Below are 48,856 nucleotides of genomic sequence, written 5' to 3' on the forward strand. Positions count from 1 at the left end.
ACTCTATGGATTTCATTCATATTAGAACCCACTTGTTTTTGTAAAACATCCAACATATTGTTCAACACATTCTTTAATTCTATCAGCTGTGGATTGTGAGGATTCTCTATGATTCTTGCTGTTAAGTCTCCATTTTCTACTGCTTTAGCTGTTTGTGCAGATTGAGCAATGGCTGTTTCATCTTTTTCTAAACCTTTTTGAATGTTTTGAATGTTTTGGTTGATTTCTTTTGCAATCGTTCCAAACTCATCATTGGATTTGATTTGAATCAGATTTGCTGTTTTTGTATCGTGGTTGAGGTAGGAGAAGAAGTGGGTTAAGCCTCGTGTGATTTGTGCTAACGGTTTCAAGAAAATCTTAATGATAAAGAAAAGTATAATAGAGCCGACAAGAATTAAACAAGCATTAATTGCTAAGTTTTTTAAAGCAGTGATATTCGCCGCTGCCGTATAATCTTCATAATTTGCACTTGCAACCATAATCCAACCAAAAGGCATTGTTTGGTAGTGTGCAATTCTCTCTGTGTTTGTGTGATCTACTAGATTAATGATGCCGTGTGGATTTTTCTTAACCGCTTGCGTTATTGCAATTTCTTGTGGCGTTTCTTTTCCGTTGAGGACAAGCTCTGGAATCTCGTGAGATACGGTTTCGCCATTTTGGTCTAGGATATAAATATTTAGACTTGGAAAATCCGGAGTATCAAAGTTTTTGAATCTTTCTTGAAATAAATCCAAAGGAATATCTACCGCAATCACTCCAGCAAATTTTCCATTTCTGTGAAATGGCAATGCAGCGGTAGCTAAATGTCTTCCCGCGAGTTTGCCGCTTTTAGAAAGATAGGCGGGTGTTACAATAAATCCACCTTTTTGTTTGGCTTGGATATACCATAGAGCCTCTCGCATATCTTTGTATGTTGAGGGGATTGGAGTAAGAGTATTACTAAAACTAACGGGCACTTTGTCCTCTAGCCATTCATCAATAAAATCCCCATTATCTTCATATACTACCCAAATATCGGGATATTTTACGGTGTGTTGGACATTGGATAATGCTCTGCGGACGGAGGCGAAATCTTGGCGGTCAATGTTGCTTAGTTGCTCTGCCAAAAATTTCAAATGCTGTTCTGCTTCAATGTTCATAGTAATATTTATTGTTGTATAGGAAGCCTTTAGAATACTTTCCTGCAACAAATGATAAACTTTTGCCGAATCGTCAATCGTATTTCTATAATTCATAATTGCACTAATGCTAATCATGATTACAAATGTTATCACGATTGTTGCTGCAATTTTTGTAACAAGTGATGCTTTCATAAAAATCTCCTTCTTTCTTTTAGGGTTCTAAAAATTATAGAATAATATAAAATTTATTTTTAAAATATTATATATTTTAGTATTTGAATAATTTATTTATCTTAATTAAAGCTTGAAAAAGAAAACCAAATAAAAGAGGTTGCTAAATTTTAATTAGCAACCTTGTTGAAGAAGGGGAGGAATTGATTATGCAAGTTGTGCTTTAAGCATCCAGATTGCTTTTTCTAAACTAGCAATTTTTTCATCTGCTAGAGAAATTGTCCCCTTATCATTTACTTCGTCTGCCAAGTCTGAAAGTGTCTTGAAAGACTTTAAAAAATATTCATAATCGGGCAAAACAGCCTTTACAATAGTCTTAGAATCAAAGCTTGTTTTGGAGTCTTCTTTGATTTTACTAGCCGCTAACATATCTTTTAGCGTTACATAAGGCTTCTCGCCGATTTGTAAAATGCGCTCTGCAACTTCGTCCATTTGCTCTGTTACTTCATCATACATTGCTTCTAATGCACTATGTACAGGGTGGAAATCCATTCCCTTAACATTCCAATGGTAATTATGAAGCTTAATATAAAACACAGCTGAATCTGCTTGAATTTGCTTTAATGCTTGAACAACTTTATTCATTGTTATCTCCTTAAATTTTTGATGATGAATTATACAGATGAAACTCTTAAAGGAAAATAATTATCGTTAAGAAAATTATTTTTCCCTAAACTCCCCTATTTTTCTCTCTTTTATGTCATAATTCCACATCATTTTGATTGAGACATTAAAAAGGAGTTACAACAATGAATCCAAATAGTGCAGTTGAAAGAACAAAAAATCATCTAGCCTATAAACTAGGACAAGAAATGCTAAAAAGCAATAAGAGAGCGGGGGCTTTTATTTAGGCTTTTAAAGATAAAAACAACCCATCAAAAAGAATCTAACTCTTCCCAACAATAGAAATTTCCCAAACTTGAAACCCTAAAAGACTATCCCCAATCCTTAGAGCTTAAAAACTCTTTGAGTTATCGTCTAGGAGAAGAGCTCATCAATGCCTGTAAGTTTTGGTGGTGTGGAGGACTCCTTTATTTTGTTTTAAGGATTCCAAGCATTAGGGCGGAGGTGCGACAACATAAGCAATCCATAAAGCCTGATGTTTTACAAAAATCTTTGCAAGAAGTAAAAAATCAGTGCAATGCGCTTCGCAACACACAGATTCTAATACGGCGCACATTATGCGATTCCAAAGGAGTAGATTTTTTGAATCTGTGTTTGCAAAACGCTTCTGTCCCACATCGGTATTATTTTATCTTTTACAAAATGCCTTATCAAAAATCGCTTTGCAATCATTCGCCCATTTGTATTGATGCGGGGGCGCATAAAGGGGTTGTAACGGATATGATTTTGCAATGTGGCGGGATTTCTTATGCATTTGAGCCTAATTGTTATTTGGCGGAGTTTTTGAGAAACAAATATCAAGGTAATCCCAATGTGATTCTTTATCAAAATGCGGTTTCAGACAGAAATTATACAACGCAGTTTTTGGAATATAGTTTGTTAAGCGATGGCAATAGAATCGTGGGAGGCGATACCTCTAAGAAAGCTTATGGTGTTGAGGTTCTTGACTTAACAGAGGTAATTTTAGAGATTCTAAGTCAATATTCCAAAATTTATTTTCTAAAGCTTGATATAGAGGGGGCAGAATTTGAGATTATAGATAAAATTATAACTCTTGGACTTTGGAAGAAGATTGATTATATCGCTTGTGAGACACACGAGAGATTCTTTGTTGATGGAGAACAGAAAATGCAGAATCTCAAAAGAAAAATAGAGGAAAATCGGATTGAAAATATTTTATTGGATTGGGCGTAAATTGTCCTTGCAAGTGTAGAGCATTTATTGCCCTCATCAAGATTGTGGATTCCTTTGTATCTTTGCAAGAGATGAAAGAGTCTATCATCAAGCATACAGGAATACTTGCCACCTCGTCATCACAAGGAGTGAGAGGAGCAAATGACGAGGCAATCTACAATATCGCGCTTCTTTAAAGCTTTAAAGATTCCATAGCTTGATTTACTTTTCACGAGATTAGGATTGCTTCACTTTGTTCGCAAGGACACAATGTCAAACTTAACACAGAATCCCACAGGCTTATCCGCCCGTTTGGTAGAATGCTCTTTGGGAGACTGCATTTTCATTCCAATCGTTTTTTTCCGGTTTGGTTTCTATGCAAAGTTTTAGGCGAGAGAGAATCTCTTGTGTATTGCCTTGTAGCATTGCCTCTTTAATATCTATTGCATTGTTGTGATAAAGGCAGGGAATCAGTTTGCCCTCACTGCTTAAGCGGATTCTGTTGCAAGTTTTACAGAAATCATCGTTATGCGGCGCAATGACGCCAAAAACATAATCACGATTTAACTCTACACCCAATTTTGATTTAATTTCTTGTTGTGGAATCTTAAAAAGTGTTGCAGGACCTATAATCTCTTTTTCAAAGAGTTGTGTGCGATACTTTGCTTGAATTTCTGTTAAGATTTCAGCAAGTTTTAATCCAGCGATTCCTCCTTTAGCGTGTGAATTTTCCATATATTCAATGAATCGCACCATTATGTCCCGTTTAATACCATATTCCAAGATAGAGAGAATCTCCTCCGCATTAATTCCTTTGAGGGGAACCATATTGAGCTTGATTTTAAGTCCGACTTGGTGCGCCGCTTCAATGCCCTCTAAGATTTTTTCTAATCCGTCCCTTTTGGAAATGCAAACGATTCTGTCTTTTTGCAAGGAATCTAGCGAGATATTAATGCGCTTTAAACCCGCTTCTTTTAGTGGTTTAGCAAGTGGGGCAAGCAAAAAGGCATTTGTGGTGAGTGCAATGTCAATTTGTGGGGCAAGGGCGCAAATTTGTGCAATAAATTCAACAATTTTAGAGCGCAAAAGTGGTTCTCCACCGGTAATTCTTATTTTTTTTACCCCTTCTTGGATTGCAACTTTGATGAAGTTTAACACCGATTCCAAAGGAACATCGTCTCTTTCGTCTCCTAAGTTCATTGGCGTATTTGGCATACAATACGCACAGCGGAAATTGCACCTTTCTGTTACACTAATGCGCATATAATCAATGGTTCTACCAAAACTATCTACTAACACACTTTCTCCTAGAGTTTCAAGTTTAGAATCCTACCAAAACTTCTACGAAAAAAGATATAATTTTGCTAGAACTTTAGCTTGATTTTTTAATTGTTTTGTATTTTAGGAGATGATTTGACAAAATTTTCAATACCTTGTGTGATTTTATGTGGTGGCAGAAGCACAAGAATGGGGCAACTAAAGCAAAATTTAAAAATGGGAAATACATTCCTAGCAAAGCAAGAAACTTTAGCAGATTTTCAAGCTAGACATTTCAGCCAATGGTTTTCTAGTTTGTATTTTTCTGCTAAGTTTGAAATTTTAAACACATTAGGAATCACTACGATTTTGGATTTGCCTGTGGGTGGTGCGGATTTAACAAATGTGCAGGATTGGCAAAATGCTCCCAAACATCAATTTGCACCCATTTTTGGTTTGCAAAGCGTTTTGGAGTTTTTGCAATGCAATGTGTTTGTGGTAAGCATTGATACGCCTTTTTTGGATTGCGATTCTATTGCGTTGCTTTTGCAATCCTTTACAAAGAATCCTAAACCAACTTTTGCTAAAAACACTAAAATACACCCTTTGCTTGGGATTTATACACTAGAATCTTTAGTAAATATTCAAGCCCAAATTGCGCAAGGAGATTACAAGCTTATGCGACTTTTGGGAAAAATTGATGCACAATTTGTGGAAATCAATGAAAGCAAAACACAAAATCTCAATACGCCACAAGAATATCAAGAAGCTTTAATGCAAATGCAATCTAGGGTAAAGGCATAAAATGGCAGACGAAGAAGAAAAAACCGAAGCTCCCTCCGCGCGAAAAATTGAGAAAGCGCGCGAGGAGGGAAATGTCCTAAAAAGCCCCGATGTTAATGCCTTTTTAGGGCTAACAATGGGATTGGTATTAATCTTTTTGTGTTTTAGCTTTTGGGTGCAGGGTGTGAGCAATGTGTTTGAACAAATCTATCAGCAATTCTCCCAAGATTTAACGCGCGAAAACGCAATGTCTATCACAATTTCTTTAGTTTTTCAGATTCTTTATTTACTTGCGCCTATATTTGTTGGACTAATGATTATTGGTGTGGTGGCGAATGTGGCGCAAAGTGGATTTTTACTAACCGCAAAAGCAATTCAGCCCAAATTGCAAAAACTTAATTTTATCAGCGGAATGAAAAATCTTATTTCACTTAAAAAACTTTTGGACGGATTTTTGATTACTTTTAAGGTAATGACCGCTTTTGTTATTGCATTTTTTGTTTTTATTGGCTTTATGCACGAGCTTACAACCGTTGCCTTGTTTCCCATTGGCGACCAAATGCTATGGTTTCGCGACAAGGCAATCATTCTAATTGGAATCTTGTTGGCGTTTTTTATGGTAATGGCAAGCGTGGATTATCTCATCAAGCGGTATCAATATTTTAAATCTTTGCGTATGAGCAAGCAAGAAGTGAAAGATGAGTTTAAGAATATGGAAGGAGACCAGCAGGTTAAAGGAAAGATTCGTTCTCTTATGTTTCAAGCAGCGCGTAAGCGAATGATGCAGAATCTCCCTAGTGCCGATGTTGTAGTAACAAACCCTACGCATTATGCGGTTGCTCTGCGCTATGATAGCAAAAAAGACCGCGCTCCACGCGTCTTGGCTAAAGGTGCGGATTTTTTAGCTCAACGCATTAAAGAAGTTGCAAAAGAATATGAGATTCCAATTATAGAAAATCCTCCTTTGGCTCGTGCTTTATATAAAGATGTAGATTTGGATATGGAGATTCCAGAGACATTATATCAAGCAATGGTAGAAGTGCTAATCAAAGTCCAAAAAATCAACGATGAGCGTAGGAAAAAGTAAGCAAATGCAAAGGTTTCTTTATGTTGGATTATGGATTGCCACGAAAATTTTTCAAATTTTCTCGCAATGACAGAAATAAACCATTGCGTCATTGCGAGGAATGAATAAAGTGAGAGACGAAGCAATCTATAATGTTGCATACTTAATAGTCTTTACAATGGAATCGCAAAATACAAAAATTACAAGCGAGATTCTATCCTCACGGAATCTGCATTTATGATTATATTTTGCGAAAGCTCAAAGCCTCTAGCAAATGCTCTTTTTGAATTTTTGTGGAAGATTCCAAATCCGCAATCGTGCGTGCCACACGCAAAATTTTATCGTATCCGCGCTTGGAGATTCCAAATTTCTCACAAGCAATTTCTAAAGTCTCTTTTGTGGTAGAATCTAATACGCAAAGCCTTTCTAATTCCACACCTTGTAAGCGAGAATTGAAGCAAGTTTGTCCGCGCTGTTTTTGGAATACAAAGGCTTTTAAGACTAAATTTTGCAAAGCCTTAGAATCTATGCGGTGAGTGCTTTGTTTGCCTTCTTGCATTTGCACAAACAAATCTAGTCTATCCCAAAATGGCTCGGAAATTTTGGATTTATAGGCATTAATTTCTTTTTGGTTGCAGCGACACTCTTTACTAAGGCTCAAAAGATTACCACAAGGGCAAGGATTCATCGCACCGATGAACATAAAATCCGTAGGACAAGTGATTTTTGCTTGTAGGCGTGAAATGGTGAAATAGTGATTCTGCAATGGCTCACGCAGGGATTCTAAAACACTTTTAGGAAAGTGCGGTAACTCGTCTAAAAAGAGGACGCCAAGATGCGCCATACCAATTTCACCCGATTTGATATTTTGCCCCACAGCACTTCCTAAGATAGCCGCTTTTGTTGCGCTATTATGTGGATTGCGAAAGGGTCTATGCGGAGAAATTTCAAGCGTGTTGGCAGCCATTTGCAAGATTTCATAGAGCGTTAGAGGTGGCAAAATATAAGGAATCCTTGTAGCAATCATACTTTTACCGCTCCCCGCACTGCCCTCAAGCAAGAGATTATGGAATCCACAAGTTGCGATGAGTGCAGCGCGTTTGGCGCGTTCTTGTCCGATAATATCACAAAAATCAAGTGGAAATTCTTGCGTGTAATAATACTTCTCTCCCGCAATTTCTTGACACAAAAAGGGCAAGTCGCAAGGGTGCGATTCCAAAGGTGGTAATTTTTGTAAAATCTCAATAGCCTCTTGGAGGCAATCCACATAATAGGCTTTGAGATTGGGAAGTTTAGAATAAAATCCTTGCGCAACTTTGGGAAGCAAAAAGAGGGAATCGGATTGTTTGCTTAGCAGAGAAAAAAGCAGTGGATAGATAGAGGAGCTATCCTTAATGCGCCCATCTAGTCCAAGTTCTCCAAAGGCAAAGATTTTTGGGGGTTTGGAATCTGTATTTTGCCGTGTAATCTCACTAAGGTTGCAAGTGCCATTGAGCGCAATCAGCAGGGCAATAGGCAAATCATAAAAACTTCCCTGCTTGGGAATGTCCGATGGGGAAAGATTGACATTGATTTTAAGCGGAGGAAATTTGAAATTGTTTGCAAGTAAAGAGGATTGCACACGCTGTTTGGATTCCTGAATCGCATTGCCCGCAAGTCCTGTAATGCTAAAAGAGGGCAGGGCGCGTGTAAAACTTACTTCCACTTCTACAATTTTTGCTTCAAGCCCTACCTGTGCCGCGCAATAGAGCAGGTTTAATCCCATATTTTTCCTTGTTTTAGGTTTCAGTGTATCGGAAGTTTGTAAGAATTGCAAACAAAAGAAGTAGATTTTGCAAAATTATTGTTTGATTGAATCAAATAGTAACATAGTTGTTATGGAATCTAGCTTTTTAGTTGTCGTGATTGTATTGTAAGATTTTCTTTTTGCGGGATTGCGGATTGGATTCTACAAATGAAATCTTGCAAAGACACCACCGCGTCATTGCGAAGCGTTAGACGAAGCGCACAATCCGCAAGTTCTGCCCACACCTGCAAATCCATAATCAAGCATAAAGTAAATATAGCAATGGAATCTTTAAGGAAGTGCATTATTATAGATTGCCACAGCCTCTTACGAGGCTTCGCAATGACAGAAAAGCAAGACGCAAGAGAGAATCTTAAGCTTTGATTCCTTGCAGAATCTCACTTAAAACATCAATGGCTTGACTTTTCTCCGCTTCAAAGAGATATTGAGGCTTTGAACTCCAATGCCCAAATTCATCTAAATATCCACCCACATTTTGGTAGTTTTCTAATGCACTGATTGAGTTTTCTACAATTTTTTCCATTGTTTTTGGATTCGTTTCTCCAAGCCATTGCCTTAGAATCTCAAAGCTTTTATCAGGCGTTCCATAAATCCTTGCTGATTCCATTGCAGCTGCTTGTCCTATACCGACAAGAGCCATAAAAGAAGATTTAGTATTTGTAACATCCCAATTTAAATTCAAAAAATCGTGCAATTGTTGCGGGGATTCCTCTTGTATCTCTTGATTTTTATCTATGCTATTTGCATTTGTTTGTAAGGATAAAAGCATATCAAATGAAGTTGTATTCTCTTGCTGTTTCTGCGTTGTTTGGTAGAGAAGAGAAGTTTCTCGCATAGTGGGATTTGTGCCAATTTGCATAGGAATCCTTACTTAATATAAATGCTTGTGCTCATTGTGGGACCAACATTAATAGAACGCGCTGTGTAAGTAAATGTGCCATTGGTATTGCTAGGCTTGGAAATATCCCATTGCTCATACCAACCAAACACCACATTATCACTTCCAGCAGCACCTTGACAATCTATCATTGTCGCTTGATTTCCTGCGAAAGTTGCGCTATCTGTGTTCCTGCCTCCATAGCCTCTAACACCCGTTATAACATAAAAAGTGCTTCCCCCGTGATTCAAGTTTGTGCTTGTTTGACCCTCATTGATGTATTCACACCCTCCAGCATCAGAGGAACATACTTGTAGAATATACACAGCACTTACAGGTGGGGCTACTGCCTTTGTGGCTTCATTGTTTTTATTTTCCTCATATGCCTTTTTCATTCTCTCTAAAGATTTATCAAATTCCCCATTGCGAATTTTTTCCTTTAATGGAGAATCTACCTCGCCATTGTGCGCAACTTTCTCTTTGCCCTTTGTGGTATTATAGTTGCTCTCTGCACCCAATGCGATTCCACAACCTAAAACACTTGCCAACGCAAGACTTAAAAATTTTCTTGTCATTTTGACTTCTTAAAATAAGAGTTGTAGAATCTTAAGCAAAAATTGTTCCGATACCAAAGATTTCTGTATGCAAAATAATAGATTATTGTAATTTAATGAGGCTTTGCAAGGGCGAAGCAATAGACGCATTGGTTTTCGTCCTTGCGGGGTTTGTTTGTTTGTGTGGGGCGTGGATTAGATTTTAAAAGGGTTTTCAACCACTCTTTTTCTATCCACAATATAAGGAATTAACGCCATTTGTCTTGCGCGTTTGATTGCGACTTCTACGCGCTCTTGCCATTTTTTAGAGTTGCCTGTTAAGCGACGAGGCATAATTTTGTAACGTTCAGAAAGTGAATGCTTAAGCATTTCTACATCTTTGTAGTCAATAAAATCAATTTTTGCCTCTGTGTATCTGCAATATCGTTTGGAGTATCTTTTTTTCTCTGCCATCATTTATCCTTTAAAATGGTATTTCTTCATCGTTAATATCAATTACAGGGATTTCGGGCTCTTTAGATCTTTGAGGTTTTGAGGTATTTTGTTGGGTATTTTGCGCTTCATAGTTGTTGTAGCCACCATTACCGCCTTGTATGTTTTCACCATAATTATCATTTGGATAGCTATTGCCTCCATAACCTCCGCTATTCCCGTAGTTCCCACCTTCGCTTCTTGAACCTAGCATTTGCATATTTTCAGCAGTAATGCTATGTTTGCTACGTTTTTGTCCGGTATTGTCTGTCCAACTTTCCAATACCAACCGCCCCTCAATTAGCACAGATGAGCCTTTTTTGAGGTATTGGTTTGCCACTTCAGCAGTTCGCCCAAAAAGATTCACATCAATATAGCAAACTTCATCGCCTTGCGAACCATCTTGTCTCTTGAATCGGCGATTGACTGCAAGTCCGAGTTTGGCTAACGCAGAACCACTAGGCAAATAACGCAGTTCTACATCTCGTGTTAAATTCCCTACTAAAATGACTTTGTTAAACATTGAATATCCTTGAAGCCCTTATTCTTGAGGAGCTTTTTCTTCTGCTTCTTTTAGGGGTGCAGATTTTTTATTATTGATTGCTCTATCTACCAAAACTTCCCAAGCTTTTTGCTCTTTTTTGCTGTCGTATTTGATAACAATAAAGCGTAAAATATCCTCATTGATACGATAGAGACGCTCTAATTCCAAAACGAGCTTTGGTTCTGCTTTAAAATAAATTACAAAGTAGTAGCCACGTTTATTCTTTTTAATCTCATAGGCAAGATTACGCATACCCATATCCAAAGTTGCGCTAATTTCGCCATTATTGTTAATAATAGCTGTTTTGTAAAAATCAATCTTTTGAGTGATTTCTTCTTGTGTTAAAGTGGGTTTAACCACAAACATAGTCTCATAAAAACGCATAAAATCTCCTTATGGATTTGCCCTTTTGTGATTCAAAAGAGCAAGGAATGAAATTTATTTATTTTTACAAAATGTAAAAGGGTTAATTCTATTTTAAAATTGCTTGAATTTTCATTAAAGCACTCAAAAATCCATTATTTTTGTTCGCGCCCTTTAAAGAATCCTCTCTCCAAGCATTGAGAATATAGAAAATGGATTCGTATTGCGATTCTCTAAGCAGAATCGCAAATCTCTTTTTTTGCTCTAGCAATGCGGGAGGTAATTTGTAGCCTAAAACTTCCTGCGATGAAGCCTCACCATAAATTCTGATATGGCTTGAGAATAAAAAAAGCACAAAAAAGTATTTTTGAATCTCATTAATAAGTGGCACTTCTTCAAAGCCTTGCTCTAAAAAATGTGATAATTTGTCAAAAAAAGGTTTTTTAAGCAAGAGAGATTCCAAGATTTCTTCTAGCTTCACACTGCCTAGAGAGAATCCTAAACCCTCTATGATTTCTGCATTGATTTCTTGGTCAAAAATTGCATATTTTCTTAGTTCTGCTATGCTCAATCCTAAATCAAAGTTTTGAATTTCAAGGATTTTGCGTAAATTAAAATCTGAAATTTGAATCTTAAATTCTTGCGCATATTCTTTTAGAATCATCATTGCTTCATTCAAGTTTGGAATAAAGAATCGCGCTTCAAAAATGCCGAATTTAGAAAGGCTTGGAGAGAAGCTAGAAGTCATTGCGCGTGCGTCAGCCATATACTCACTTGCGCTTTTATTTTCTGCTTGATAAAACTCTAAAATGCAATAGCCTGAACCATTTTTTGTTAAAGTCTGAATCAAAGAATCTAGCTGTTTTTTGGGAATTTTTTTGTCGATTTTAATCCAAACAAGTGCTTCATCTCCAAAGAGTGAGCCTTGAGAAAAGCAACTAAGCGCACTTTGAAAATCAAACTCATTAAAATAAAAGCTGTTTTTTTCGCAACCTTTTTCAAGAATATTTCGCGCAATTTTTTCACCATAATAGCCAATCAAAAATGGTTCTTCTCCATAAAGTAGAATCGCACGAATCTCTGTTTTATTGGTAAGTTTAGTGTCTAATTCCCTTTTATACATTATTTGCCTTTGCGTTTATGGCGAGGGAGGGGTTTTGGATTAACATAAGAACTCCTTTTCTTGCGCTGGATATTTTTTCTGATACTTTGTGCGTTTTCCTTAATTCTTTGCTTGGTTTGTTTATCCTTTTGACACTTTTTTGCAAAAAGATATTTTGAAATTTGTTTAGTTTCTTTCCCAAAACTTTCATTGTAGCACTCTACGATTCTACCATAAATTTTTGCCGTTGCAATCTGCACATCTATAATTTGAACACGCACTTTTTGATACTTTACCCCATTGCCTTTGAGGCTAATAACACGCGCTCCTTGCAAAGGAGTTGCTGTAAGAGAAATGAGCTCGGGTTTAGTATCGTTTAAAATAATGCCTTCAAATGTTTGTCCAATTTTGCGGCTTAAAAATCGTGCAAATTTACGATCTTTGAAATCTATTTCTGCTTTTGCAACTTCGCGCTCTTTTTGGCTTAAACTTTCACAAAGTAAAGGCAGGGATTCCTTAATGGTATAATCCTCGCAAAGCTTGATTTTTGCCTTTAGGATTCTATGCAAAAGCAAATCGCTATAACGGCGAATCGGGGAAGTAAAATGGCTGTAAGCTTCAAATCCTAGCCCAAAATGTCCGATATTATGACTTGCATAAAATGCTTGTGGCATTGATTTGATAATGAGTTTATCCACTTCATTTTCCATATTAGCAAGTTTTGCGGCTTTTTGCACATTTAAAATGGCTTGATGAAAATCTTTTGGATTTGTCGGAATTGCTTTTTCCCAAATGCCAAGCAATTTAAGTTCTGCAAATAATTCTTGGATTCCATCAGGTTTGGGTTTGGAATGGACGCGATAAATGCCTAGTTTCAGGTTGTCATCGTTTGCAGTTGTTTTTTGGGTTTGCAGTTTTGCGCTCTGCATATTTGCTAGGAGCATACATTCTTCTACAAGTTGATGACTAAATGTTTGGGATTCTATTTTTATGTTTTTTAATTCTAAATTTTTGTCTAGCTCCATTGATTTTTCATCGCCTAAAAAATCAAATCCAAATTTTAGCCTTTTAGCTCGGAGCTTCTGGGCTAGGGTGTGGAGATGCAGAATCGGCGTTCTAAGTGAGGGCAAAACTTGTTTGTTTGTGCCGTTTTTTATCAGTGCATCTACTTCCTCATAGGTGAGTTTTTGTCGCACTTTAATGACCGCTTCAAACAATTCACTATTTAACACGGCTTTGGTGCGTTTGTGCAAACGAATCTTCCAAACCATTGCAAGACGCAATTTACCCTCATTTAAAGAGCAAAGATTCTCACTTAAAGCGCGGGGTAACATAGGGATAGATTTATGTGGAAAATAAATGCTAAAACCGCGATTCTTTGCCTCTAAATCTAGCGGAGATTCCTCTTTTACATAATAACTAACATCAGCAATCGCGACATAAAGTATAGAGGATTCCGCGTCAAAATAAATCGCATCATCGTGGTCTTTTGCGCCAAGTGGGTCAATCGCGCAAAAAGGCAAATGTGTGCAATCCATTCGCTCTTTAAAGTCTTTTAGCCGCACTTCTGGGAAACTTTCTGCTTGTAATTGGGCGTTGAGGTTAAAAGATTCTTGTCTATTGTAGAGGCAAAGCGTTAGAATTTCATCAATTTTAGGGTCTTCTAATGTGCCTAAAATCTCCAAAATTTCTCCATTTTGGGGATTGAGTTTTAAAATTGTATTAGAGGGTAAAGTTTTGAGTGATTTTTGACTTGCTTTGATTTTATAGGGAATCTCATTGGGAATAGAGATGGCAATACAATCTAGTTTATACTTTTCAAGATAGCAAAGCACAAATCTGTCTTTGGATTCTAAAATTTTCATCACTTTTGCGCGGGGACGATTGGCGTTTTTCAAGTGCCTAGTAAGCAGTTTAGCTAACACAATATCGCCCTTTTGCGCACCTTTTAATAAGTTTTTTTCTACGAGCCAATCTTGTCTGTTGGATTTTGGCAAAGGCGTGATAAACCCATAGCCTTCACGCGTTAATTCTACTTTGCCAATGCAAAATTGTTTTTTTAAGAAGTAACGATTTTTGTGCAAAGTCAGCACATCAAAGCGATAGAGTGATTCTAAGAGTTGTGAAAAAGAATCTGCAAGCTTGAAATCAAGCGGAATTCCAATGCGTAAAAGATTTAAAAACTCATTCATCAATCAGCGGATAGTCCTCATTGGGTGAATCCATTTCCTTATCCAAACGCATATCCCTTAAGGTTGCATCAAAGCTCTCCAAATCTAGGCAATATTCCTCTACCAAACCCCTTGCTTCTTGGATTTGTTCTTTACTTGCAATTTCATAGGGGTTAATGAGCGCATTAAGCACCCTTAAAGGATAGATATAAATTTTCAAATCCTCTCTTGGAGCAGGATTCTTTAAATCTTGCATTACCTGCACAATTGTCTCTTCAAATCCCCAATGTTCAAAGAGAGATTCTAGCACTTCAAATTGGTTGCAACCAAGCATATCTTGCTCCACCTCTAAGAAATTCTTAGGATTCACCTTTGACATAAAATCCTCGTGGATTTTTGCCTGTTTTAAACAATTTGAAATGATTGCCATACCAATGTGCATTGTTAGGGCGCAAGGGGTTAGAATCTCAAGTAAATGGACGGCTTTTTGCTGCCATCTATACAAAAAAGCATTTTTAATATTAGAGACTTCAACAAAAGATTGAACTTCTAGTTGATAAGGTGTTAAATCTATCGTAAATTTTGCTCTAATAGCAGCGGCGATTGCTAATCCTTTGGAAGTAGAGATTCCAAACATTGAGACAGCTTGCAAAACAGAATTTACTTGACGATGATACCCATAGAGTGGAGAGTTTGCATTTTTGATTAAGTCCATTGTCAAAAAAGGATCTTGCTCAATGACATTTGCAACTTGCTTAATGCTTGAGTTTTCGTATGCACAGATTCTTTGTAGCTCAAGAATCGTTTGAGGTAGCGGTGGCAGAGCATCAATTTCATTTATAATAAAATCTTTTATTGTTTGCGTATTTTCTGACATAATAAGATAATTCCAAATTTATGAGAATCAAAGAATCAAAATAAAATCATAGCATAAACTCTCTAAAATTCAGAGAATTTTGCTACAATAAAGCCAAATCTTTAAAGGGAGAAAATATGCAATACATTGACGATTCTTTGAAGGGCAAACGGATTTTAATTACAGGTGGCGCAGGATTTATTGGTTCAAATCTTGCACTCTATTTTCAAAAATACCATAAAGATGCGGAAGTAGTAGTGTTGGATAGCTTTAGAAATGAGACAAAGTTTAGCAATGGAAACTTGAAGTCTCTAGGACATTTTAAGAATCTTCTTGATTTTAAGGGCGAGGTGATTGTAGGAGATATTACCGATAAAGAGGATTTGGCAAGATTAGAGAAGCGCAAATTTGATTATATCTTTCATCAAGCAGCGATTTCGGATACCACCGTGATGAATCAAGAGGCGATTTTACGCGCAAATGTGAATGCGTTTAAGGATTTGTTGGACTTGTGTGCGCGCAGCAATGCAAGTATGATTTATGCTTCAAGTGCCGGCGTTTATGGCAATAGCCCAGCACCCAATAGTATCGGCAGTGGGGAGATTCCAGAAAATGTTTATGGATTTTCTAAATTGATGATGGACAATCTTACGATGAAATACTTAAAGAATTTTCCGCTTTTAAACATTGTGGGGTTGAGGTATTTTAATGTTTATGGAGAAAATGAAGTTTATAAAGGTAAAACTGCTTCAATGATTTTGCAGCTAGGATTACAAGCGTTGAAGTCTAAAAAAGTGCGTTTGTTCAAAATGGGTGAGCAAAAACGCGATTTTGTGTATATTCAAGATGTGATTGCGGCAAATGTCAAGGCAATCCACGCGAAAAAAAGTGGAATCTATAATGTTGGTAGTGGCAAGGCAAGAAGCTATAACGACATTATTCAATGCCTCAAAACAAATTTAGGTGAATTTGAGGTGGAGTATATTGAGAATCCCTATAAGTTTTTTCAAACACACACAGAAGCCAATATTGTTTTAACCAAAAAATTTTTAGATTATGAGCCAAGATTCTCGCTAGAGGTGGGAATCAAAAACTATTTAAGCCAAATTAAAGCAATTCATAGTGCAAATCTGTGGGAAGAAGTTTTGGGAAATAATGTATGAAGCCAAATATTTTAGTCGTGGGGGATTTGATTTTAGACCATTACATTTGGGGAAATTGTGAGCGCATTTCTCCTGAAGCACCGGTGCAAGTGATTGATGTAAAAAGGGAATCTTTAAATTTAGGTGGTGCGTGTAATGTCGCAAACAATCTCATAAGCTTGGAATCCAATGTGTGGATTTGCGGAATGGTGGGTTGCGATGAAGCAGGTAACACCTTAAAACAAGAATTGAAAAATAGGGGCATTAAGATAGAGGGAATTTTCTCCAACCCTTTGCGCCCTACAACACAAAAATCTCGCCTCATTGCAGCGCATCAACAAGTTGTGCGGATTGATAGGGAGGATAAAAGCCCCATTTGCCAAGAGGGCGAGAAGTTTATTTTGGATTTTGTAGAGCATACGCTTGTGAAATCCAAATTGCAATGTCTTGTGCTAAGTGATTACCGAAAGGGTGTGTTGAGCGAATCTTTAACGCAAAGTTTGATTGCCTTAGCCAAAGCACACAATTTAAAGATTTTAATAGACCCAAAAGGCAAAGATTATACAAAGTATAAAGGTGCAACCCTACTTACTCCCAACAAAAAAGAAGCAATACAAGCCACAGGGATTAATGTTTGCGATGAGGATTCGTTGCAAGATTGCATTGTGGCGTTGCAAAAGATGTGCGCGTTAGAGGTTTCCTTAATCACCCTAAGCGAAGATGGAATCGCATTTGCCACAAGGGATTCTATCCAAGCAGAAAGTGTTAAATTAGAGAGAATGCCAACGATTGCACGGGAAGTCTTTGATGTAACAGGAGCAGGAGACACGGTGATTGCTTCTTTGGCTTATATGTTAGCATTAGGCAAACCCGTCTCTCAAAGTGTGTATTTTGCTAATGCCGCCGCTGCGGTGGTGGTAAGCAAAGTGGGTTCTGCAACTGCGAGCAAAAAAGAAATTTTTGCCTATCTTAGACGCAACAATCTTTTGGATTCTGCTTTGGTGAATGCAGAATTTTTAAAAATTTTTGACGAGGAATCCTGCTTGAATCATTTGAGCGAACGAATGGTAAAGATTTTTAAGCGACAAAAACTCCTATCGTATTGGGATAAATGGATAAAAGCGGAGGAATTGAATGAATTTTTGGAATCTCTCCGCCAACTCAAAGAGGAAAACTTCAAAATTGTTTTTACAAATGGCTGCTTTGATATTTTACATTTAGGACATATTGATTATTTGCACAAAGCACGGAATCTAGGGGATTTATTAATTGTTGGCTTGAATAGCGATTCCTCTATTACGCACCTTAAAGGAACTTTGCGTCCTATAAATGAGGAAAAAGATAGAATCGCAATGCTTTGTGCTTTGGAATGTGTGGATTTTGTCGTGGTGTTTAGCGAGGAAACTCCGCGAGAGTTGATTGCAAAAATTCGTCCGCATACATTGGTAAAAGGCGCAGATTATGCAAATAAAGAAGTAGTGGGGCGGGAGTTTAGCGAGGAAGTGCGCTTGATAGAATTTATAGAGGGCAAAAGCACAAGCCAATTAATCCAAAAAATAAAGGAATCTTAAATGAAACAAGTGATTTTAGGGGAGATTGCCGCGCATTTAGAGAGTGCGCAAAAAATGGAATCTCTAGCACAAGATTTAGAAAATGCGGCGCAAATGGCAATAGAAGTGTTAAAAAGTGGTGGAAAGATTCTGCTTTGTGGCAATGGAGGAAGTGCAGCAGACAGCCAACACATTGCGGCAGAACTTACAGGAAGATACAAGAAGGAGCGTAAGGGTTTATGCGCAATCGCTCTCACAACCGATACAAGTGCTTTAAGTGCGATTGGAAATGATTATGGCTATGAGTTTGTGTTTTCTAGGCAAGTGGAGGCGATAGCAAGGAGTGGGGATTTGTTACTTGGAATCTCCACAAGTGGCAATAGCAAAAATGTCCTCAATGCCCTAAAAATTGCGCGTCAGATAGGTTGCAAAACCTTAGGATTTAGCGGAGGGAGCGGGGGAGAAATGCGGAATCTCTGCGATGTCCTGCTCATCTCTCCAAGTAGCGACACACCGCGCATTCAAGAAATGCACATTTTAATGGGGCATATTCTTTGCGATTTAATTGAAAGAGAGGCGGAATAATTGCAAGAATTTTTTGAAAAAACGATTGCCGCTTGTGGAAGTGGGGATAGCAGTTTGGATTCCGCGCTTTTTAAACAGCTCCAAAAGGACGGAATTATGGCAAACTTTGCAGATTTATCCGCCGATGAGAGGGGCATTTACTTTCGTTTTTCAAGCAATAAAATCTGTAAAATTATGCTCTATCAAGCAAGAATCCAAGAGATGACTTTTAGGAGCAAAGGTGATCCTTTTGTGCATTTGTGTGGGTGCGAGGAAGCTTTAGAAAATCTTAAAAATCCCGATTTTATCGCTACGATTTCTCTTGATTTGCGCTTTTTTCTAGGGATTTATTCGCATAAGGTGCAGACAAAATTTTTTAACGACAAACCTTTGCAAATTTGTCCCATTTGCGCCAAAACTCTTGCAGAATCCTTCAATAATGACTTAAGAGAGTTTTTGCGGGGGTAGAGAAATTATTACCTTTTTACTGCCTCTCTTTTTATATTTTTCTCCCGCACAGAGCTATTTTTTAGAATCTCTGCGTGTTCGTTTTTAATGTCTAGTGGCCAGTCCATTCCTTGTTCTTGCACATTCCAATCGGGATGTTTTCCACCCTCAACACTTAAATAATCCTCCACACAACATTGTTCTATAAGTTTATAAGAAATATAAGCATTTTGGATTCTTTTAAGCCCAAAAAGTCCTTTAATGTCTTTTGTAAAATTCTCTTGATAAATCATATAAAATTCTATTTTTGCACCGCTTAGAATCGTATGATAGAGAAAATACCATATCCCAAAACTTCTAATACTCGGTCGCCCCTTTGTCCCGCCATCACGATAAATGGATAAAGTATTTTTAATGCCACCATCGGCTTGACTTCCGCCAATCTTTTTAATCTCGCCATTGACAACGATAAGATAAACCCTTGCTACATTTTGTGTTAAAATGCTTTGAGGTATATGGATTGCCCTTTTCGTCTTTCAAGTCTTTAAGATAATTAAAATTAAGTCTTGTACTTCCCTCTACAAACTCCACATCAGCAATTTTAAAAGCAGTTTTGACTTCGTCTATTTTCATTTTATTCCTTTATAATTAACAACTCGTGGCTGTGTTTGATATTATCTTTATCGCCTCTCTCTATGCGATTTTTACCAACACGCGTTTCGCCTTGCCCCATTGTGTATTGCCATTTAGGCTCTAGGATTCTAAACTCCTTATAGGCTTCTCGCACAAATTCGCAGTCATTATAGCTTAAAATAAACTTGCCCTTGTGATTTTTCAAAAGCTCTGCCAAAAGTGCGTGATTAAATCCATTATGATGAATAGGAAAATTCCGCATAGGATAGATTCCCTTAAACATTTGAGAATCCCCCTCTAAAAAATAAGGTGGGTCGCAATAGAAAAAATCTTTAGGATAGGTTTCAAACACTTTTTCAAAGCTTACGCATTCTACACTTAGATTTTGTAACCTCTCATCTTGCCCTAGATTTTTAAGCTTTTGCAACGCATTGAAGTAGCGGCTTTTGTCCTCATAAATCTTACTCATCCAGCCTAAAAATCCGGGTCCATAGGAGAGATTAAAATTAAAATAATAATCTCTTGCAAGTGTGAGAGAATCCAAATGTTTTTGTGGGATATTCTTTGCATTTTTATGCCTTTCATTCCAGTAAGCTTTTAGCTCCTCTTTTATTTCCGCATAGATTTCCTTTGTGGGTTCAAGCTCTAATAAGGCTTCATAAAGTCTATTAGAATCTGCAATCAAAACTTGCCAAAAATTCACCAAAATATCAAAAATATCAAAGGCTTTCACTTCTAAATCTAGCTCCAAAGCACTTGCGATTTCTACGCTCCCTCCTCCCATAAAGGGCGAAATAAGCCTTTTTGTATCATTAGGAAAATGCTCCAAGATTAGCCCAACCGCTAGGCTCTTGCCTCCACCATAGCGCAAAGGGCTTTTTGTGTAGCGTTTGTAGTGTAAGGATTTGCCTTTAAGTATCTCTAAAAATAAATCTTTTTTATCTATAAAATTGTGTGTAAATAGAGGAGAAAATAAATTTTGTTCCTCATTAATACTTATTGTCATTTCTCTATCCTTGTTCTAACTGCATTATTCTACCAAATTTATTCCTTATTCTTTCTATCAATCTTTTCCTCATCAATTAAGCGATAGCCGAGAGATTCTAAGCTCAATACATTATCTGTGATGATTTTTGGCTCAATGATAAACAAAATTTCCTCCGTATTTTGCACTTCTTGTGAATAAGAAAAAAGCAGTTTCAACAAAGGTATGTCCCCAAGTAAAGGCACTTTGTTTTGTTGGTGAATCGTGTTTTGGGAAATCAATCCACCCAAAATTATCTTTTGATTATTTTTTACCTTGACAATAGAGCTTAGCTGATTGGTTGTAAGATTGGGAGGAGTGTCAAAGGCATTGCTTGGAATCTCGCTTTTGTTGTCTTTGGTTTTGGTAATAGAGGGATTAATTTTAAGCATTATTTCCTCCCCAAACACCAAAGGCGTGATGTCCAAAAGCACACCAGCAAAGATACTAGGATATTCGTTGTCGGTATTTGTGAGCGTGGTTTGTGCATTGGTGTTTTGGTAAATATTGCTTTTCTTGTAGCGCAAAATATCTCCCACACTAATCATTGCGGGTTGATTATTGAGCGTAAGAACTTTGGGATTGGAAATAGATTGCACCTCTCCATAGGTTTTTAGAAACTCTACAATGCGTGTGAGGCTTAAGCCTTGCGAGAAAATATTTAAACCATAATGCAAACTGCGTCCGCTATCGCCACCGATGAGGTTTAGTCCGCTGACATTGCCCATTTCGCCCTTGCCTCCTAAACTTGCACTCTCACCAAAAGGCGGAATTACAAGATTCTGCAAATCGTAAAGACTCTCCCAATTAATCCCCAAAGTCTCTGTGTTTTTGTGTGCAACACTTAAAATATGCACATCAATCAAAACTTGTTGCTGTAAGCGTTCGTGCAGGTTTTGGATATAGGATTCTACCTTTTGGAGTGATTTTCTATCGCCCTTGACGCTGACTAATCCCGCGCCACGATTGATAATCACACGCCCTTCCTCTGCTTTGGCATTCATCATTGTTAAGATTTCTGTTTCAATCGTTTCCCAGAAGTTAAATCCGTCTTCACTTTTGATATTGATTCCAGACTTGCTTAAATTGTCTTCATCTCTTTGCGTGTTGTAGTTGCTTTGCCGCTCCTCATTATTGATAGAGACAGAAGTATTGCTAATGCCCTGCCGATTCGTGCTTAAGTAGTTGATTTTGAAAGTTTTTGTTTCATTAATTTTAAGTCTTAAAATGTCCTTTTCAAAAGAATAATGCAAATTTGCTGCATTAAAAAGCAATTCAAAGATAAAATTCAAATCCTTGTCTTTAAAGTTAATCATAGAAAGATTTTGATTGAGCCGCGATTCTATTGCGGTTTCGTCCCACACCACGCTAAATTGGCATTCACTAGAAAATTCGTTTAAAACCTCACTAATTTTGATAGGATAATTTTGTAAAGAGAGATTAAAAAGGCGATTTTGACACGCAAAAAGCGGAGAGAAAAGCAAAAGAAATAGAAGGCTGAATTGGCAAAGAAGTCGCATTTAGTTCCTTAATAGTTTTGATTTTTGTAAGCAAATTGTGCTTAAGTCTTGCGTGGAGGATTCCTCCAAAATCACGCAGTTATTTTGAATTTTAAGAATCCTAAAGTTTGCATTTTGCGCATTAAAAGTCGTTTGCACTTTATACCATTTGCCATTGAAGTTTGCCTTGTCTTTCATCAAGCCATAAAGATTCAAACTTTCGCTCTTTATAGTGCTATTACCATAATAAAAAGGGTCTGCATAAGCAAGTGATAAAATAAGGTTAAAGAATAAAATTTTCATATCAATTCCTTGTTATAAGGGAGGATTTGTCTCTATATTTCTGTGCAGCAAAATTTCTAAGTAAAATTCTAAATGCCCCATAGAAGCATTAGGATAGAGGCAAAGAGAGCGAATTTGTAAATGGGATTGTGATTCTAAATTTTCTAAAAAGCCAAAGAAGTTTTCATATTTTCCCTTTGCGCTTAAGTAGATTTGTTTATTTTCTTGTGAAATAGCAAAGTCTTTCAAGTTTTTAGAATCCGCAACTTGCGTTAGCGCATAAATGCTAGATTGTCTTTGCAAGAGATTTTTTTGTTTTTCTTGTGAGGCTATTTTTTGTTCTAAATCTTGGATAGAATCTTGCAAAGATTCATCATCAAGGCTTTGGGCTGTTTTAGAAGTATTTTGCAGATTCAAAAGTTCGCTTTCTAAATGGATTTTCATCTGCTTTTTATCCTCTAAAGATTGCTTGGCTCTTTCAAAACCCAAACCAAAAACCAACAAAAAGCCTATTAAAAAGCAAAAAATAAATAATAAAATCAATTCACGCTTGGAGCGCATATTCAAATAAGATTCTGTGTTTTTCAATATGGGATCCAAAGATTCTTTCATTGTGGAATCCTAAGTCTTGTTTGTATCCAATAAAAATCTTGATATTTTTCTAGGTTTTGTATCTCGCCTAAATGCGTTTTTTCTACTTCTTCTAAAACTTGTAAGGTATTTTTACCCATCAAAAGCAAAGAATACAAGTCCTTTTCTAGCCCCAAATAAGCAATTTTCACATTTTGTTGCTCTAAAATCGGATTCATAATGTTAAAGAAAGGCGTAAGTTGGGCTGTGTTTGGAATCGCGCTTTTGAGAAATTGAGCATTTTTTGCATAAAGCATTTGGAGGGAATCTAGTTTTTCTTGTAGGAGCAATATTTGCTTTTGGGATTCTGTGTAGTTTTGATTTTGTTGGTTGATTCTTAGATGTTGTTCGTGGATTTTGGATTGTAGGTTTGCTATTTCTTGGTTTGTTAGTAAAGATAGAATCCACAATGTAAGACAAACTCCAAAACCTACAAAAACACCCAATACACAAAACTTTAAGGCTTTGCCAATTTTTTGTTTGCTTAAGGGGAGTGTTTTTTCAAGAGGGTTAAAGTTTAGAGATTCTAAAAGTTGGATTGTGTTAAGATTGCAAGAAAGTATTTGCGCTCCAAATTGCGCTTGTATTTCTTGCGTTTCTTTTATTGCATCATTTTTGCCTAGAATCCAAAGGGTAAGGAGAAAATCTTTATCTTTTTGTTTAAAGTGTTCAATTTTTTCTCTTGCCATTTCAAAACTTTTAATGGGTTGCAGATATGTAATTTTTGCGTTTTCATAATGGATAAGCGTCCATTGATCGTAAGAATCTAGCACTAAAAATGTTTGAGACTCTTGATTGTCCTGCAAAAACTGCGCACACAAAAGACTAGGGTGGCTAAGGAAAGTTTCTGCATTACTGACATAACTTCTAAGCGAGTCCTTATTAAGCAATAAACAATGATAAGTATTGGAATCTTTAGGGTTGGAAAAATGTAAGAAATACTCACAAGTATGCGGGAGATTCAGCAAAGAGCAGATTTTATCTTCTAAAAAATCTTCCAAAACTTCTGGGGATTCTTGAATCTTTTGATTTTCTTTTTCGTTTAAAATTAATGTATAAAATATAATTTCCTTGTTTTTAAAACACTCCAAATTTATTAAACCTTATTTATAAAATACGCAATTACCTTAGATAATAGCTTAAAAAAGTTTAAATTGTTGGACTTTGAAAATGGAAGCTTATGAAAATGAAAGCAAAAAGAATAAATGTTACAATTTGTATCTGTTTAATATAGAATCTTGACTTTTGACTTAAGGTAAGATTCCACTCTAATTTGCTTTTGATTATAATGTTACATTTTAAAGCAGGAGTGATAAATGGCAATTCCATTGAATTTTTATGCGACTTTGCTTAGTATGATTTTTGTCTTACTATTGGGTCGTTTTCTTATTGGCAAAGTGAAGTTTTTGCAAGACTATAATATCCCTGAACCTGTAGTGGGCGGAATCATAGCTGCGCTTTTGATTTTTTGCCTTTATCGTTATGGGCAAATAGAATTAAAGTTTGATTCCTCGTTAAAAGACCCCTTAATGTTAGCATTTTACGCTAGTATTGGTTTGAGTGCAGATTTTGCTTCGCTCAAAAAAGGCGGAAAGATTCTTTTTGTCTTTCTAATCTTCGTTTCTGTGCTACTCTTTTTGCAAAATATTGCGGGAGTGCTTACGGCTAAGTTTATGGGCGTGAATCCCGTAATTGGTTTGCTTGGAGGCTCCATCACAATGAGTGGGGGACACGGAACGGGTGCTGCGTGGGCAGATATTTTTAAAGCAGCCCCTTATGAGTTTGAAGCTGCTTTGGAGGTAGCTATGGCTTGTGCGACTTTTGGATTAATCGCAGGTGGGGTGATTGGTGGTCCTGTGGCACATTATCTTGTAAAAAAATATCAACTACAACTCCCAAGTAAAGATGTAGTAGAGGAGGGTTTGCCAAAGGGCTTTGAAAAACCAGAGAAAGAGAGATTGATTACTGCGACTTCATTTGTGGAATCTCTAGCTTTGATTGCGATTTCTTTGTTGATTGGAACGCTTGTTTCGAGCTATCTAAAAGGCTCTTCTTTCACGCTTCCTACTTTTGTATGGTGTCTGTTCGTGGGTGCAGTTTTACGCAATGTGCTCTCATTAACCAAAGTGCATCAAGTTTTTGATAGAGAAGTTTCGGTGCTAGGAAATGTGAGTTTGTCTTTGTTTTTGGCTTATGCTTTAATGACAATTAATCTCACACAACTTGTCTCTCTTGCGCTTCCTATGCTCGTGATTCTCACAATCCAAGTGGTGCTAATGGTGTTTTTTGCTATTTTTGTTACTTTTAGATTCTGTGGGCGTGATTATGATGCGGCAGTTTTAGCTGCGGGACATTGTGGGTTTGGACTTGGAGCAACTCCTACGGCTATGGCAAATATGCAAACGGTTACGCAACACTATGGTATGAGCCATATGGCGTTTATCGTCGTGCCTTTGGTGGGCGCGTTTTTTATTGACCTTGTAAATGCAATCGTGATTAGTGGAGTGCTAAAACTTCCATTTTTTTAGGATTTATCCTTGTGAGATTCTTGCATTTGGATTGCTTCACTGCGTTTGCAATGACAGATTGGTGTGCGTCCTTGCGAGACTTGATTTATCAAGTTGTGGCACTCTATGATCTGAATCTCGTTGATTTAGATTCTATTTTGCGAGATTGCTTTGCTCACAAGAACGCAAATGCAAAGATTCATTAATAAAAATCCAAATTTTATTCATTCAGTAAATATTAAGCAAATTGTAAAAAAAAAGGGGGGTATTATTCTTTGAATTTTTGATTTTGTGGAGTAGAGAATGGCGCAAGATAAAAGCCTAGAAATCCCAAAAGATGAATGGGAAAAATTGACTTTTTGCAAGTTTAGAGGGCTCGTGTATGAAAAAGGAGATGAACAGCTACTCTTGCCAAGTAAAAGGGATTGTGCAAAATATAAATCCAATTTTGATTTCAAAGAGATTTTGGAAAATAGCGAATTATACATACCTGATTTTGAAAATTTTAATGATGTTGATGAAGGGCGATATTGGTTTTATAACAATGAAGAAAATAAAGAGCAGAATAAAAAGTTAGCAGAAACAATAGAAGAAGAGGTTGAAAAGGTGAGACACAAGAAACCGCACAATAAAATTTGCTCTTTTTCGCTTGAAAGTGAATTAAAGGAATCGGATTTGGATTTAATGTGGGCGCATTATGCAAATGCTCATTGCGGTGTGCGGATTGATTTTAGGATTAATCCTAGCTATCAAGGTAAAGTATATAAAATAAAATACACCAATCAAGCACCAACTTATAATCTTGATGAGATTTCACAGCATTTAATGAAAATAATGACGATAAAAAAGAAATGCTTTGGATACGAGCGAGAGTATCGGGCGATAATTGAGGGTGGAAATGAGAAAGAAGCTAAACTTCCGATTCTTATCCAAAGAATCACTTTAGGCAGGAAATTTTCTAAAAATCTTATTTTTGATGAATCGGAAAATGTGAAATTTGATGAGAATGTTATAAGGATTGCAAGGCAGATTTTGGAAATATGGAAAAGCGGCAATAAAAATGACTATGAAAGAGGAGATAAAAACTCCTGAAATTTGGGCGTATAAGGGTAGATATTCCTCAAAGCCTGACAAGATTGAAGAAAGTGGATTGAGGAGGTATTAATGGGGAGCTACCGAATTAAGCTTGTAGATTCATACTCTATTGGTAACGAAATAAGCGCAGAGTCATTGGTTAATGATTATGTCAGAGATGAGGAACGATATTTAGAGCATATTTGGGATAATGAAGATGGTTTAGTATCCAATGAGGATAGAGAGCGTCTTAAAAAGATTATTTTAGAACGCATTGAAATTGAGGGTGGGAAATGGAATGGCGAGATTTATGGCGGTCTTTATAAGCATTTACATCTTTACATAAAAGAATAAAAAGCGCAAAAAGCAATATCTTGAAGATTATCTTGATAGTGATTTTCTTTGGGGCGATTATCATGCAAAACTCGTTGCAGAAATTGAGAGAGAAAGAAACAAGGAAGGTGTGTATGATGATGTTATTCTTTTTTAACTTCAAATAAGGACATTGTATGCTTTTAGCGATTAGTGTTATTAGTGCCATTGCGTATTTGGTTACGCGTGGGATTTGCTCGGATATGGCGATTAGTGGGCAGTGGGCAAATCCATACAATCATATCGGATTGTTGTTTATTCTTAATAGATTTTTCAAATGGGCGGCGATTGTAACTTTTGTTCTTTTTATTGTAACGCTTGTCGCATAGGAGGATTCGATGTTGCTTATCGTAGGCTTTATTTGTCTGCTTATTGCCTATTGAGCAGAAAAGCACCTTATGGATATTAAGATTAATCGTAGAGGCTTCACGCAATCTCCCTTTACAATACCGATTCTAGGCATTTTGTATGCAGTTTTTGGACTCTCTGCTGTGGGTTGTTTTATCGGCTTTGTTTTGAATTTAATCTCATAATTTAGATTCTGCTTTTTAGTTTTTGTTTTGATATAGCACTAGGTTGTGCCTGCTTAAAGGTTTCTATCCGTGAGATTATGGATTGCCGCAAGTCGCAAGTGATTTTCGCAAGGACGCATACCAATCTGTCATTGCGAGGAGTGAAACGACGAAGCAATCCATAATCTTGGCAATCAAAAAAGATTCAATCGGCAAGATAAAAGATTAGAGATTATTACAGCCTTTTAACGAGGCTTCGTAGGGACGAAGTAGTAGAATCGCAAGTATGCGAAATTGTAGATTGCCACGATTCCGCTAACACGGAATCTCGTAAGGACAACAAGGCGAATTGTGTAAAGATTCCAAAGTTTTGTATAATTGCAAGAAAATCACAAAGGAAATAAATGTCCAAGAAGCAGCCACCTAAAGAATCCCTAACGCATTTGGGCAATACAACACAATATACTTTTGCCTATGATAAGAATCTTTTAGAAACTTTTGAAAATCAACACAAGGAGCGAGATTATTTTGTCAAGTTTAATTGCCCAGAATTTACGAGCCTTTGCCCCATTACAGGACAGCCAGACTTCGCGACCATTTATATTGCGTATATTCCGAATGAAAAAATGCTAGAATCCAAATCGCTAAAGCTCTATCTCTTTAGCTTCCGCAATCACGGAGGATTCCACGAGGATTGCGTGAATAGGATCTTAAAAGACTTGGTAGAATTGCTACAACCGCGTTATCTTGAAGTGTGGGGGAAATTTTTGCCTCGTGGAGGAATTAGCATTGACCCTTATGCAAACTATGGAATCCCAAAGACAAAATATCAAGAAATGGCAGAATATCGCCTATTAAACCACGATTTACTACCAGAAAAGGTGGATAATCGTTAGGGATTAACAATAAAAGCGTAATGATGATTTTATTCTTTGCAAGAATATTATATAATACTGCTTATTTTAAACAAGGAATCAAGAATGCAAAAATTAGTTTTAACCATTGCTATTACCTCTAGCTTTGTGAGTTTTGCTCTAGCGGGATTTGAAGATAATTTTAAAAAAAGTGTGAAAAATTTTGCAGATGTTAATGTGGAAGTTCAGCTAAAAAAACCCCTAAAAAGCTTTGAAAATCAATATTTTGTGATTGGTAGGACACAAGGAGGAGATATTTTTCCGGTCATTGTAAGTCAAGACGGGAGCTACTTTGTCGCATTAAGCAATATGATGAATTTAGACAAAGAGGATTCCAATATGATAAGAGGGGAGCTTAAGAAAGCAGGAGAAGAAAAAGAAGAGAAAGATTCAAAAGCCCTCAATGCGCTTTTTGCAAGTTTTACCCCAAGTGATTTTATTTATTTGAAAGGCGAGAGTGAGGGTTTGCCAACCAAAATTGTAGTAACAGACCCAGATTGCCCTTATTGCCGAGAACAACTAGAAACAATAGAATCCGAATTGCAAAAAGCAAATCTAAAGCTAATCTTTGCGCCTGTACATCAGAAAGAAGCCTTTATAAAAGCGCAATTAGCAATGAATCAAGCCGCAAAATTAAAAGCAGAGGACACAAAAGGCAAGATTAAAATTTTGCGCTCGTTTTATCAAGAGAAAAAATTAAACAAAAGTGAAATGGCGACAGATTTTTCTCAAGTGCGCAAAAATACAGATAAAATCTTTGGAAGCAACCTTATAAAGGGTGTTCCATTTGTTTTTGAGCAAAAGTAATCCTATCCAATGGCAGTTTATGCAAGCAAGTTTGGAAATCCACTATAATGCAACAAGCGCAAACATTACACTAGGAGGTATTTGGGATAAAAGCCTCTCTGGTCGCACACTTAGGCAACTAGATAACACTGCGGATTCTATTGCAAGACACTTTCAAAGGAGAGAATCCCACCAAAGCATTTCAGTTTGCATTGCGCTAAAAGAGGATTTTGATTTAGATTTTTGTGGTGGAGAAATTTTGCTTCGGTGGTTGGAAGATTTGAAGCAACAAGCAAAAATCAAGCTTGAGGATTCGCAGAACGCTTTACTCATCTCTCAAAAGTCTCAACGCATTTTGAGTATTCTGCAAGACAAAAAAATTCCCGATAAAATAGCCATTACCAAAGAGTTGTTGCAATGGCATTTGGATACATTGAAGATTCTAAAAAAATGGGGCAATTATGCTCTGATGGCTTTAGGTTTTTTGGGTGAAATGGTATATTGTTTTTTGTTGGGATTAGTAAATCCTGCAAATATTCGTCTTAAGGCTTTGTTATTTCAAATCCAAGAGGCTTTAATCAAAGCAATTCCGATTGTTGCTTTGGCTTGTTTTTTGATTGGAATCGTAGTTGCCTATCAAGGAAGTCTCCAGCTAGAACAATTTGGAGCAAGTATTTTAATTGTGGAAATGAGTTCTATGCTGACCTTGCGTGAAATGGCACCTATTATTACCGCAATCATTATTGCAGGACGCAGTGCGTCTGCTTTTAGTGCAGAGATTGGAATGATGAGGGCAACACAAGAGATTGATGCAATGAATGTAATGGGGTTTAATCCCATAAACTTTTTAGTTTTGCCACGCGTAGTTGCGTTATGTATCGCACTTCCTTTTGTGGTTTTTATTGCAGATATTTTTGGGCTTGTAGGCGCAATGCTTGTTTCCTCTATGCAGTTAGGAATCAGTAGTGAGCAATTCATTGAGAGATTCTTGCAAATGGTTGAGTTACGGCATTTTTGGATAGGATTCCTCAAAGCTCCCTTTTTTGGATTGATTATTGCGCTCATTGGTTGCTATCACGGATTTATTGTAGCAAAGGATACACGAAGCATTGGAATCCATACAACCAAAAGCGTAGTGGAATCCATTTTTTGTGTAATTGCATTTGACGCATTGTGCTCTGTGATATTTACGCAGATAGGTTGGTAAATGGAATCGCAAAACATTATAGAAGTGCGCAATCTAACCACTACTTATGGTAAGCGTATTATCCACAATAAAATCTCCTTTAGTGTGGGAAAAAAAGAAATCTTTGCTTTACTTGGAGGAAGCGGAAGCGGAAAAAGCACTTTGCTTAATACAATGATTTTTTTAAAAATGCCCACAAGCGGAGAAGTGCGAATCTTAGGTAAAGATATTTGGAGATTAAACAGCAAAGATGCCTTAAAAATGAAATTAAATATGGGAGTATTGTTTCAATTTGGTGCGCTTTTTAGCTCTTTAAGTGTCTTGGAAAATCTTACGATTCCCTTGCGAGAATGGACAAATTTTAGTAGTGCCGATATAGAATCCCTAGCATATATTTGGCTTACACGCGTGGGGCTGAATGCAGAAGTAGCAAAGCTTTATCCCAATGAATTAAGCGGTGGAATGGTAAAGCGCGTAGGATTGGCACGCGCCTTAGCACTTAGCCCAAAAATTTTGTTTTTAGATGAGCCTACAAGCGGTTTAGACCCCAAAAGCGCAAGGCATTTTGACGCTTTAATTATGGAATTAAGGGATTTGTTGGAAATTAGTGTTGTAATGGTAACACACGATATGGAATCCGTTAAAGGTGCAGTGGATAGAATGGTGATTTTAAAGAATCAAGGAATATTGTTTGAGGGTAGTGTGCGCACTTTAGCACAGCAAACAGAATCGCTAGATTTATTTTTGTATCAGATTTGAGGAGTTAAAATGGAAGCACGATTAAATTATGTATTGCTTGGTGTATTTTTTGTGGTTTCCTTGATTGGTTTGGCTGGATTCGTATTTTGGATAGGAAAATACGATAGAAATCTGAATGATTATCGTGAATATTATCTTTACAATAAAAATCTACCAAAAGGTGTTCGCATTGAAACTCCTGTGCGCTATTTGGGGCTTAATGTGGGTTTTGTAAAAAACTATAAGCTTAATGTAGATGCTGAAGATGTAGAGATTATTCTTTGGATTAAAAAGGATATTACATTAAGAGAGGGTGCAAAGATTTTTGTAGATTCGCAAGGAATCACGGGAGGCATTTTTCTCTCATTGATACAAGGCAAGGGAGAATTTTATGCAGATGGGGCAAGGGCGACTTTGAGCTTAGAGGAGAATTGGCTAGAAAAAGTTGGAAGCAAAGCAGAAAATGTTTTTGACCGCTTGGAGACGAGTTTGAATCGTCTTAATCGCCTCTTGAGCGATAAGAATTTAGATAATATTGAGCATACTTTGTCTGGCTTAGCAAATTTACCCCCTAGAATAGAGGGGGTGCTATCCTCTATGCAAAGGGAGATTACAGGAATTGGAGAAAGCCGAGAATTGATTCATCGTGATATTCTTAATGGGGACTATAATTTACGCACTATTTTAACTCCACTTTTGTTTAATTTGGAGCAAAACTCCAAGACGCTAGAGCAGATTTTGCAAAAAACAGGGGCTTCTATGGAGGATTTTTCTAATGCGCCAAGTGAGTTTTTGTTTGGCAAAAGAGAGCAGACTTTAGGACCGCGTGAGTAGCAAAAAGAAAAGGAATGGGAATGGGAATTTTTAAAAGCTTTTTTATCTTGTCGCTTATTTTGGTTTTGGGTGGTTGTTTGGGCAAAGAACTGCCAAAGATTCAGCATTATGAATTGAGTTTGGATTCTAAAATATGGAATCAAGACACAATCCAAAAGAATCTTGCTAAAAAGCGTCATTTTATTATCTATCAAGGAACAGAAGCAAGTCTTAAAATTGCTAGCAAAAAAATTGCCTATAAAGCCAATGCAAACACAATTGGCTATTTTGTAAAAAGTGAATGGATTGAGCCTTTGCCTCTGATGATAGATTCTCTTGTGGCAAAAGCGGCAAAATATTCCAATGTTTTATTGTCTGAATCCACTAGCACAAAAGATTCTTTCAAGCTTCAAATCTTGGACTTGTATTATGATGAAAGGAGTGAAGTGGTGGTATTAAACCTTCTTGTGAGGACACAAGATTCTAATCATCTTCTTACAAGGAAAGTAGAAGTGCAAAGCGGAGGTTTTGGGGAGATTATTGAGGCGATGAATCAAGCAATCAATTTTGCGCTTTTGGATTCTTTTTCGTTGCTTCATTAAGGTGTAAGAATGCCTAGTTTGAATCCTGCTTCAGAGGTTGAGAATCTTTATAGTATTTGCTTGGAGGATTTTATTTTAGAAGCAATCATTGGAATTTTGCCAAATGAGCGCACAAAGACACAGAGAATCCTAATCAACGCAGAGTTTATTTGTGTTTGGAATCCTAAATCTTTGAGCAACCCATTGCGTCAAGCAACATTGGAGGAGTTTTTGGATTATCGGATTCTAAGGGATTTTATAAAAAATTCTTTTGGACAACAATTTGGATTACTAGAAGAAGCACAAAGTTATTTTTATCAGCAGATTCCTTTGCGCTTCCCGCAAATCAAGGAATTTTGGATTAAAATTACAAAATTAGAAATTTTTGATGATTGTAAAGTTTCAATAAAAATTAATTATCAAGAATAAATAAAGGATTTAAAAATGGAATTAAAAATCAACGATAACGCTCCGCTTTTTAGTTTGCCAAATCAAGACAATGCAGAGATTGCTTTGCAGGATTTTCAAGGAAGTTGGGTTGTGGTATATTTTTATCCCAAAGATAAAACACCCGGTTGCACAATGGAAGCTTGTGATTTTCGCGACAAAATGGAATCTTTTAATGCAATGGGTGTTGTAGTGCTTGGAATCAGCCCAGATAGCGCAAAAGCGCATCAAAGTTTTATTGCAAAGGAATCCTTAAATTTTACCTTGCTTAGTGATACCCAAAAGTCTGCATTAAAAAACTATGGGGCTTGGGGATTAAAAAAGCTTTATGGCAAAGAATATGAGGGAGTAATTCGCTCAACTTTTTTGATTAATCCGCAAGGCAAGATTGCATATATTTGGAAAAATGTCAAAGTCAAAGGGCATATTGAGGAAGTATTTGCGAAGTTAAAAGAATTGCAAGACTAATGAGACTTTACCTAAGGCAAACCGCTTAAGACGGCTTTGCCTAAAGTTAGCCTAATTGCGCTTTAAGCTCCGTTAGCCTTGCGATTTCGCTTTGGATTTCTTTATCGCCACTAATCATAAGAATTGCATAGAAAATTGGGAAAAACATTCCTCTAATCAGCGCAAAGAGAAGTTTAAACAACCAAACAATCCAAATAGAGCCATCATTGTATGCATCTCTCTCCATCATAGCGTCTCTCATCACGGATTGTTGCGTTCTGCCCTTTTCGTATTCTATCTTTCGTTTCGCTCTATCAAAAAATCCCGCAATACTCCATATCAAACACGCAAAAAAAACGCCTCCGCCATTAGGAGTAGGAATCTCTGTTAGAGCGAGTGCTGCTAGACCCACAATCAATAGAATGCTCCAAATAATCTTTTTTGTTTTTAATTGAGACAATTCCTCTTGCAACTCTTTTAAACCCTCATCAACATACTTTAAAGAGCATTCTTTGCAAAGCGGCTTATTATCCGACTTCAAAAATTCGCCTACACATTCTTTACATAGCCCAACACCACAATGGCTACAAGAAGCGACTGCCACGACTTCTTGGTGATTGACACAATTCATCACAGATTCCTTTAATTTAGATTTTTAGAATCGCCATTGTAGTTTTTTTTTTTTTTTTTTTTTTTGATTTTGCTTAATCTAAAAAAGTGCAGTCATCTATCATATTGCGCTGAAGCAGAATCTCCATTCGCGATTCTATTGTAAAGACTATTAAATGTGCTATTATAGATTGCTTCATCTCTCACTTTATTCGTTTCTCGCAAGGACGCAGTGGTTTATTTTTGTCATTGCGAGGCGAAGCCGAAGCAATCCATAATATTGCAAAAATTAGATTTAACAATGGAATCTTGAAGGAAGTGCATTATTTATGGATTGCCACGATTCTACAAGTGGAATCTCGCAAGGACGAAGTAGGAAAATGCGGGTGTGTTACATTATAAATTTGTGGTTCAAAGCGAGTGCAAATGCTTACACAAATGCACACAGCGAAAAGCTAAAGGCTTTTTTGGAAACGACAAAAAACCCCGCAAATAGCGGGATTTAAAGTCTAATTTTCGCAAAAGTTAATGTATTCATTAAAGCTTTTATCAATATATTTATAAAAACTTATATCATAGCCTTCATTAAGCTTATGCAATATGGATACAATACTCTCGTCTGCCACAAGAGTTTTGCCATTGGCGCATTTTAAATTATTATCTAAAAGGGTAAAAGCAAGTTTGCCATTTTTGTGGTAGATTTCTATGGCACCCTCTAGCTTGTCGTTTTTATAAGGAATCTTTATTTGAACTTCTCCGCTTTCATAATATCGTTTTTTTATTCCCTCCACTTTACCATTGCTAAATGGAATCTCATTGTCAAGCTTTCCATTCTCGTACCTTTTTACAACCCCATCTGCCACACAATTTTTGTATGGAATCTCGGCAGTAAGATTCCCATTTTTGGCGTAATGTCTCGCGATTCCGTCTTGTTCATTGTTTTTAAATGGTATTTCTGCTGAAAGATTCCCATTGTTATGATAAAATTTTGCAATCCCCTCTACCTTGTCGTTTTTATAAGGAATTTCTTTTTGAATCGCCTCCCCATCTCCATAATATTGCGTTTGTATTCCTTCCATTTTGCCATTTTTATAAGTAGTTGTAATCCAAAGTTTCTCGCCAACATAATATTTTTCAACCCCGTCTTTCATATCATTTTTATAGGGCGTCTCGCTTTTAAGTCTCATTCTAAGTTTGTCATTATTATAATACTGTCGCTCAATCCCCTCTTTTTTCCCATTTTTATAAGGAATACTCTCAAGGATTTTCCCGCTCACACTATATTTTTTTGCAACCCCCTCTTTTACGCCATTTTTATAAGGAGTTTCCACTTTAAGCCCCGCTCCTTCATAATATACTTTTGTGGTTCCGTCTATTTTGCCATTTTTGTAGGGAGCTTTTGCCCAAATCCACCCACTTCTGTAATATTCTTTCTTGACTCCCTCTAGGATTCCGTTTTTGTAGGGAAATTCACTCTCAAGCACTCCATTTTCGTGATATCGCCTAATAATCCCGTCTTCTTTGCCGTTTTTGAAATAGGATTTCGTCCAAACTCCTCCGTCTAAATAATAGCTTGTATCAGCCCCGTTTTTTATGTTGTTTTTATAAGTTGTTTCCCATTCAAGATTCCCATTCTCATAATACCATTTTTCCACCCCCTCTTTATTGCCATTTTTTAATGGAATCTCACCCTTGCGTTTCCCGTTTGCATAATAAAATATTGCCACCCCCTCTTTTACGCCTTTTTTATATGATACTTCGTAATACTCTCCCTCATCTAGCATTGTTTTTGCTATGCAACCACTGATTTTATCCTCTTCGCTTTGACAAACTTTAAGATTCTGCTCTGTGGGCGTTAGCGCAGAGCAACCACTTAAAACCGCGATTCCTGATGCCATTAGAATATATTTTATCATCACCTTTCCTCTGTTTTTTATTGTTTTAGCTAATCTAGCATAAAAAACAAAGATGAATCTTTGCAAAAATTAGCGGGATTATGGATTGCTTCGTCTTTTATTGCGTTTATTTAATCTGTTTTCTCCCGTTATGAAAGCGGTGTTGTAAAAGGTGTTGTTGGTGGAATCTTTCCAATCACGCAACCTACAATATAGACTTTATGTTGCTGACAAAACTCTAAAAAAGATTGTAGGGTTGCACCATTTTTCGCGCTCTTTTTTGTCGTTTTTATGTAAGTGCTACATTGCTCTCCAAATCTTGAGGAATAGTTTGCATTTAAATGAGAGAAACCTTTAAAGAAGGCATTGAAAATTTCCAAATGAACACATTGTTTGATGATGGTAGTTTTAGGCTTAAAGCCATTCTTGTCGCTTGGTGTAAATTATTGCTTTTGTGGGCGCATTTCATCAATCCAGCTTAGCAAGGATAAATCAAAATCTTGATTGCTTCTTAGTCGGAAAAAATCTCCATCTTTGATGACTTCAAACAAATGCGCAGGGGCTTCTTGGCTAAGAATCGTTTTAAGTGTTTCTTCGCGATTGCCTGTGTAGGCTTTGAATTTAATCATTGTTTCTGCGGTTGGAGGAGTTCCGCGAATAATCATTTTTGCATTGAGTGCGCCCTCATCAATACTTTTTAATCTTACTTCGTTCGTATAGTAAAGATTGATAATCTCTTTATACTCTACCAAATGCTCTTTATAGTGTTCTAGGGCTTTTTCATACTGATCCACAATGCTTTGGAGGTTTTTGGGTAGCTTTTCCTCTGGCTTTTCCTCTTGGTCTTTTTGGATTTTATGCACTTTGCCTTGAGAAGCAAGTAAATAAGCGTAAATTTCGTCCATTTGTTTTCTTAAATGTCTTAGTCGGATTTTGATTTGGTCGGAGAGCATTACATAATCCAATCGGTCGCGGCGCATAAAGGAGAATTTTGCAGGATTCAACTCAAAGGTGTTGTGTTCGCCCAAAACATTATCTACTACAAGGCTGAATCTAGGATAAATTTCGTTATAAGAACGCACATCTTTGATATAAATATAATCTGCCATAATTGTGCCACCAAGTGTGCTGTTGATGTAGGCGACTTTGGCTTCCACGCTTCCTTTTTCTAGCACATCAATCACGACGGTGTGTGCTTTGATTGCGCCACGATGAGAGCCGATAAACGCGGTGTCTGTTTGAATTTTGGACTTGCTGTGCGTTTGCCCGTCAATATTGAGCGATTTAGGTTGTGGAGACGATTCGGGCTTGTTGTCTGCCGTGTCTTGAGTGTTAGTAGGGGATTGTTTGGTGTTTAGCTCATCACTGATGATAAAGCAAAGCGGTTTGATTTCTTTGAAAAATCCGTCTTTTGCCGCTTGAAATTTGATTCTATCTACATCTTCACGCGCACGAATGCTTGTATCTACGCTTACAGCGTTGGCTTGGATTGGCTTAATGGATAGAATCTCACCCTTAAGATTCCGTCCTATGCGTCCTGCCACAGGTTTAATGTATTCAAAAAGCTCATCGCCTTTATGCACGGCTTGCATACAGATTTTGGGGACAAAAACATTGGAATCTTGGGTGTTTGTGCTTAGGATTTCTGTTTGCAGGTTTTGATAGACTTTGATTGCGCCGTCTTTTCCCTCCACACTTGCCACTCCTGTGCCAACACTAAGAATCGTTTTGGGTGAAATTTTCCCGCGAATTAAATCGTTGATGAACGCGTCAATCTGTGTAGAGAGTTTGCCATATTCCCTGATTCCCACTAGATAATCTTGTAAAATCATTGTTTTGTAAAGTTCTTGATAGATTTCAAATTTCAATTCATCGTGGTGTTTGATTTGGTTATTGCATAGCAAAACAGCGTGTAAGGCGGTGTTTTCATTGGCAATAAGTTTGATTCCAAAGGTTCTTGGCGGTTTTTCGCTTTTTTTACAAATTTCAATTTTGTAGAGTTGCTTAATATCAATGTTGGCGATGAAGTTGGAGTTTTTGTTAAAAAGGGTTGTGTCGCTTACGGGTTTGTATTTATTCTCGCCTTTTTTGCTATAAAAGGTGCGAAAATCTAATAAATAAAAGTCAATATCTTCACCAAAATTTTTGCGTTCTTGCAACAAAAGATTCCGCAAATTTTTTACATCGTTAAAAGTTTTGTATCCCTTTGGCGCAAATGTCATTATCTTTTTGTTTCCTAGAATTGTTTAAAATATTTTTTAGCAAGTTCTTCGAAATTATCCTCATCGTCCAAGCTAGAATCGCGATAAACAATCGGCTGTTTGCATACTTTGCAACGGACGAATGTGTTTTCCTCTTGCATAATTTTGTGTAAAGTGTCGCAAACTTTAAATTCTTTTAAATAGCATAGGCAAATGTATTTGTGCCATTGCCCCTTTTTTATGTCCTCTGTTTCGGCTATGATTCTTGTTTTTTGCTCTAGGCTATAAGGAATCTCTTTTACATCGTGCAAACGATTACGATAAGATTCTATTTGTTTGTCTTCGCCTAAAATATGGACAATAAGCCAGTTATGCAAACATTCGTAAAACTCTTTTGCGCTATGCTCCACATCTTCTAAATCCATTAATAACATAGAGAGGTTAGAAATCAATTCGCGATGACGCGTTTTGTGCGCATTTAAGAAAGGATAGCCAATATGTTGCATATATTTTTCTTCATCATTAAAATGCTCTTTCGCGCTTTCAATGACGGCATTCATTCGCGATTCTAACTCTTGTGCCTTGTTGGGAGAAGTGCTTTGAACAAAGGCTTTTGTTTCAACAAGCAGTTGCATAAATGCCTTATGCTGCTCATCTAAATGTTGATTTTTGATGCTAAACTCTTCACTCCACTCTAGCACTTTTATCCTTGTTTGTCTTTGAAAAAATGGAATCACAAAAAATTTCTATAATTATAATATTTTGCACTTTAAATTTACTTTTATAATATAAAGTTTATTTAATTATTCAAGATTCCATTGTAAAGATTTCTATATGCTAAATTATAGATTGCCGCACTCCGCTACGCTTCGTTCGCAATGACGAAAAACCAAAGTGTCTGCCACTGCGTCATTGCGAGATTCTGCGTTAGCGGAATCGTGGCAATCTATAATCTAACATACCTATAAATTTTACAACAGAATCCTAAAAATGAGATTCTATATCATAAATTTGCAGCTCAAAGCAGTGAATTTACTTGCGCAAATGCACGCCACGATTCCTTGCAGAATCTCGCAATGCCACAAGGATAAGCGTTTCTTGCATTGAGGTAGGAATCACAAAGGATTATGCAGACATAGACTCCAAAGAATCCTTGTAAAACTTCGCAAATTCCCCTTTTAAAATTGCCTCTCTAGCATCACGCACTAAATCCAAATAAAACGCAAGATTATGGATGCTTGCAAGGCGAAAATAACTGATTTCTCCTGCACGGAATAGGTGGTGCAAATAGGCGCGAGAGTGGTTTTGACAAGTGTAGCAGTGGCATTTAGAATCTAGGGGCTGTGTGTCAAGCTTGAAACGTGGGGATTTAATGGCGAGTTTGCCAAAATGCGTGAAAATCGTGCCATTCCGTGCATTCCTTGTCGGCATTACGCAATCAAACATATCCACCCCCCGCGCAATCGCCTCTATAATGTCTTGCGGTGTGCCAACTCCCATTAAATAGCGCGGTTTATCGTGTGGCAAAAGCGGTGTTGTAAAATCTAGTGTCGCATACATTTCCGCATTGGGTTCGCCCACTGCTAAGCCACCAATGGCATATCCGTCAAACTCCCCAAGACTTGTTAAATCTCTCGCACTCGCTTCTCTAAACTCCTTGTCCGTGCCACCCTGCACGATTGCAAAAATATTATTTGTGAGTGCGATTCCGTTTTCTAACGCATTTTGTTTTTTGAAATTGTGATAAGTAATCGCCTCTTGCGCCCATTTTGTCGTGCGGTTAATGGATTCTAAAATCCTCTCTTTACTTGCAGGTAAGCCCACCAAATCGTCTAAAATCATCATAATATCGCTGTTTAGATTGTATTGAATATCCAAAACCTTTTGAGGAGAGAAAAAGTGTTGAGAGCCGTCAATATGGCTTTTAAACACGATTCCATCTGCGTGATATTTCACATTGGAATTGAGGCTGAAAGCTTGGAATCCGCCACTATCGGTTAGAAAATTACGCGGGAATTTGCTAAAGGAGTGCAACCCTCCAAGCGCGGCAATTACCTCATCGCTTGGGCGCAAATACAAATGATAAGTATTTGCAAGAATAATGGGCGCATTTAAGCGCAAAAGGTCGCTAAAATCTAGTGCTTTCACACTTGCTTGTGTTCCCACCGGCATAAAGATTGGTGTTTGCACTTCTCCGTGTGCGAGTTTTAGAATCCCCGCACGCGCATTGCCATCGGTTTTTTGTAGATTAAATTCCATTTTCAACCTTTTTTTGCTACATTTCCGCGAAACATTAGGGGAAGTTATGCGAAAAGTGCTTTTAATTTTAGATGGAATTGTAGCAAAAGAATTTCTAAGCATATTAGTAGCAAGGCATTTGGATAAAAATGCGTATATTTTTGTTTCGCTTGATAAGAATCTCTTGCCCCAGAATCTCCCTCAAGATAGTGAATGTTTTTCATTTGACCCAAGCTCTCCTAGTAAATTGCGAGAGATTCTAACTGCTCAAATCACAGATAGCTATATTGTTACAGATAAAATTGAGGAGCGCGAGATTATTTATCGCACATTGCGCACTTATAGCAAAACCTTGCAGATTACTATATTAGGGGAGATTCCTTTGCAGGATGGCGATAAACAGCTTTTGATGATTAATGAATCTCTTGTGTTAAGTGGAAAACTTTTTGAAAAATTCCCCAATGTGCCACGCACTGCGAAATATATTGGCTTAGGACAAGGCGAGATTATGCAAATTAGTGTGCCTTTTGGAAGTCCTTATGCGTATCGTAGCGTGGGTGTGATTAAGCAAAAGAAGTGGAAAATCGTTGCTATTTATCGTAATGAGGAGCTGATTTTGCCCAAATACTCTACAACGATTTTTCCCAATGATTCCTTGTTGCTTATAGGCGAACCAGATACATTGCAAGAAATTTATCATAGGATTAAAGAGGAGTTTGGGCAGTTTCCAACCCCCTTTGGACGCGATGTAGCAATGTATTTTGATTTGTCTTCTTCCAAGAATCTTGCAATGTGTATTCACCAAGCTTTGTGGCTCTTTTCGCATTTTAAAAATAAACGTCTGCATTTGTGCTTTTTGAATCCTACAACAATGCAAGAAGTTCAAAATATAAGTAACGATGAGCGTTTAAGTAGTGAAAATATTTCGTGGCATATTGAATTTTATGAAACCTCTTTGAAACCTGTGTTAAATCGCGATAAAGCAAATAAAAACATTGGTTTAGTTTTGTTGGAAAGTCATTTGTTTGAGGAGCATAAGAGTTATTTGCTAGATTTGGGGATTCCGCTTTTGAAGTTTGGAATGCAGCCTTTAGAGGAATTAACGCATAGTGCGGTAATTTTGCCCAAAAAATCGGAGGAGGCAGAGAAAATATCCTCTGTCGTTTTTGATTTTTCTACACAAATTGGGCTTAAGATTCTGCTTTATGACTTTGATCCCAATGAAGAGCATCACGAACAAGCCTTAGATTATTATAAACATATTGCGAAAGTTTTTGATAAAAAGATAGAGGTGGAGCAATCTAGCACTCAAAATCCAATTTTGTGGTTGAATCGCCAACGCAATACCTTGCAAATCTTGCCCTTGCGCAAGGAGACAATGAAAAATTCTTTGCTCTTTTCTCTTTGCGATGTGGAAAATCTAAGTACGCGTTTGACGAATCTCCCGCAACTTTTCATTCCTTTGTCCGTGTGATGAAAATGCTTTGTGGGCGTTGTTGTTGTGAAGCCTCGTTAATGTTGTAAGCAGAGCGTTTTATTTTTCGTCATTGTGAGAATGCGTAGCATTCGTGGCAATCTATAATGTTGCGTTTCTTGAAAGATTCCATTGCAAAATTTCTTGTATGCAAGATTATGGATTGCTTCGGACAAGTCCTTGCAATGATAAGCTTCATAATGTGCGCAGAATCTCCCCGAGCGATTCTATAATGTAACTTGCCTGTTCTTGCGTCAAAACATAAGGGGGCATTAAATAAATCGTGTTGCCAAGTGGGCGCAGTAGCAACCCATATCTTAAGCCCTTGTTAAAGACTTCTAAGCCCTTGCGCTCTCCCTCAAAGCCACTCAAATCAAAGGCAAAAACCATTCCTTGATGTCTAAGATTCTGCACGCAGTCAAACTCTAGCAATTCTTGCAATCTCTCCCGAATAAATTGCGAGAGAATCGCATTTTTCTCTAGCACATTATCGTTTTGAAAAATATCTAGCACTGCGTTCGCACACGCACACGCAAGGGCATTGCCTGTGTAGGAATGGGAATGCAAAAAGGCTTTATGTTCCTCATAGGGCGCGTAAAAGAGTTGGTAAATTGCATTGGTTGTAACTACGACAGAAAGCGGCAAGTATCCCCCTGTGATTCCTTTGCTTAAGGCTAGAAAATCCGGCACAACCCCGCATTGTTCATAGGCAAACAGACTTCCCGTGCGCCCAAATCCTACCGCAATTTCATCAAAAATCACATACACTCCCGCTTCTTGACACATTTTTACCGCTTCTTGCACGAATTTCGCGCTATACATATTCATATTTCCTGCGCATTGAATCAGTGGTTCTAGCACAAATGCGGCAATCTCGTCCTTGTGTCCTTGTAAGAGGGAATTTAGGGATTCCAAAGATTCCGCATAATCCTCGCCTTTTGGGGCTTTAACCTTTAGCGTTTCTAGCAAAAGTGGCTGATACACTTGCGTATAAATCCCCACATCGCCAACACTTAACGCACCGATGGTTTCTCCGTGATAGGCGTTTTCTAGGCATATAAATTTATTTTTTTTCTTACCAGCAATCGCACAAGCGTGGAATGCCATTTTTAGCGCAACTTCAATCGCGCTTGAGCCATTATCGGCGTAGAAGCACTTGCCAAATTTGGAATCCAAAAGCCCCAAAAGTCGGTGCGATAATTCAATGATAGGCTTGTGCGTAAAACCCGCAAAGATAATGTGTTCTAAGGATTCTAACTGCTCCTTTAGTTTTGCGTTGATGTAAGGATTGCAATGCCCAAAGAGATTCACCCACCAGCTAGAAACGCAGTCCAAATACGCCCGATTCTCAAAATCGTAGAGATACACGCCTTGCGCTTTTTTAATAGGGATTAGCGGAATGTTTGCCTCGTGGTCGTGCATTTGTGTGCAAGGATGCCAAATGCAAGAGAGGTCTAGCTCCTTAAGTTTCGCGGATTCTGTGTTGCTTGGTGTCATTTTGTTGCCTTTAATTGTGGATAGTTTAGGGTAGATTGTAACATAAATTCATTATAACTGCTTATTTTTGTGAGACTTTGTAAGGGTAAAATCTCGTCATTGCGAGATTCTGCACTAGCGGAATCGCGGCAATCCATAATCTTGCATAAAGCAATCTTTAGATTGGACACAACCCTTTATAAGGTTTTGCGCTAATGTGGTGGCAAACCTTTATCGGTTGGGTGAAATTTCTAAAACTTAGCGAGGGTGAGAGAATCTCTAGCTTAGGGCTAGAGATTTGCAATAGAGTGATTAAAATTTATATTTTAATCCAGCCTGTCCTGTGAGATAGGTTTCATTCTTGCTCTCTACTTTTCCTGCAAGGATTTGTTTTACACCCACGCCCACATTTAAGCTTAGTTGCTCTGTGAGATTCATATTTCCGCCCATAATCAATCCGCCATAAGTCTTTTTCTTATCGTCGGTTCTTACTTGCGTAAAGAACGCATTGTTAGCAGCCAAAGTTACATTATAATCATCCGAGCTATTGAGCACATATTGTTCAATTTTTGGAATCGCAAAGAAATAAGAGGATTCGTTGAAATATTTTCTAAATTCTGCTCCAACTTCTAAACTTAGAGAATTATTCTTGCTAGAATCCATTTTCTTATCAATCAATCCTTTGTCGGTATGGCTTGGAATATAGCTAAAGTAATAGTTTGCCCCCACAAAAGGCTTAATCACTAAGCTTTTATCCTCTAGTTCTAACTTCCTGCCCACATTTGCGCTAAGCCCTAAGAATTTACTTGTGTAATCCCCGCTATAAGTTCCGTCTGTTTGGACATAATTTGTATCCATTGGAGAGATTTGCCCATAACCCTTTAAATTTAGTTCCCACAAAGAATCTAAATGGATATTAGAGTAAATTCCTAGTTGATAGTTATCGCTTTCTTGTTTGAAAGAGGAATCTTTGAGTGTAGAATTTGCATAGGTAAAATAAGCTCCCAATAAAACACTCTCCGTGATATATTTATCCGCTCCTACACTAATCCCATACAATCCCCCACTATGAGAATCAATGATATTTGCCCCGCCAAAGACATTTGCCCATACGCTTTGTGCATAAGTGTTGTCTAGGTAGTTTGGTGCGACATCACTTGCGAGTGAAGCAAGTTTGAGTTTAGAAAGCTTTGCGGCATAAGTGTTATAAGGATTGTTTTGCATTGCAATTCTTGAGCCAATAGACATATCATTTGCCACAGAAATCGTTGTGTTGGTTGCTTGGGTAAAGTTGCTTGTGCTTTTACCGCTCTCTTGTGTGTCGTTTTTAATGTCAATGGCAAGTTGGATTCCCTCTCTACTCATCAAGTCTGCCCCAAAAGAGCCAAGAGAATCTGCAATCCCACGCAAAGCAAGAGTGGCTGTCATATCCTCATCATTTAAGCCTCCTGTAACAGCATTGATATAGGCTTTATCGTCGGTTGGGTCAATAGAATTTAGCGCAGTTTTGGCTTCGTTTAGTGCAGTGGTAATTTTATTTTGAAGTTCAGCAGAAAATTCTCCTAAGTTATCAGCTCCCCCTTCTTCCGCAATTTCTATCAGCTTATCTATCGCGGCTTTATCAAATGCAATTTGATTTTCAGTTTTGGTTGCTTCCTCTGTCGCTCCACCATTGGCGATGAGTTTTCCATTTTCTGCCTTGAGTTCGTATTCTACTAAGGAAACGCCATTAATATTATCTAAATCTAGTGCATCTTCTGGAGTATCGGACTTAGCATTTGCATAAATCTCGCCAAGCAAGGCAGAATCTGAAATGTAGTCTCTAAATGAAATGGTTTTACTTCCACTTATTTTATTGTCTGCTATATTTGAATTGAAACTTTTTGCCTCAATCAGTGTAAGATTATTTGCCTCTAATGCAGTAAAGCTATCTGTGATGAGATAAAAGCCGGTATTTGAAATCGTTGCATTTCCATTAGCTCTTATGATTCCTCCCTTATAAAAGTTAAGTTCTGAATTTGTAATGCTTAAATCTCCCCCAACTCCCAAATTGCCGCTATAAGTTTGTCCGCCATAAGGACCGCCAATAATAAATACTTCAGAGTTTGTAATCTCTAAATTTGAGTTGATTCCTTGTCGCTGTCTTACTTCTAGTGCTATGTTTTGCAGTATGGTGTTTCCAACGACTTGATTGTCTCTGCCCACATCTAAATTAAGGATTCGTGCAGAAACATCGCATCCGCCTGAGTGGTTAGGATCACAAGGGCTTGTCCTGCTAGAATCTTTAATCGTAAGCGTATTGCCTCCTATATCAACCCAAATATCTTGATTGCTATTGCCAAAAAATTCACTATCACTCAAATTAAAATTGATTGTTGTATCCTCTTTGTTTCCTTGATACACCCAAGTATTTTCGCTATCAAGCTTGAAATATTGCTCAAAATCTGCTTGATTAGTAATCGTAATGTCTGCTGCATTTAATTGTGCCCCAAGCAGTGCCATAGAGCCACCAAGTAAAGCTTTGGTAGCAAAGTAGGAAAGTTTTGTTTTTGCCATTTTGACTCCTAAATTTAAGATAACATTAAGGCAAAATAATACCCCCCCCCCCCCTTAAAAGTCAATAAAATAACAGCAAAAAGTTAAAAAATTTTGAAATTTTGGGAGTTTTTGCTTTTTGGTAGGTTTTTGTGGCTTTGAGGGGATATGATTTATGTCATTGCGAGATTCTGCGCTAACGGAATCGCGACAATCCATAATTAAGCATATTTGTAATTTCACGATTTTAGTCATTGCGAGGAATGAGTGAAGTGAATGACGAAGCAATCTATAATCTTGCATAAAGTAATTTTTGCAATGGAACCCTTAAAGAGGTGCAACATTGTGGATTGCCACAGCCTCTAACGAGGCTTCGCAATGACGCACTATATTGATTTATAGATTGCTCCGTTGCTTCGTGCTTCGCAGTCTTGCGACTTCTTGCAAGGGCAAAGCAAAAGCCTAAAGGCAATCCACAATCTTATCAATCCAAAAAGATTTAATCTGCTGTAAATTCTGTCCCGATTCCTGCGCTTGTGAAAAGCTCCAAAAGCAAAGAATGCGGAATCCGCCCGTCAATAATATGTGCCTTTTCCACGCCATTTTTGACGCATTCCAAACACGCTTCCACCTTTGGAATCATTCCTCCACTAATCGTGCCGTCTCGGTAGAGATTTTCAGTTTGTGCGATGTTTAGAGATTCTATAATTTCTCCATTTTTATCCAATACACCTTGTGTATCCGTCAAGAATATTGCGCGTTTTGCCTCTGTTGCAATGGCAATGGCACTTGCGGCGGAATCCGCATTGATATTAAATCCCGGGTGTCCCGCCTCCTCACCACAAGCAATAGGCGCAATCACGGGAACTAGATTTTGTTCTAAAAGATTGTTGATAACCGCCCCATTGGTTTCTGTAATTTCCCCTGTGTAGCCATATTTGCCATTGTCTTTTGGAATCGCTTGAAAGAGTGAAGCGTCTTTACCGCTTAAGCCAAGCGCATTAACGCCGTGAAAATTCAAAAATGCGGTGATTTCTTTATTAATCTCACCGCTTAGCACCATTTCTACGATCTTTAGCGCGTCAATGCTTGTAACGCGCAATCCATCTACAAACTTACTAGGAATCTTAAGCGAATCCAAAAGCTCATTAATGCGCTTCCCCCCACCATGCACGATAATAGGCTTGATTCCAAGCATATAAAGCATTACAATGTCAATTGCAAATTGCTCCTTTAGGTTTGGATTGATTTGCGCCGCACCGCCGTATTTAATCACGATTTTAGAGCCACGAAAAAACCGAATATAAGGGAGAGAATCTAAAAGAATGGAAACAATTTTGGAATGGTTACGCATTTTGCCTCTTTATATAGTAAAATAATGCGAAATTATAACTAAAAGGATTGCAAATGCAAGAAAAAATTGTGTTTTTAGACGGACTAAGTTTGGGAGAACATAATTTGCAAGAAAAACTACTTCAAAAACTTCCCAATGCAGATTACACAGAATATCCTACAACTGCGCCAGAGCAGACGCTAGAGAGGGCAAAAGGTGCTACGATTGTGCTTAGCAATAAGGTGGTGTTGAATCGTGCGATTTTAGCGGAGTTGAAGGATTCTTTGAAGCTTGTGTGCATTACCGCTACGGGAATGAATAATGTGGATTTGGAAGCGGCAAAAGAATATGGAATCGCAGTCAAAAATGTGGCGGGATATTCCACAAAAAGTGTCGCGCAACACACCCTAATGATGGCTTTAGCGTTAAGTGCGAAGTTGCCCCTTTATGACTTTTTTTGCAAAAGTGGCTATTATGCCTCTAGCGCACTCTTTACGAATCTTGCTAAACCATTAGAGTTGCTTTATGGCAAGAAATGGGGAATCATAGGGCTAGGAAGCATAGGCAAAGAAGTCGCAAAACTTGCAACTGCCTTTGGTGCTGAAGTTTGCTACTATTCTACAAGTGGCAAAAACCTTGAAGCAGCCTATCCGCATAAAGACCTAAAAACGCTTCTGCAAGAATGCTTCGTGATTTCTATCCACGCACCGCTAAATGATCAAACAAAGAATCTGCTCAATCAAAGCAATTTGCCCTTTATCAAAAATGGCGCGATTCTTATCAATGTTGGGCGCGGTGGAATCGTCAATGAGGAGGATTTGGCAAGGGAGTTAAAAAGGCGCGAAATTTATGCAGGTTTTGATGTTTTTACACAAGAACCTATGCCACAAAACCACCCGTTTTTGGATAAAGAAATTGCAAATCAGCTCCTTTTAACGCCGCATAATGCGTGGGGTTATGAGGAAAGTAAGCAGGTGTTAATAGACGGGGTAATCCATAATATTGTAGAGTTTTTGAAATAAACTCTCATTGGAATAAAACTAAAACTTTATGGAATTTTTAGAATCTTTGGGGCTTGTGGGGTTATTGCTTGTTTGCTTTTTGGCAAGTAGCCTATACCCTTTGGGTTCAGAAGTTTTTGTCTTGGGCTTTGTGTCCATAGGATATTCAGAAATAGTTGTATGGTGTATTGCTACGCTCGGTAACACTCTTGGCGCACTTACAACCTATGCAATTGGTTACTTTGGTAATGACTATTTGTTGCAAAAATACTTTAAAACTGCTACTGCAAAAATTCATCGCTATCAAAATAAAATCCAAAAATTTGGATTCCTCTTTGCCTTTTTTAGTTTTTTGCCCGTTGTTGGCGATGTATTTGCCTTAGCACTTGGTGTTTATCAATATTCTTTTGCAAAGGCAACTTTTTTTATTGCATTGGGCAAGGGATTCCGCTATTTTGTGCTTTTAGGGACATTTGTTTGGTGGCAAACAGCGGGTTAAGAAAACTGCCACTGCGCCCTTGCTGTCATTGCGAGAATTGTAACGCAGTTCGTGGCAATCTATAATATGGAATCTCGCTTGTAAAGATTCCATTGCAAAGGCTTCTTTTGTAAGATTATAGATTGCTTTGTTTGTTTTACTCTCTCGCAATGACAGATTGGTTGTGCGTCATTGCGAGAAAATTTGAAAAATTTTCGTGGCGTGCGTTGCGTAAGCAACTCACCCGCTTTAGCGCAAATCCATAATCAAGCAAAAAGTAAATTCACAATGGAATCGCAATGACAAATCTTAAGCCTTTCTATCCCCCTTAAATTCCCTAAGCAGTGTTTGCATTATGGAATCGCTTGTGGAGTTTGTTTCTAACTTTTCTTTGTTTTCTAATACTTCTAGCACAGATTCAAAGGCGAGGTTGGAATATCTTAAGATTAGAGATTCTGCATTCAAAGA

The 48,856-nt window shown here is 37.5% G+C and carries 56 protein-coding genes and 1 pseudogene; 27 read left to right on the top strand and 30 right to left on the bottom strand.

Annotation, left to right across the window (positions count from 1 at the left end):
• Together BS85_RS0108995 and BS85_RS0109000 are read right to left on the bottom strand one after the other, a co-directional pair.
• A partial coding sequence (locus BS85_RS0108995; RefSeq protein ID WP_026944493.1) for a PDC sensor domain-containing protein occupies window positions 1-1,313 on the bottom strand: 1,313 nt, incomplete at its 3' end.
• Window positions 1,314-1,499: 186 nt separating this feature from the next.
• A complete protein-coding gene (locus BS85_RS0109000; protein ID WP_026944494.1) occupies window positions 1,500-1,937 on the bottom strand; it encodes a Dps family protein in 438 nt (145 codons plus the stop codon).
• A 381-nt stretch (window positions 1,938-2,318) separates the two neighbouring features.
• On the opposite strand from BS85_RS0109000, the gene BS85_RS10950 reads away from it, so the two are divergent.
• Window positions 2,319-3,170: an FkbM family methyltransferase gene (locus BS85_RS10950; protein WP_051604772.1), complete on the top strand. Its 852-nt coding sequence runs from the start codon at window positions 2,319-2,321 to the stop codon at window positions 3,168-3,170.
• Between the two features lie 279 nt (window positions 3,171-3,449).
• Here the strand turns inward: BS85_RS10950 and moaA are convergent, their stop codons facing one another.
• A complete protein-coding gene (moaA, locus tag BS85_RS0109015) occupies window positions 3,450-4,448 on the bottom strand; it encodes a GTP 3',8-cyclase MoaA (RefSeq protein ID WP_026944497.1) in 999 nt (332 codons plus the stop codon).
• 114 nt (window positions 4,449-4,562) lie between these two features.
• Between moaA and BS85_RS0109020 the strand changes: the two genes are divergently transcribed.
• Together BS85_RS0109020 and flhB are read left to right on the top strand one after the other, a co-directional pair.
• Entirely contained in the window at window positions 4,563-5,210 is a 648-nt protein-coding gene (locus BS85_RS0109020; RefSeq protein ID WP_026944498.1) for a molybdenum cofactor guanylyltransferase, read from the top strand.
• A 1-nt stretch (window position 5,211) separates the two neighbouring features.
• On the top strand, window positions 5,212-6,276 hold the full coding sequence (flhB, locus tag BS85_RS0109025; RefSeq protein WP_026944499.1) for a flagellar biosynthesis protein FlhB: 1,065 nt from the start codon (window positions 5,212-5,214) through the stop codon (window positions 6,274-6,276).
• A gap of 220 nt (window positions 6,277-6,496) precedes the next feature.
• On the opposite strand, the gene BS85_RS0109035 is transcribed toward flhB, so the two are convergent.
• Window positions 6,497-8,020: a YifB family Mg chelatase-like AAA ATPase gene (locus BS85_RS0109035; protein WP_026944500.1), complete on the bottom strand. Its 1,524-nt coding sequence runs from the start codon at window positions 8,018-8,020 to the stop codon at window positions 6,497-6,499.
• Between the two features lie 189 nt (window positions 8,021-8,209).
• Here BS85_RS0109035 and BS85_RS11635 point away from each other — a divergent pair, with 189 nt between their 5' ends.
• Window positions 8,210-8,425, top strand: coding sequence for a hypothetical protein (locus tag BS85_RS11635; RefSeq protein WP_156938121.1), 216 nt, complete (start codon window positions 8,210-8,212; stop codon window positions 8,423-8,425).
• Here BS85_RS11635 and BS85_RS0109045 read toward each other — a convergent pair.
• The 8 genes from BS85_RS0109045 to BS85_RS0109080 all read right to left on the bottom strand — a co-directional run bounded on the left by BS85_RS0109045 (window position 8,415) and on the right by BS85_RS0109080 (window position 15,021).
• Window positions 8,415-8,921, bottom strand: a complete 507-nt coding sequence (locus BS85_RS0109045; RefSeq protein ID WP_026944501.1) for a hypothetical protein — start codon at window positions 8,919-8,921, stop codon at window positions 8,415-8,417. The two genes, BS85_RS11635 and BS85_RS0109045, sit on opposite strands and share 11 nt — an antisense overlap.
• Window positions 8,922-8,929: 8 nt before the next feature.
• Entirely contained in the window at window positions 8,930-9,514 is a 585-nt protein-coding gene (locus BS85_RS0109050; RefSeq protein WP_026944502.1) for a DUF4879 domain-containing protein, read from the bottom strand.
• A gap of 174 nt (window positions 9,515-9,688) precedes the next feature.
• Entirely contained in the window at window positions 9,689-9,946 is a 258-nt protein-coding gene (gene rpsR, locus BS85_RS0109055) for a 30S ribosomal protein S18 (RefSeq protein ID WP_026944503.1), read from the bottom strand.
• Window positions 9,947-9,956: 10 nt separating this feature from the next.
• Window positions 9,957-10,487 (bottom strand): single-stranded DNA-binding protein, encoded by a 531-nt coding sequence (locus BS85_RS0109060; RefSeq protein WP_026944504.1) that lies wholly within the window; start codon window positions 10,485-10,487, stop codon window positions 9,957-9,959.
• A gap of 18 nt (window positions 10,488-10,505) precedes the next feature.
• A complete protein-coding gene (rpsF, locus tag BS85_RS0109065; protein ID WP_026944505.1) occupies window positions 10,506-10,892 on the bottom strand; it encodes a 30S ribosomal protein S6 in 387 nt (128 codons plus the stop codon).
• Window positions 10,893-10,980: 88 nt separating this feature from the next.
• Entirely contained in the window at window positions 10,981-11,994 is a 1,014-nt protein-coding gene (locus tag BS85_RS0109070; protein ID WP_026944506.1) for a hypothetical protein, read from the bottom strand.
• Window positions 11,994-14,165 (bottom strand): RNB domain-containing ribonuclease, encoded by a 2,172-nt coding sequence (locus tag BS85_RS0109075; RefSeq protein ID WP_026944507.1) that lies wholly within the window; start codon window positions 14,163-14,165, stop codon window positions 11,994-11,996. Before BS85_RS0109075 ends, BS85_RS0109070 begins: the two co-directional genes overlap by 1 nt.
• Window positions 14,158-15,021 carry an HDOD domain-containing protein gene (locus BS85_RS0109080; RefSeq protein ID WP_051604773.1) on the bottom strand — a complete coding sequence of 288 codons (864 nt, stop codon included), beginning with the start codon at window positions 15,019-15,021 and terminating at the stop codon, window positions 14,158-14,160. Before BS85_RS0109080 ends, BS85_RS0109075 begins: the two co-directional genes overlap by 8 nt.
• Window positions 15,022-15,137: 116 nt before the next feature.
• Here BS85_RS0109080 and rfaD point away from each other — a divergent pair, with 116 nt between their 5' ends.
• From rfaD to BS85_RS0109100, 4 genes are read left to right on the top strand one after another with little or no spacing between them, the layout of a single operon-like run.
• A complete protein-coding gene (gene rfaD / locus BS85_RS0109085) occupies window positions 15,138-16,163 on the top strand; it encodes an ADP-glyceromanno-heptose 6-epimerase (protein WP_026944509.1) in 1,026 nt (341 codons plus the stop codon).
• Window positions 16,160-17,713, top strand: coding sequence for a D-glycero-beta-D-manno-heptose-7-phosphate kinase (gene rfaE1 / locus BS85_RS0109090; protein ID WP_026944510.1), 1,554 nt, complete (start codon window positions 16,160-16,162; stop codon window positions 17,711-17,713). The genes rfaD and rfaE1 overlap by 4 nt, the downstream gene beginning before the upstream one ends.
• Window positions 17,714-18,277, top strand: coding sequence for a D-sedoheptulose 7-phosphate isomerase (gene gmhA, locus BS85_RS0109095; RefSeq protein WP_026944511.1), 564 nt, complete (start codon window positions 17,714-17,716; stop codon window positions 18,275-18,277). It abuts the gene before it with no gap.
• Window positions 18,278-18,724, top strand: a complete 447-nt coding sequence (locus BS85_RS0109100; protein WP_051604774.1) for a hypothetical protein — start codon at window positions 18,278-18,280, stop codon at window positions 18,722-18,724.
• Window positions 18,725-18,732: 8 nt separating this feature from the next.
• On the opposite strand, the pseudogene BS85_RS10660 reads toward BS85_RS0109100, so the two are convergent.
• From BS85_RS10660 to BS85_RS0109130, 6 genes and pseudogenes are all read right to left on the bottom strand, one after another.
• Window positions 18,733-19,336 (bottom strand): annotated as a pseudogene (locus BS85_RS10660) (GIY-YIG nuclease family protein).
• Between the two features lies 1 nt (window position 19,337).
• Window positions 19,338-20,342: a DNA adenine methylase gene (locus BS85_RS0109110; RefSeq protein ID WP_034551574.1), complete on the bottom strand. Its 1,005-nt coding sequence runs from the start codon at window positions 20,340-20,342 to the stop codon at window positions 19,338-19,340.
• Between the two features lie 38 nt (window positions 20,343-20,380).
• Window positions 20,381-21,880, bottom strand: a complete 1,500-nt coding sequence (locus BS85_RS0109115) for a pilus (MSHA type) biogenesis protein MshL (protein ID WP_026944514.1) — start codon at window positions 21,878-21,880, stop codon at window positions 20,381-20,383.
• The gene (locus tag BS85_RS0109120) at window positions 21,881-22,162 is read right to left on the bottom strand and encodes a hypothetical protein (protein WP_026944515.1); all 282 of its coding nucleotides are present in this window, start codon (window positions 22,160-22,162) and stop codon (window positions 21,881-21,883) included.
• Window positions 22,163-22,174: 12 nt separating this feature from the next.
• The gene (locus tag BS85_RS0109125; RefSeq protein ID WP_026944516.1) at window positions 22,175-22,753 is read right to left on the bottom strand and encodes a hypothetical protein; all 579 of its coding nucleotides are present in this window, start codon (window positions 22,751-22,753) and stop codon (window positions 22,175-22,177) included.
• On the bottom strand, window positions 22,750-23,862 hold the full coding sequence (locus tag BS85_RS0109130) for a hypothetical protein (RefSeq protein WP_026944517.1): 1,113 nt from the start codon (window positions 23,860-23,862) through the stop codon (window positions 22,750-22,752). The genes BS85_RS0109125 and BS85_RS0109130 overlap by 4 nt, the downstream gene beginning before the upstream one ends.
• A 225-nt stretch (window positions 23,863-24,087) precedes the next feature.
• On the opposite strand from BS85_RS0109130, the gene gltS reads away from it, so the two are divergent.
• The 6 genes from gltS to BS85_RS12115 all read left to right on the top strand — a co-directional run bounded on the left by gltS (window position 24,088) and on the right by BS85_RS12115 (window position 27,257).
• On the top strand, window positions 24,088-25,299 hold the full coding sequence (gltS, locus tag BS85_RS0109135; protein ID WP_026944518.1) for a sodium/glutamate symporter: 1,212 nt from the start codon (window positions 24,088-24,090) through the stop codon (window positions 25,297-25,299).
• Between the two features lie 11 nt (window positions 25,300-25,310).
• Window positions 25,311-25,484 carry a hypothetical protein gene (locus tag BS85_RS11640; RefSeq protein WP_156938122.1) on the top strand — a complete coding sequence of 58 codons (174 nt, stop codon included), beginning with the start codon at window positions 25,311-25,313 and terminating at the stop codon, window positions 25,482-25,484.
• Window positions 25,485-25,581: 97 nt separating this feature from the next.
• Window positions 25,582-26,370: a DUF2971 domain-containing protein gene (locus BS85_RS0109145; protein ID WP_026944519.1), complete on the top strand. Its 789-nt coding sequence runs from the start codon at window positions 25,582-25,584 to the stop codon at window positions 26,368-26,370.
• 72 nt (window positions 26,371-26,442) lie between these two features.
• A complete protein-coding gene (locus tag BS85_RS0109150) occupies window positions 26,443-26,706 on the top strand; it encodes a hypothetical protein (RefSeq protein WP_026944520.1) in 264 nt (87 codons plus the stop codon).
• A gap of 155 nt (window positions 26,707-26,861) precedes the next feature.
• Window positions 26,862-27,053, top strand: a complete 192-nt coding sequence (locus BS85_RS0109155; protein WP_026944521.1) for a hypothetical protein — start codon at window positions 26,862-26,864, stop codon at window positions 27,051-27,053.
• Between the two features lie 69 nt (window positions 27,054-27,122).
• Window positions 27,123-27,257 carry a hypothetical protein gene (locus BS85_RS12115; protein ID WP_281173584.1) on the top strand — a complete coding sequence of 45 codons (135 nt, stop codon included), beginning with the start codon at window positions 27,123-27,125 and terminating at the stop codon, window positions 27,255-27,257.
• A gap of 214 nt (window positions 27,258-27,471) precedes the next feature.
• Here BS85_RS12115 and BS85_RS11645 read toward each other — a convergent pair whose 3' ends face one another.
• Window positions 27,472-27,648, bottom strand: a complete 177-nt coding sequence (locus tag BS85_RS11645; RefSeq protein WP_156938123.1) for a hypothetical protein — start codon at window positions 27,646-27,648, stop codon at window positions 27,472-27,474.
• Here BS85_RS11645 and queF point away from each other — a divergent pair.
• The 8 genes from queF (at window position 27,641) to bcp (ending at window position 33,169) form a co-directional block, all read left to right on the top strand.
• Complete coding sequence (queF, locus tag BS85_RS0109160) at window positions 27,641-28,132, top strand: preQ(1) synthase (protein ID WP_026944522.1); 492 nt, start codon at window positions 27,641-27,643, stop codon at window positions 28,130-28,132. The two genes, BS85_RS11645 and queF, sit on opposite strands and share 8 nt — an antisense overlap.
• An 84-nt stretch (window positions 28,133-28,216) precedes the next feature.
• Window positions 28,217-28,957: a thioredoxin domain-containing protein gene (locus BS85_RS0109165; RefSeq protein ID WP_026944523.1), complete on the top strand. Its 741-nt coding sequence runs from the start codon at window positions 28,217-28,219 to the stop codon at window positions 28,955-28,957.
• A 19-nt stretch (window positions 28,958-28,976) separates the two neighbouring features.
• Complete coding sequence (locus tag BS85_RS0109170; RefSeq protein WP_026944524.1) at window positions 28,977-30,143, top strand: MlaE family ABC transporter permease; 1,167 nt, start codon at window positions 28,977-28,979, stop codon at window positions 30,141-30,143.
• Window positions 30,144-30,881 (top strand): ABC transporter ATP-binding protein, encoded by a 738-nt coding sequence (locus BS85_RS0109175; protein ID WP_026944525.1) that lies wholly within the window; start codon window positions 30,144-30,146, stop codon window positions 30,879-30,881.
• A 9-nt stretch (window positions 30,882-30,890) separates the two neighbouring features.
• Window positions 30,891-31,694: an MlaD family protein gene (locus BS85_RS0109180; protein ID WP_026944526.1), complete on the top strand. Its 804-nt coding sequence runs from the start codon at window positions 30,891-30,893 to the stop codon at window positions 31,692-31,694.
• 20 nt (window positions 31,695-31,714) lie between these two features.
• A complete protein-coding gene (locus BS85_RS10665) occupies window positions 31,715-32,275 on the top strand; it encodes a hypothetical protein (RefSeq protein ID WP_051604775.1) in 561 nt (186 codons plus the stop codon).
• Window positions 32,276-32,284: 9 nt separating this feature from the next.
• On the top strand, window positions 32,285-32,683 hold the full coding sequence (locus tag BS85_RS0109190) for a dihydroneopterin aldolase (RefSeq protein ID WP_051604776.1): 399 nt from the start codon (window positions 32,285-32,287) through the stop codon (window positions 32,681-32,683).
• 15 nt (window positions 32,684-32,698) lie between these two features.
• A complete protein-coding gene (bcp, locus tag BS85_RS0109195; RefSeq protein WP_026944528.1) occupies window positions 32,699-33,169 on the top strand; it encodes a thioredoxin-dependent thiol peroxidase in 471 nt (156 codons plus the stop codon).
• Window positions 33,170-33,215: 46 nt separating this feature from the next.
• Here bcp and BS85_RS0109200 read toward each other — a convergent pair whose 3' ends face one another.
• Window positions 33,216-33,779 (bottom strand): hypothetical protein, encoded by a 564-nt coding sequence (locus BS85_RS0109200; RefSeq protein WP_026944529.1) that lies wholly within the window; start codon window positions 33,777-33,779, stop codon window positions 33,216-33,218.
• A gap of 221 nt (window positions 33,780-34,000) precedes the next feature.
• Between BS85_RS0109200 and BS85_RS11650 the strand changes: the two genes are divergently transcribed.
• A complete protein-coding gene (locus BS85_RS11650) occupies window positions 34,001-34,159 on the top strand; it encodes a hypothetical protein (RefSeq protein ID WP_156938124.1) in 159 nt (52 codons plus the stop codon).
• Between the two features lie 107 nt (window positions 34,160-34,266).
• Here BS85_RS11650 and BS85_RS10955 read toward each other — a convergent pair whose 3' ends face one another.
• From BS85_RS10955 to tgt, 5 genes are all read right to left on the bottom strand, one after another.
• Window positions 34,267-35,673, bottom strand: coding sequence for a toxin-antitoxin system YwqK family antitoxin (locus BS85_RS10955; protein ID WP_051604777.1), 1,407 nt, complete (start codon window positions 35,671-35,673; stop codon window positions 34,267-34,269).
• Window positions 35,674-35,801: 128 nt separating this feature from the next.
• Window positions 35,802-36,032 carry a hypothetical protein gene (locus BS85_RS0109215; RefSeq protein ID WP_026944530.1) on the bottom strand — a complete coding sequence of 77 codons (231 nt, stop codon included), beginning with the start codon at window positions 36,030-36,032 and terminating at the stop codon, window positions 35,802-35,804.
• Between the two features lie 63 nt (window positions 36,033-36,095).
• A complete protein-coding gene (locus tag BS85_RS0109220) occupies window positions 36,096-37,874 on the bottom strand; it encodes a flagellar assembly protein A (RefSeq protein ID WP_026944531.1) in 1,779 nt (592 codons plus the stop codon).
• A 14-nt stretch (window positions 37,875-37,888) separates the two neighbouring features.
• Window positions 37,889-38,554, bottom strand: coding sequence for a bacteriohemerythrin (locus BS85_RS0109225; RefSeq protein ID WP_026944532.1), 666 nt, complete (start codon window positions 38,552-38,554; stop codon window positions 37,889-37,891).
• A gap of 424 nt (window positions 38,555-38,978) precedes the next feature.
• Window positions 38,979-40,112 carry a tRNA guanosine(34) transglycosylase Tgt gene (gene tgt / locus BS85_RS0109235; protein ID WP_026944533.1) on the bottom strand — a complete coding sequence of 378 codons (1,134 nt, stop codon included), beginning with the start codon at window positions 40,110-40,112 and terminating at the stop codon, window positions 38,979-38,981.
• Between the two features lie 46 nt (window positions 40,113-40,158).
• Between tgt and BS85_RS0109240 the strand changes: the two genes are divergently transcribed.
• A complete protein-coding gene (locus BS85_RS0109240) occupies window positions 40,159-41,565 on the top strand; it encodes a TrkA C-terminal domain-containing protein (RefSeq protein WP_026944534.1) in 1,407 nt (468 codons plus the stop codon).
• Window positions 41,566-41,760: 195 nt separating this feature from the next.
• Here BS85_RS0109240 and BS85_RS0109245 read toward each other — a convergent pair whose 3' ends face one another.
• Entirely contained in the window at window positions 41,761-43,062 is a 1,302-nt protein-coding gene (locus BS85_RS0109245; RefSeq protein WP_026944535.1) for an adenosylmethionine--8-amino-7-oxononanoate transaminase, read from the bottom strand.
• On the bottom strand, window positions 43,059-43,199 hold the full coding sequence (locus BS85_RS11655; RefSeq protein WP_156938125.1) for a hypothetical protein: 141 nt from the start codon (window positions 43,197-43,199) through the stop codon (window positions 43,059-43,061). Before BS85_RS11655 ends, BS85_RS0109245 begins: the two co-directional genes overlap by 4 nt.
• A 57-nt stretch (window positions 43,200-43,256) precedes the next feature.
• Between BS85_RS11655 and BS85_RS12120 the strand changes: the two genes are divergently transcribed.
• Window positions 43,257-43,388, top strand: coding sequence for a hypothetical protein (locus BS85_RS12120; RefSeq protein WP_276953540.1), 132 nt, complete (start codon window positions 43,257-43,259; stop codon window positions 43,386-43,388).
• Here BS85_RS12120 and BS85_RS0109255 read toward each other — a convergent pair.
• Window positions 43,354-45,597, bottom strand: a complete 2,244-nt coding sequence (locus tag BS85_RS0109255; RefSeq protein ID WP_026944536.1) for an autotransporter outer membrane beta-barrel domain-containing protein — start codon at window positions 45,595-45,597, stop codon at window positions 43,354-43,356. The two genes, BS85_RS12120 and BS85_RS0109255, sit on opposite strands and share 35 nt — an antisense overlap.
• A 478-nt stretch (window positions 45,598-46,075) precedes the next feature.
• Window positions 46,076-46,930 (bottom strand): acetylglutamate kinase, encoded by an 855-nt coding sequence (gene argB, locus BS85_RS0109260; RefSeq protein ID WP_026944537.1) that lies wholly within the window; start codon window positions 46,928-46,930, stop codon window positions 46,076-46,078.
• A 53-nt stretch (window positions 46,931-46,983) separates the two neighbouring features.
• On the opposite strand from argB, the gene BS85_RS0109265 reads away from it, so the two are divergent.
• Complete coding sequence (locus BS85_RS0109265) at window positions 46,984-47,931, top strand: D-2-hydroxyacid dehydrogenase (RefSeq protein WP_026944538.1); 948 nt, start codon at window positions 46,984-46,986, stop codon at window positions 47,929-47,931.
• A gap of 28 nt (window positions 47,932-47,959) precedes the next feature.
• Window positions 47,960-48,409 carry a YqaA family protein gene (locus tag BS85_RS0109270; RefSeq protein ID WP_026944539.1) on the top strand — a complete coding sequence of 150 codons (450 nt, stop codon included), beginning with the start codon at window positions 47,960-47,962 and terminating at the stop codon, window positions 48,407-48,409.
• Here the strand turns inward: BS85_RS0109270 and BS85_RS11755 are convergent.
• On the bottom strand, window positions 48,374-48,559 hold the full coding sequence (locus BS85_RS11755; RefSeq protein WP_169734706.1) for a hypothetical protein: 186 nt from the start codon (window positions 48,557-48,559) through the stop codon (window positions 48,374-48,376). The two genes, BS85_RS0109270 and BS85_RS11755, sit on opposite strands and share 36 nt — an antisense overlap.
• Between the last annotated feature and the right edge of the window lie 297 nt (window positions 48,560-48,856).

The organism is Helicobacter rodentium ATCC 700285, assembly GCF_000687535.1.
In the GTDB taxonomy this organism is placed as follows: domain Bacteria; phylum Campylobacterota; class Campylobacteria; order Campylobacterales; family Helicobacteraceae; genus Helicobacter_D; species Helicobacter_D rodentium.

Excerpts from the sequence above, each read along its gene's own strand:
- BS85_RS0109075 (WP_026944507.1), bottom strand. The coding sequence starts at position 14,165 with ATGAATGAGTTTTTAAATCTTTTACGCATTGGAATTCCGCTTGATTTC.
- rfaD (WP_026944509.1), top strand. The coding sequence starts at position 15,138 with ATGCAATACATTGACGATTCTTTGAAGGGCAAACGGATTTTAATTACA.
- BS85_RS0109265 (WP_026944538.1), top strand. The coding sequence starts at position 46,984 with ATGCAAGAAAAAATTGTGTTTTTAGACGGACTAAGTTTGGGAGAACAT.
- queF (WP_026944522.1), top strand. The coding sequence starts at position 27,641 with ATGTCCAAGAAGCAGCCACCTAAAGAATCCCTAACGCATTTGGGCAAT.
- BS85_RS0109155 (WP_026944521.1), top strand. The coding sequence starts at position 26,862 with ATGCTTTTAGCGATTAGTGTTATTAGTGCCATTGCGTATTTGGTTACG.
- BS85_RS10665 (WP_051604775.1), top strand. The coding sequence starts at position 31,715 with ATGGGAATTTTTAAAAGCTTTTTTATCTTGTCGCTTATTTTGGTTTTG.
- gmhA (WP_026944511.1), top strand. The coding sequence starts at position 17,714 with ATGAAACAAGTGATTTTAGGGGAGATTGCCGCGCATTTAGAGAGTGCG.
- BS85_RS0109175 (WP_026944525.1), top strand. The coding sequence starts at position 30,144 with ATGGAATCGCAAAACATTATAGAAGTGCGCAATCTAACCACTACTTAT.
- BS85_RS0109000 (WP_026944494.1), bottom strand. The coding sequence starts at position 1,937 with ATGAATAAAGTTGTTCAAGCATTAAAGCAAATTCAAGCAGATTCAGCT.
- BS85_RS12115 (WP_281173584.1), top strand. The coding sequence starts at position 27,123 with ATGGATATTAAGATTAATCGTAGAGGCTTCACGCAATCTCCCTTTACA.
- BS85_RS0109170 (WP_026944524.1), top strand. The coding sequence starts at position 28,977 with ATGCAAGCAAGTTTGGAAATCCACTATAATGCAACAAGCGCAAACATT.
- BS85_RS0109240 (WP_026944534.1), top strand. The coding sequence starts at position 40,159 with ATGCGAAAAGTGCTTTTAATTTTAGATGGAATTGTAGCAAAAGAATTT.
- BS85_RS0109200 (WP_026944529.1), bottom strand. The coding sequence starts at position 33,779 with ATGAATTGTGTCAATCACCAAGAAGTCGTGGCAGTCGCTTCTTGTAGC.
- BS85_RS0109060 (WP_026944504.1), bottom strand. The coding sequence starts at position 10,487 with ATGTTTAACAAAGTCATTTTAGTAGGGAATTTAACACGAGATGTAGAA.
- BS85_RS0109110 (WP_034551574.1), bottom strand. The coding sequence starts at position 20,342 with ATGACAATAAGTATTAATGAGGAACAAAATTTATTTTCTCCTCTATTT.
- BS85_RS0109150 (WP_026944520.1), top strand. The coding sequence starts at position 26,443 with ATGGGGAGCTACCGAATTAAGCTTGTAGATTCATACTCTATTGGTAAC.
- BS85_RS0109220 (WP_026944531.1), bottom strand. The coding sequence starts at position 37,874 with ATGACATTTGCGCCAAAGGGATACAAAACTTTTAACGATGTAAAAAAT.
- BS85_RS10955 (WP_051604777.1), bottom strand. The coding sequence starts at position 35,673 with ATGATAAAATATATTCTAATGGCATCAGGAATCGCGGTTTTAAGTGGT.
- BS85_RS0109145 (WP_026944519.1), top strand. The coding sequence starts at position 25,582 with ATGGCGCAAGATAAAAGCCTAGAAATCCCAAAAGATGAATGGGAAAAA.
- rpsF (WP_026944505.1), bottom strand. The coding sequence starts at position 10,892 with ATGCGTTTTTATGAGACTATGTTTGTGGTTAAACCCACTTTAACACAA.
- BS85_RS0109120 (WP_026944515.1), bottom strand. The coding sequence starts at position 22,162 with ATGAAAATTTTATTCTTTAACCTTATTTTATCACTTGCTTATGCAGAC.
- BS85_RS0109080 (WP_051604773.1), bottom strand. The coding sequence starts at position 15,021 with ATGTCAGAAAATACGCAAACAATAAAAGATTTTATTATAAATGAAATT.
- BS85_RS0109245 (WP_026944535.1), bottom strand. The coding sequence starts at position 43,062 with ATGACACCAAGCAACACAGAATCCGCGAAACTTAAGGAGCTAGACCTC.
- rfaE1 (WP_026944510.1), top strand. The coding sequence starts at position 16,160 with ATGAAGCCAAATATTTTAGTCGTGGGGGATTTGATTTTAGACCATTAC.
- BS85_RS0109035 (WP_026944500.1), bottom strand. The coding sequence starts at position 8,020 with ATGGGATTAAACCTGCTCTATTGCGCGGCACAGGTAGGGCTTGAAGCA.
- BS85_RS0109165 (WP_026944523.1), top strand. The coding sequence starts at position 28,217 with ATGCAAAAATTAGTTTTAACCATTGCTATTACCTCTAGCTTTGTGAGT.
- flhB (WP_026944499.1), top strand. The coding sequence starts at position 5,212 with ATGGCAGACGAAGAAGAAAAAACCGAAGCTCCCTCCGCGCGAAAAATT.
- tgt (WP_026944533.1), bottom strand. The coding sequence starts at position 40,112 with ATGGAATTTAATCTACAAAAAACCGATGGCAATGCGCGTGCGGGGATT.
- BS85_RS0109180 (WP_026944526.1), top strand. The coding sequence starts at position 30,891 with ATGGAAGCACGATTAAATTATGTATTGCTTGGTGTATTTTTTGTGGTT.
- BS85_RS0109125 (WP_026944516.1), bottom strand. The coding sequence starts at position 22,753 with ATGAAAGAATCTTTGGATCCCATATTGAAAAACACAGAATCTTATTTG.
- BS85_RS0109255 (WP_026944536.1), bottom strand. The coding sequence starts at position 45,597 with ATGGCAAAAACAAAACTTTCCTACTTTGCTACCAAAGCTTTACTTGGT.
- rpsR (WP_026944503.1), bottom strand. The coding sequence starts at position 9,946 with ATGGCAGAGAAAAAAAGATACTCCAAACGATATTGCAGATACACAGAG.
- BS85_RS0109050 (WP_026944502.1), bottom strand. The coding sequence starts at position 9,514 with ATGACAAGAAAATTTTTAAGTCTTGCGTTGGCAAGTGTTTTAGGTTGT.
- BS85_RS0109045 (WP_026944501.1), bottom strand. The coding sequence starts at position 8,921 with ATGCAAATTGGCACAAATCCCACTATGCGAGAAACTTCTCTTCTCTAC.
- BS85_RS0109115 (WP_026944514.1), bottom strand. The coding sequence starts at position 21,880 with ATGCGACTTCTTTGCCAATTCAGCCTTCTATTTCTTTTGCTTTTCTCT.
- bcp (WP_026944528.1), top strand. The coding sequence starts at position 32,699 with ATGGAATTAAAAATCAACGATAACGCTCCGCTTTTTAGTTTGCCAAAT.
- BS85_RS11635 (WP_156938121.1), top strand. The coding sequence starts at position 8,210 with ATGAAATCTTGCAAAGACACCACCGCGTCATTGCGAAGCGTTAGACGA.
- argB (WP_026944537.1), bottom strand. The coding sequence starts at position 46,930 with ATGCGTAACCATTCCAAAATTGTTTCCATTCTTTTAGATTCTCTCCCT.
- gltS (WP_026944518.1), top strand. The coding sequence starts at position 24,088 with ATGGCAATTCCATTGAATTTTTATGCGACTTTGCTTAGTATGATTTTT.
- BS85_RS0109070 (WP_026944506.1), bottom strand. The coding sequence starts at position 11,994 with ATGTATAAAAGGGAATTAGACACTAAACTTACCAATAAAACAGAGATT.
- BS85_RS0109190 (WP_051604776.1), top strand. The coding sequence starts at position 32,285 with ATGCCTAGTTTGAATCCTGCTTCAGAGGTTGAGAATCTTTATAGTATT.
- BS85_RS0109270 (WP_026944539.1), top strand. The coding sequence starts at position 47,960 with ATGGAATTTTTAGAATCTTTGGGGCTTGTGGGGTTATTGCTTGTTTGC.
- BS85_RS11655 (WP_156938125.1), bottom strand. The coding sequence starts at position 43,199 with ATGGATTGCCGCGATTCCGCTAGTGCAGAATCTCGCAATGACGAGATT.
- BS85_RS12120 (WP_276953540.1), top strand. The coding sequence starts at position 43,257 with ATGTGGTGGCAAACCTTTATCGGTTGGGTGAAATTTCTAAAACTTAGC.